Annotated in this window: 60 protein-coding genes and 4 pseudogenes (1 of these 64 cut by a window edge); 26 read left to right on the top strand and 38 right to left on the bottom strand. The window is 59.3% G+C overall.

The genetic code is table 11. The annotated features are described in order from the left end of the window. From GCT13_RS19295 to GCT13_RS19285, 4 genes and pseudogenes are all read left to right on the top strand, one after another. On the top strand, positions 1–247 hold the end of the coding sequence (locus tag GCT13_RS19295; protein WP_152760556.1) for a hypothetical protein. It extends 275 nt beyond the left edge of the window; 247 of the gene's 522 nt are visible here — the last part of the coding sequence; its start codon lies beyond the left edge, outside the window; its stop codon occupies positions 245–247. A 239-nt stretch (positions 248–486) separates the two neighbouring features. Next, a pseudogene (locus tag GCT13_RS50590) lies at positions 487–594 on the top strand (ATP-binding protein); the annotation flags it as partial. A gap of 39 nt (positions 595–633) precedes the next feature. Then, positions 634–1017 (top strand): response regulator, encoded by a 384-nt coding sequence (locus GCT13_RS19290; protein ID WP_321574471.1) that lies wholly within the window; start codon positions 634–636, stop codon positions 1015–1017. A gap of 219 nt (positions 1018–1236) precedes the next feature. Then, positions 1237–1701, top strand: coding sequence for a PRC-barrel domain-containing protein (locus GCT13_RS19285; RefSeq protein WP_152760552.1), 465 nt, complete (start codon positions 1237–1239; stop codon positions 1699–1701). An 848-nt stretch (positions 1702–2549) separates the two neighbouring features. Here GCT13_RS19285 and GCT13_RS50585 read toward each other — a convergent pair. Continuing rightward, positions 2550–2675, bottom strand: coding sequence for a hypothetical protein (locus GCT13_RS50585; RefSeq protein ID WP_265335301.1), 126 nt, complete (start codon positions 2673–2675; stop codon positions 2550–2552). Positions 2676–3030: 355 nt separating this feature from the next. Here GCT13_RS50585 and GCT13_RS19280 point away from each other — a divergent pair, with 355 nt between their 5' ends. The 3 genes and pseudogenes from GCT13_RS19280 to GCT13_RS19270 all read left to right on the top strand — a co-directional run. Then, entirely contained in the window at positions 3031–3399 is a 369-nt protein-coding gene (locus tag GCT13_RS19280) for a response regulator (RefSeq protein ID WP_152760550.1), read from the top strand. A gap of 881 nt (positions 3400–4280) precedes the next feature. Continuing rightward, the gene (locus tag GCT13_RS19275) at positions 4281–4463 is read left to right on the top strand and encodes a CsbD family protein (RefSeq protein WP_152760548.1); all 183 of its coding nucleotides are present in this window, start codon (positions 4281–4283) and stop codon (positions 4461–4463) included. Positions 4464–5447: 984 nt separating this feature from the next. Continuing rightward, a pseudogene (locus GCT13_RS19270) lies at positions 5448–5753 on the top strand (ParB-like protein); the annotation flags it as partial. A gap of 175 nt (positions 5754–5928) precedes the next feature. On the opposite strand, the gene GCT13_RS19265 reads toward GCT13_RS19270, so the two are convergent. Further along, complete coding sequence (locus tag GCT13_RS19265) at positions 5929–6372, bottom strand: hypothetical protein (protein ID WP_152760544.1); 444 nt, start codon at positions 6370–6372, stop codon at positions 5929–5931. 449 nt (positions 6373–6821) lie between these two features. Between GCT13_RS19265 and GCT13_RS19260 the strand changes: the two are divergent. The 6 genes and pseudogenes from GCT13_RS19260 to GCT13_RS19235 all read left to right on the top strand — a co-directional run bounded on the left by GCT13_RS19260 (position 6822) and on the right by GCT13_RS19235 (position 11280). Next, positions 6822–7260, top strand: a pseudogene (locus GCT13_RS19260) (Hsp20/alpha crystallin family protein). Between the two features lie 12 nt (positions 7261–7272). Next, positions 7273–7680 (top strand): Hsp20/alpha crystallin family protein, encoded by a 408-nt coding sequence (locus GCT13_RS19255; RefSeq protein WP_152760542.1) that lies wholly within the window; start codon positions 7273–7275, stop codon positions 7678–7680. Between the two features lie 180 nt (positions 7681–7860). After that, positions 7861–9639 carry a hybrid sensor histidine kinase/response regulator gene (locus GCT13_RS19250; protein ID WP_321574465.1) on the top strand — a complete coding sequence of 593 codons (1779 nt, stop codon included), beginning with the start codon at positions 7861–7863 and terminating at the stop codon, positions 9637–9639. 372 nt (positions 9640–10011) lie between these two features. Next, positions 10012–10299: a hypothetical protein gene (locus tag GCT13_RS19245; RefSeq protein WP_152760540.1), complete on the top strand. Its 288-nt coding sequence runs from the start codon at positions 10012–10014 to the stop codon at positions 10297–10299. Beyond that, complete coding sequence (locus GCT13_RS51235) at positions 10256–10507, top strand: SET domain-containing protein-lysine N-methyltransferase (RefSeq protein ID WP_152760538.1); 252 nt, start codon at positions 10256–10258, stop codon at positions 10505–10507. The genes GCT13_RS19245 and GCT13_RS51235 overlap by 44 nt, the downstream gene beginning before the upstream one ends. Positions 10508–11028: 521 nt before the next feature. Continuing rightward, the gene (locus GCT13_RS19235) at positions 11029–11280 is read left to right on the top strand and encodes a hypothetical protein (RefSeq protein ID WP_152760536.1); all 252 of its coding nucleotides are present in this window, start codon (positions 11029–11031) and stop codon (positions 11278–11280) included. A gap of 78 nt (positions 11281–11358) precedes the next feature. On the opposite strand, the gene GCT13_RS48435 is transcribed toward GCT13_RS19235, so the two are convergent. From GCT13_RS48435 to GCT13_RS19225, 3 genes are all read right to left on the bottom strand, one after another. After that, positions 11359–11502: a hypothetical protein gene (locus GCT13_RS48435; protein WP_193727698.1), complete on the bottom strand. Its 144-nt coding sequence runs from the start codon at positions 11500–11502 to the stop codon at positions 11359–11361. A 333-nt stretch (positions 11503–11835) separates the two neighbouring features. Continuing rightward, complete coding sequence (locus tag GCT13_RS19230) at positions 11836–12231, bottom strand: hypothetical protein (RefSeq protein ID WP_152760535.1); 396 nt, start codon at positions 12229–12231, stop codon at positions 11836–11838. Positions 12232–12342: 111 nt separating this feature from the next. Beyond that, complete coding sequence (locus GCT13_RS19225) at positions 12343–12843, bottom strand: hypothetical protein (protein ID WP_152760533.1); 501 nt, start codon at positions 12841–12843, stop codon at positions 12343–12345. Between the two features lie 177 nt (positions 12844–13020). On the opposite strand from GCT13_RS19225, the pseudogene GCT13_RS19220 reads away from it, so the two are divergent. From GCT13_RS19220 to phaP, 3 genes and pseudogenes are all read left to right on the top strand, one after another. Then, positions 13021–13253 (top strand): annotated as a pseudogene (locus GCT13_RS19220) (cold-shock protein). A gap of 148 nt (positions 13254–13401) precedes the next feature. Continuing rightward, positions 13402–13683 carry an RNA chaperone Hfq gene (gene hfq, locus GCT13_RS19215; protein ID WP_321574463.1) on the top strand — a complete coding sequence of 94 codons (282 nt, stop codon included), beginning with the start codon at positions 13402–13404 and terminating at the stop codon, positions 13681–13683. Between the two features lie 634 nt (positions 13684–14317). Continuing rightward, positions 14318–14899, top strand: a complete 582-nt coding sequence (phaP, locus tag GCT13_RS19210) for a TIGR01841 family phasin (RefSeq protein WP_152760531.1) — start codon at positions 14318–14320, stop codon at positions 14897–14899. A 293-nt stretch (positions 14900–15192) separates the two neighbouring features. Here the strand turns inward: phaP and GCT13_RS19205 are convergent, their stop codons facing one another. From GCT13_RS19205 to GCT13_RS19115, 19 genes are all read right to left on the bottom strand, one after another. Next, positions 15193–15540 carry a hypothetical protein gene (locus GCT13_RS19205; RefSeq protein WP_152760529.1) on the bottom strand — a complete coding sequence of 116 codons (348 nt, stop codon included), beginning with the start codon at positions 15538–15540 and terminating at the stop codon, positions 15193–15195. 435 nt (positions 15541–15975) lie between these two features. Next, complete coding sequence (locus GCT13_RS19200; protein WP_152760527.1) at positions 15976–16293, bottom strand: P-II family nitrogen regulator; 318 nt, start codon at positions 16291–16293, stop codon at positions 15976–15978. A gap of 40 nt (positions 16294–16333) precedes the next feature. Then, complete coding sequence (locus GCT13_RS48430) at positions 16334–16885, bottom strand: PCYCGC motif-containing (lipo)protein (RefSeq protein ID WP_193727697.1); 552 nt, start codon at positions 16883–16885, stop codon at positions 16334–16336. Beyond that, entirely contained in the window at positions 16882–17070 is a 189-nt protein-coding gene (locus GCT13_RS19190) for a hypothetical protein (RefSeq protein WP_152760525.1), read from the bottom strand. The genes GCT13_RS48430 and GCT13_RS19190 overlap by 4 nt, the downstream gene beginning before the upstream one ends. Before the next feature lie 376 nt (positions 17071–17446). Beyond that, positions 17447–17752, bottom strand: a complete 306-nt coding sequence (locus tag GCT13_RS19185; RefSeq protein ID WP_152760523.1) for a hypothetical protein — start codon at positions 17750–17752, stop codon at positions 17447–17449. A gap of 127 nt (positions 17753–17879) precedes the next feature. Next, the gene (locus tag GCT13_RS19180) at positions 17880–18239 is read right to left on the bottom strand and encodes a hypothetical protein (protein WP_152760521.1); all 360 of its coding nucleotides are present in this window, start codon (positions 18237–18239) and stop codon (positions 17880–17882) included. Positions 18240–18308: 69 nt separating this feature from the next. Further along, the gene (gene dsbD, locus GCT13_RS19175; protein WP_321574462.1) at positions 18309–20135 is read right to left on the bottom strand and encodes a protein-disulfide reductase DsbD; all 1827 of its coding nucleotides are present in this window, start codon (positions 20133–20135) and stop codon (positions 18309–18311) included. A 119-nt stretch (positions 20136–20254) separates the two neighbouring features. Further along, entirely contained in the window at positions 20255–20605 is a 351-nt protein-coding gene (locus GCT13_RS19170; RefSeq protein WP_152760517.1) for a copper-binding protein, read from the bottom strand. Continuing rightward, positions 20602–23811 (bottom strand): efflux RND transporter permease subunit, encoded by a 3210-nt coding sequence (locus GCT13_RS19165; protein WP_152760516.1) that lies wholly within the window; start codon positions 23809–23811, stop codon positions 20602–20604. Before GCT13_RS19165 ends, GCT13_RS19170 begins: the two co-directional genes overlap by 4 nt. Beyond that, a complete protein-coding gene (locus GCT13_RS19160) occupies positions 23808–25355 on the bottom strand; it encodes an efflux RND transporter periplasmic adaptor subunit (RefSeq protein WP_152760514.1) in 1548 nt (515 codons plus the stop codon). The genes GCT13_RS19165 and GCT13_RS19160 overlap by 4 nt, the downstream gene beginning before the upstream one ends. An 11-nt stretch (positions 25356–25366) precedes the next feature. Further along, complete coding sequence (locus GCT13_RS19155) at positions 25367–26665, bottom strand: TolC family protein (protein ID WP_152760512.1); 1299 nt, start codon at positions 26663–26665, stop codon at positions 25367–25369. 92 nt (positions 26666–26757) lie between these two features. After that, a complete protein-coding gene (locus tag GCT13_RS19150; protein ID WP_152760510.1) occupies positions 26758–27114 on the bottom strand; it encodes a hypothetical protein in 357 nt (118 codons plus the stop codon). A gap of 94 nt (positions 27115–27208) precedes the next feature. Continuing rightward, entirely contained in the window at positions 27209–28150 is a 942-nt protein-coding gene (locus GCT13_RS19145; protein ID WP_152760508.1) for a copper resistance D family protein, read from the bottom strand. Then, the gene (gene copC, locus GCT13_RS19140; protein WP_152760506.1) at positions 28150–28524 is read right to left on the bottom strand and encodes a copper homeostasis periplasmic binding protein CopC; all 375 of its coding nucleotides are present in this window, start codon (positions 28522–28524) and stop codon (positions 28150–28152) included. The genes GCT13_RS19145 and copC overlap by 1 nt, the downstream gene beginning before the upstream one ends. A gap of 63 nt (positions 28525–28587) precedes the next feature. Further along, complete coding sequence (locus tag GCT13_RS19135; RefSeq protein ID WP_152760504.1) at positions 28588–28929, bottom strand: copper-binding protein; 342 nt, start codon at positions 28927–28929, stop codon at positions 28588–28590. Between the two features lie 63 nt (positions 28930–28992). Next, positions 28993–30288: a copper oxidase gene (locus tag GCT13_RS19130; protein ID WP_152760502.1), complete on the bottom strand. Its 1296-nt coding sequence runs from the start codon at positions 30286–30288 to the stop codon at positions 28993–28995. A 2-nt stretch (positions 30289–30290) separates the two neighbouring features. Next, positions 30291–31796 (bottom strand): TolC family protein, encoded by a 1506-nt coding sequence (locus GCT13_RS19125; protein WP_152760500.1) that lies wholly within the window; start codon positions 31794–31796, stop codon positions 30291–30293. Further along, positions 31793–32086, bottom strand: coding sequence for a hypothetical protein (locus GCT13_RS19120; RefSeq protein ID WP_152760498.1), 294 nt, complete (start codon positions 32084–32086; stop codon positions 31793–31795). The genes GCT13_RS19125 and GCT13_RS19120 overlap by 4 nt, the downstream gene beginning before the upstream one ends. Before the next feature lie 87 nt (positions 32087–32173). Continuing rightward, a complete protein-coding gene (locus tag GCT13_RS19115) occupies positions 32174–32563 on the bottom strand; it encodes a hypothetical protein (protein WP_152760497.1) in 390 nt (129 codons plus the stop codon). 251 nt (positions 32564–32814) lie between these two features. Here GCT13_RS19115 and GCT13_RS19110 point away from each other — a divergent pair, with 251 nt between their 5' ends. Genes GCT13_RS19110 through copM form a run of 3 tightly spaced genes read left to right on the top strand, consistent with a single transcriptional unit; the run spans position 32815 to position 34205 of the window. Further along, positions 32815–33510 carry a permease gene (locus GCT13_RS19110; protein ID WP_227746913.1) on the top strand — a complete coding sequence of 232 codons (696 nt, stop codon included), beginning with the start codon at positions 32815–32817 and terminating at the stop codon, positions 33508–33510. Beyond that, complete coding sequence (locus tag GCT13_RS49390; RefSeq protein ID WP_227746912.1) at positions 33491–33781, top strand: hypothetical protein; 291 nt, start codon at positions 33491–33493, stop codon at positions 33779–33781. The genes GCT13_RS19110 and GCT13_RS49390 overlap by 20 nt, the downstream gene beginning before the upstream one ends. A 25-nt stretch (positions 33782–33806) precedes the next feature. Next, positions 33807–34205, top strand: coding sequence for a CopM family metallochaperone (copM, locus tag GCT13_RS19105; RefSeq protein WP_152760495.1), 399 nt, complete (start codon positions 33807–33809; stop codon positions 34203–34205). Positions 34206–34291: 86 nt separating this feature from the next. Here the strand turns inward: copM and GCT13_RS19100 are convergent, their stop codons facing one another. Both GCT13_RS19100 and GCT13_RS19095 read right to left on the bottom strand, forming a co-directional pair. Continuing rightward, positions 34292–34564 carry a hypothetical protein gene (locus tag GCT13_RS19100; protein ID WP_152760493.1) on the bottom strand — a complete coding sequence of 91 codons (273 nt, stop codon included), beginning with the start codon at positions 34562–34564 and terminating at the stop codon, positions 34292–34294. A gap of 66 nt (positions 34565–34630) precedes the next feature. After that, positions 34631–34819 (bottom strand): helix-turn-helix domain-containing protein, encoded by a 189-nt coding sequence (locus GCT13_RS19095; protein WP_265335300.1) that lies wholly within the window; start codon positions 34817–34819, stop codon positions 34631–34633. 169 nt (positions 34820–34988) lie between these two features. Between GCT13_RS19095 and GCT13_RS19090 the strand changes: the two genes are divergently transcribed. Genes GCT13_RS19090 through GCT13_RS19080 form a run of 3 tightly spaced genes read left to right on the top strand, consistent with a single transcriptional unit; the run spans position 34989 to position 40470 of the window. After that, entirely contained in the window at positions 34989–36371 is a 1383-nt protein-coding gene (locus GCT13_RS19090; protein WP_152760492.1) for a TolC family protein, read from the top strand. A gap of 11 nt (positions 36372–36382) precedes the next feature. Beyond that, positions 36383–37411, top strand: a complete 1029-nt coding sequence (locus GCT13_RS19085; RefSeq protein WP_152760490.1) for an efflux RND transporter periplasmic adaptor subunit — start codon at positions 36383–36385, stop codon at positions 37409–37411. Then, on the top strand, positions 37411–40470 hold the full coding sequence (locus GCT13_RS19080; RefSeq protein ID WP_227746911.1) for an efflux RND transporter permease subunit: 3060 nt from the start codon (positions 37411–37413) through the stop codon (positions 40468–40470). The genes GCT13_RS19085 and GCT13_RS19080 overlap by 1 nt, the downstream gene beginning before the upstream one ends. A 186-nt stretch (positions 40471–40656) precedes the next feature. Here GCT13_RS19080 and GCT13_RS19075 read toward each other — a convergent pair whose 3' ends face one another. The 5 genes from GCT13_RS19075 to GCT13_RS48425 form a co-directional block, all read right to left on the bottom strand. Further along, positions 40657–41496, bottom strand: a complete 840-nt coding sequence (locus tag GCT13_RS19075; RefSeq protein WP_227746910.1) for a phosphatase PAP2 family protein — start codon at positions 41494–41496, stop codon at positions 40657–40659. Positions 41497–41584: 88 nt separating this feature from the next. Beyond that, positions 41585–43984 (bottom strand): heavy metal translocating P-type ATPase, encoded by a 2400-nt coding sequence (locus tag GCT13_RS19070; RefSeq protein ID WP_152760488.1) that lies wholly within the window; start codon positions 43982–43984, stop codon positions 41585–41587. Between the two features lie 20 nt (positions 43985–44004). After that, the gene (locus GCT13_RS19065; RefSeq protein ID WP_152760486.1) at positions 44005–44661 is read right to left on the bottom strand and encodes a methyltransferase family protein; all 657 of its coding nucleotides are present in this window, start codon (positions 44659–44661) and stop codon (positions 44005–44007) included. Next, positions 44645–44905 (bottom strand): DUF2933 domain-containing protein, encoded by a 261-nt coding sequence (locus GCT13_RS19060; protein ID WP_084465177.1) that lies wholly within the window; start codon positions 44903–44905, stop codon positions 44645–44647. The genes GCT13_RS19065 and GCT13_RS19060 overlap by 17 nt, the downstream gene beginning before the upstream one ends. 25 nt (positions 44906–44930) lie before the next feature. After that, on the bottom strand, positions 44931–45362 hold the full coding sequence (locus GCT13_RS48425) for a hypothetical protein (RefSeq protein WP_193727696.1): 432 nt from the start codon (positions 45360–45362) through the stop codon (positions 44931–44933). Between the two features lie 366 nt (positions 45363–45728). Between GCT13_RS48425 and GCT13_RS19050 the strand changes: the two genes are divergently transcribed. From GCT13_RS19050 to GCT13_RS19040, 3 genes are read left to right on the top strand one after another with little or no spacing between them, the layout of a single operon-like run. Continuing rightward, entirely contained in the window at positions 45729–46316 is a 588-nt protein-coding gene (locus GCT13_RS19050; RefSeq protein ID WP_152760586.1) for a LemA family protein, read from the top strand. After that, a complete protein-coding gene (locus tag GCT13_RS19045) occupies positions 46313–47170 on the top strand; it encodes a TPM domain-containing protein (protein WP_152760482.1) in 858 nt (285 codons plus the stop codon). The genes GCT13_RS19050 and GCT13_RS19045 overlap by 4 nt, the downstream gene beginning before the upstream one ends. Positions 47171–47173: 3 nt before the next feature. Continuing rightward, positions 47174–47671 carry a TPM domain-containing protein gene (locus GCT13_RS19040; RefSeq protein WP_321574460.1) on the top strand — a complete coding sequence of 166 codons (498 nt, stop codon included), beginning with the start codon at positions 47174–47176 and terminating at the stop codon, positions 47669–47671. Between the two features lie 257 nt (positions 47672–47928). On the opposite strand, the gene GCT13_RS19030 is transcribed toward GCT13_RS19040, so the two are convergent. The 4 genes from GCT13_RS19030 to GCT13_RS19010 form a co-directional block, all read right to left on the bottom strand. Then, a complete protein-coding gene (locus tag GCT13_RS19030) occupies positions 47929–48480 on the bottom strand; it encodes an HAD domain-containing protein (RefSeq protein WP_227746909.1) in 552 nt (183 codons plus the stop codon). A 120-nt stretch (positions 48481–48600) separates the two neighbouring features. Beyond that, the gene (locus GCT13_RS19025; protein ID WP_152760479.1) at positions 48601–49698 is read right to left on the bottom strand and encodes a hypothetical protein; all 1098 of its coding nucleotides are present in this window, start codon (positions 49696–49698) and stop codon (positions 48601–48603) included. An 18-nt stretch (positions 49699–49716) separates the two neighbouring features. Continuing rightward, a complete protein-coding gene (locus tag GCT13_RS49385; RefSeq protein ID WP_227746908.1) occupies positions 49717–50151 on the bottom strand; it encodes a metallophosphoesterase family protein in 435 nt (144 codons plus the stop codon). Positions 50152–51430: 1279 nt separating this feature from the next. Next, a complete protein-coding gene (locus GCT13_RS19010; protein WP_152760477.1) occupies positions 51431–51739 on the bottom strand; it encodes a hypothetical protein in 309 nt (102 codons plus the stop codon). 395 nt (positions 51740–52134) lie between these two features. Between GCT13_RS19010 and GCT13_RS19005 the strand changes: the two genes are divergently transcribed. Next, positions 52135–52449 carry a helix-turn-helix domain-containing protein gene (locus tag GCT13_RS19005; RefSeq protein ID WP_152760475.1) on the top strand — a complete coding sequence of 105 codons (315 nt, stop codon included), beginning with the start codon at positions 52135–52137 and terminating at the stop codon, positions 52447–52449. 2079 nt (positions 52450–54528) lie between these two features. Here GCT13_RS19005 and GCT13_RS49380 read toward each other — a convergent pair. From GCT13_RS49380 to GCT13_RS49370, 3 genes are read right to left on the bottom strand one after another with little or no spacing between them, the layout of a single operon-like run. Beyond that, positions 54529–55386, bottom strand: coding sequence for a hypothetical protein (locus tag GCT13_RS49380; RefSeq protein ID WP_227746907.1), 858 nt, complete (start codon positions 55384–55386; stop codon positions 54529–54531). Beyond that, entirely contained in the window at positions 55383–55937 is a 555-nt protein-coding gene (locus tag GCT13_RS49375; RefSeq protein ID WP_227746906.1) for a hypothetical protein, read from the bottom strand. The genes GCT13_RS49380 and GCT13_RS49375 overlap by 4 nt, the downstream gene beginning before the upstream one ends. Next, positions 55882–56643, bottom strand: a complete 762-nt coding sequence (locus tag GCT13_RS49370; protein ID WP_227746905.1) for a helix-turn-helix domain-containing protein — start codon at positions 56641–56643, stop codon at positions 55882–55884. Before GCT13_RS49370 ends, GCT13_RS49375 begins: the two co-directional genes overlap by 56 nt. Between the last annotated feature and the right edge of the window lie 22 nt (positions 56644–56665).

The following is a 56665-nucleotide window of genomic DNA, read 5'->3' as shown; positions in this document are numbered from 1 at the left end:
GCACGACCTCTTTGATGGCAACCCTTCCGGCTGGAAGGCGTATGTCGCCCATATGCAGAAGAAGGTGAAGTGGTTCGGGACCGGGCTTCCCGCGATGAAAAGCGGCGCTTCGCGCAAACCGGCACATGCTGAAGCTGAGGACGCCAGCCCGGTCGAAGCGTCGTTCGAGGCAGCACCGCCCACTGAGTGGGATGCGCCCGACGAGAAGAAGGGGTGGCCCTGGCCGCAGCCAGGTTCGACGTCCTGAGCTAGCGCTGCTTATGGCCTACGCCACGACGCATCGCCGCCTCGTGGCGACCGTATCCATGCAATACGCGCACGTCGAACCGACCGCGAGGGGAGCCAATCAGCCGCCTTTGACGATTTCCCCACGGCTTTGTTGCCGACGCGGCTCCCAAGGAGTCGCCTCGGCACTTTTTGTCCGTGTCACGGTACCGCTGTCCGGAGTTCCGATAGTCGTTTTGAGGAACGGGGAAGCATGCACAAGGCGGACTCGGCATCGGACTGGCGGTCGTGAAGCATCTGGTCGCGGCACACAATGGCACGGTCACGATTGCTAGCGCCGGCGAAGGTCAGGGAACCGAAGTAACCATACGACTCCCCATTGTCTGCGAAAACACAGCGGGCGCAGTCGTGACTGCGCCACCTACGGTGACGCCGGTTCGCATCCTGCTCGTCGACGACAACGCGCGGACGCCACGGCGGCGCTCGGCACGCTGCTGGAACTGGAGAGGGCATGAGGTGAAACGCGCACAGTGTGGACCCGATGCGCTCGCGATAGTGGAGTCATTTACCCCGGACGTCGCCTTCATTGATATCAGCATTCCTGGCATGGACGGCCTTGAGCTTGCGCAGTTGCTTCGCCTGCGCGCGCAGTGCTGCCAGACGAAACCGGTGGCATTGACGGGCTATACCAGCAGCGTCAGTGGAATTCAGAGCGATGAACGGATATTCGACCGCCATCTCATCAAACCGTTGTCGCTCGATGACCTGGCAGATGTGCTTCGGTACCTGTAGCAAATAAGCACCATTCCGAGCCTGGAAGATTTGCGGTGAGGGCCAGCACGCTGCGTCCCCCGCTGCCCGTGCGGACGCCTTCGTCCTAAATAAACAGCGCGTTTGCCATATCGCTATATAGCTGTCGATTTGGCGCGCAGACAGGAATTGCGCTTACGTCGCTTCGCTAGCTGGCATGCGGCTTGCGCGCCGTAGTGTTTTCTTCCACGGGAGCAAATCATGACTACGCCCGACCCGCGGATGCGCCCGTCCGGCACTGGCGCGAAAATCGTTGGCAGCGCCACCGGCGCGGGGCCCGGACCGGAGGTGATGGCAGCGACGACGCTCATTGGCGACAAGGTCATGTCATCCGACGGCGAACACGTGGGCAAGATATCCGACATCATGCTGGACGTGCGAAGCGGACGGATTGCCTATGCAGTCCTCTCGACGGGAGGATTCCTCGGCATCGGTGATACGCTGCACGCAATCCCATGGAGCGCCCTGACCCTGGATGCAATCGACAGGTGTTTCGTCGTAGACATCCTGGCCCAGCGACTCAAGGATGAGCCCGGGTTCGACAAGGACCACTGGCCTTCGATGGCGGACGAAAAGTGGGGCACCACGGTCCATCACTATTACAACCGCGAACCGTATTGGACCGCTACCCGTGACGTCAGCGAAGGACGCACGACCGACATTTAGCCATCCCAGGGGCGGCTGTCGGTCGGGTTCTGGCGCGTTCCGACAGCGCGTCGCGCCCCGCCACACATGCATGTTGCATTCAATTCACCCGCACTACCTCTGTTAAGGGGACTTCGATGACACGTCGACGAAAGAAACACCAGCGCGACGCGGACGATGAACATAAGCCCGGCGAAGTCCAGGTTCCTGAGGCTACGCCACCAGCTTCTGACCCACCAACTCCCATCCTTCGGTCGGAGGACGACGAAGAGTTAGTCGACGAGGATTCGCCAAAGTAGCCAGCTGATGCCGCTTGCGGATGCAAGGCATAAATTTCCGCAGTGTGTTTACGAGCTAGGGTTTGCCAAAAGGCCGGTAACCATGCACTCGCCATCCTCCTTCGGCCGCGAGCGGTTTCGTCCTTGGCGAAAATGGGCCGACGTCAGCAGCGTCTTCGCAAGTAACTGCAAGCGAATGAGCAGCAGCCTCATGAGGCTCCCCCTTCCAGCCGCCAGAACCCGAGAAGGACGGGACAGGCTGCATCGAAGGTCTGTGCAGTCCGTAGGATCTTATTGGAGTTCCGCCAGCAACTTCATGAAGTGGCGCTTCGATAACTCTCCCTGACGGTTTCCAGCTCATCGGCGAACTTTTCATGCTCATTCAGTTGCGCTCCAGGCGGAACACGTCACTATAAGGATGACTAATTGAATGTATCGGGTACCGATTGTCGACGACGACGCGAATACTCGCGACGCCCTCGGGGCTATGCTGCGGGACGCAGGCCACGTGGTGACACTCGCGCGGGACCGAGCCGAGGCTTTGCGCCTCGCAGTTATGGTCAACCCGCAGGTCATTTTCCGGATGCTCGGTCACGTGACCTGCGCCGCGATTTCGCCATCTGGCGCGGTCAGCAAGCGATAGCCTTCGGTTTCCAGAAGTATCTGAAGCGGACGAAGGATTTTCGGGTCGTGGTCGACAAGAAGAACAGTGGCCACCGGGGTAGCGAAGCGCAGAAGGGTCCAGCAGTCTGACGAGCAATCGACGTTCCATGTTTAAAGCGGAGCCCTTCGCCGGCACGTCACCGGACCAGCGTGGAAACGGCCGGGGCGACGGCTTAAAACAGTCGTACAGTTAGCAATAAAACTTACAAGGAAACGTAAAGGTTTTCCCGACCGATTGCCAGTCCGCTTTCTCCTTTGCCGCAGCCCTTCCAGCCGTAAGATGGCCGGCGAGTGCGGCGCGGCTGCGGAAGATACCGCAAGTCCGCGTTCGTTTTCCCCTTGCACACGGCAATGAGCAATGCACGTGGAATGCCCTATGCGAGACGTGACTATCAGGAGGACTCGTTGAATGTGCCGCGTACTGCTTGTCGACGACGACGCGAACACACGCGACGCCCTCGGGGCCGTGCTGCAGAACGCAGGCCACGTGGTGACACTCGCGCGGGACGGACCCGAGGCTTTGCGCCTCGCGGTTATGGTGAACCCGCAGGTCATTGTCTGCGACGTGATGATGCCCGCAATGGATGGCCCCGAAGTGGCTTGCAGAATCAGGACCATACCTGTTCTTGCCAACGTGCCTGTCGTTCTGATGTCTGCCGTGCTACCTGTTCCTGCAGTCCCGGTTGCGGCAATGCTGCGAAAGCCTTTCGACCCCTCCCTCCTGCTGCGGTTGGTTGATGACCTTACCGACCAATCCGCGAGCGGCCGCAGCGCATAGAGCCGGAGGACTTGAGGCAGCAAAGGCTATTGAGCTGCGCATCCTGCACGACGACTATTAGTGAACTACTACGTCATTGACGTCTTTGGGGAGATGTCGTGAAGACAGGCTGCTCGTGGATAATGACGCCGATACGCTCGATGCATGTACAGAGACCTTCGCGCAACAAGGCTGTGAAACGCATTGCGCAGCAGATGGATTTCCCGAGTGGGAGATACCCCATACGATGCGCATTGATATCATGGTCTCGAACCTACGGACGCCGGGCACTCTGGCGGCGTCCTGTGCGACCAGAGAAGCCCCCTTGCGGACATCGTTTTCATTCCTGTGTCAAGCGAGCCAAGTCCGCCCCTCGTACGCTATGAAGGATAAGCCACTCTCGACGCCCGAGTTGTTTGCGAGAACCATGCGCTTCGTGAGTCGTCGCGGCGTCATTTTGATAACAGGCCGGCGACACGTCAATCGAGTTGAAGGCTGCCCAGCAATCACCGTTCACAGGGCTCACAAGCATTCGAGATACATAGCAGAACGACCAGAGCAGGCATGGGCAGGGTGACCTACCGGCGCTATGCCCAATCGTCGCTCGTATTTGGCTCTTCAGCTGGCGCTGGAGTCGTGCGGGCATCACGCTGTGCTTGCTGAAAGTGGGCGCGAAGCACTGCAAAAGCTGAGCGTCGGCCGCAGCGTCTCATCCAAGAGAACAATAAATCGCGACCTCAGTACCCCTCGGCGGCGCTCCGTGTGCCGTACAGCCGCTATAGCCAATTTAAAGGCGTGTGTGCAAACGGAACGCGTGACGCAAAGTCGCGACTCGTCGTCGGGCACGCGGCATGCGAATGTGTGACATCGCGACCGTCGGTCGTTTCAGTGGGAGGTGCAGCATGAACAAGGACCAAGTCAAAGGGACCGCAGAGAAAGTCAAGGGTAAGGTCAACGAGGCGGTTGGCAGGGCCACAGATGACCCGGCGAAGGAGCTAAAAGGTGACCTCCAGCAGGAGGTCGGTCAGACCCGGAACGACGTTGGTAATGCCAAGGAAGCCGCAAAGGACGCAGGCAAGCATTGAGCCGGTGACACGGGGCGGCTTCAGGCCTGCCCCGTTTCGCATTTCGCTTCAGGAAGGTTGCCGACTGGATTCTCCGTTGTCAAGGAACCTGACCTGCGAGTAACGCTCGTTATCTGCCAATTGCTCTTCAACATTAAACGCAACCGTTTTGGCACAGCGGCATTGCAAGCGAACGCGGGCACCGTCGCTTGCTGACATCTCATCGCTCGTCAAGTCTCATTGACGTCGTCGCGTCACCGCGTCGGGAGCCTCACAATGCAGGTTATTCGAAATCTGCGCACCATTCACTTACTAGCGACGACTCGCCGCCCATGTGGGCACAGTGGCCGGCGACCCGAGGCAATGACTTTGGCAGGCTTTATCTCAAACAGGGATTCACGCGACCATGACGAGACGATTCAAAATTGAAGTCGTGAGCGGGGAAGTTGGGCTCATCGACCAGGCCACTGACGTGAGCTTCACCCTCGCATCGAGCGTCAGTGGGAACAGTGTACATGTCTACGTGCTTGAGACGCTGGGCGAGGGTCTCGCCTTCCAATGGGCATCCATACTCGACGGCCACGACAAACCTTATGTGGCGCAGGTGCTTGATGGAAATGCCCTCGTTTCCGAGCGATGCGGCGAAGGCCGAGTTGGCGGCAATATTAGTGAAGACGGTAATTTTTGTCGACTACAGAGGCGCGTCTTCCGACGGGCCCGCCTTCTCGCATATGCTGGCGACGAGCATCGGTTGAGCCACCATGCGCGGCAACACTCGAATGTCTCTAAGTCCCACTGTAGTCTGGGCCTCACCAGAGACGAGCACGACATTAGTTTCCTGCGTTGAGTAGTTGCGTTCTGTTAAGCATGGTGAACCGGACAGTTTCGCTGCTCTCTATCACCGCTCGCTCGACACAAGACGTGAGTTACAGCACCCAACACCGCAGCGCGCCCTGAAGAACCCGCTTGACGTGAACATGCGACAACGTCGTTCTGCTCGTCTTCGTTCTGGTCAGCAACCTCTCACCACTTTCGAAGGCTGAGTTCTCGCTCATCATGGAAAACAATCGTTGGACCTATCCGTACGATGCCCATGGCCATCGCGTGGCATTCGCCGAAATGCGGGAACACGTGTGGGAGCTGGTAGACGACGAGTTCCGGAGCCTGTCGGCGTCAGTGCGCGATGCAGGTGGGTACGAGAAGACTTCTGTACGCCTCGAAGAATTCCGATGGTCTGATTTCTTCCGTCGCCATCTCCCGCTGCCTGAGAGCGATGCTGAGTTCGATGCGCTCGTCAAGAAAGCGGTAGAGCCTTTGGACGGCGTTCGCCATTCGACTATGTGGTCGCGATACTGCTGGGGGCAACGCTAAGCCGCGTCATCGTTGGGGCTTCTCTCGTCGTACTGACGCCGGTCGCATCGCTGGTGATGGGTGGTGATACACCGCGGGCCATTTCCCCGCTGAAGCCGACCTCAGCGGTCAGCCTTCATCGGAATCGCAAGAAAGCCTCGCTCCGAGCGATGTCAGTCGTCGCAAAGATGCCGGCAAGTTCGCAAGTGCTCGCAACACATTCGAAGCTACTGTCTTCGAAAGTGAAGATGAAATGGCGCAGCGCAATCGCCGGCGCAATGTTTGGCCACCACTCGACAACCAGGCTCGGTGCCAGGACCTCATACGCGCCGTAGGGACGCAAGCCTATTGCGTACAGGACGTGCTGAACCAGTTCCTCGTCGCTGGGTGGACCGAGGCTTTGGAAGACGGCACCATCGAACCGGACCATACAGAAAGGCTCTTCTTTCTGAACGAAACGACCGTACCGACTCAGCGCAGACGGCGCAATACGGTAGACGAGGATGGCACGACCCTCGTCAGCAATGACAAACGGGTCCGTCGACGCAGACGCTGGCATCGGAACCGTACCGAGGAGCACAGGAGTGTCACCTGCCCCTCCTTCTATTAGCGTACCTGTCGTCCCCGAATGCATAGTACTTGCGCAGCAAAGACCGCCTACCTAACAATTTTAGCGAACCGGTGCGACAGATGCAGTTGCCTGGACCGTCGATGCTTCATCGTACAAAACGAAGGGCGGTACTACCTCGATGCAAACCTCCGGTCGGCGACCCGGCCGTAAGTCGCGTATCGAATCCACCGGTTGCCTTCCCGACCGCGGATTTCCAGAGCATCGACGTATTAAAAATTTTGCGCCGCATCTTGAAAATTGCCATTGGCGTCCTATCTTAAGCATCGCTCAGGCAGCTGTTCGTGAACAACCAGTTTGCGGGCACTGCGTGTTTCAACCTTGATTGTCCGCGGCGCGGGACAACCGGACTGAAGCGCGTATGCCGGTTCGCTTCCTTGCCGCGTGAGGAGAAAGCGACCATGAGTGACGTCTACTTTGGGACCGACATCTTTGGTGAACTGGACCGGCTGCAACGCCAGATGTCCAGCCTGTTCGGCGGCTTCCCGTCAAGCCTTCGTTCGCGAGTTCGGCGCCTTTCCTCATATCAACATCGGAACGACCGACGACACGATTGAAATCGTCGCGTTTGCACCGGGCGTCGAACCCGCGAAGCTCGATATTTCCGTCGATAAAGGACTGCTCACGATTGCCGGCGAAAGGACGACGGAGCATGCACAGTTGCCCGAAGACACGCGCCAGTATGCGCAGGAGCGCTTCAGTGGCACATTCCGGCGGCTCATCGAATTGCCGCAGCAGGCCGACCCCGACAAGGTGCAGGCGCGCTACGTCGATGGATGCCTTCTGATTTCAGTGGGCAAACGCGAAGCGTCCAGGCCCCGCGCCATTGCAGTCCAGTAAAGAGGTGACACCATGAGCGAAAACACGCAAATCGCCCAACGCGAGGACGGCGCGGTGACGCGCGCCGAAGCTGAGAACGCACGCCGTCGCGTCGCGCTGACACCCGCCGTCGATATCTTTGAAGACAGTCATGCGGTCACGCTGCTGGCTGACCTGCCTGGCGTGTCCAAGGACAAGTTGGACATCAAGGTCCACGATGGTAGTCTCACTATCGAAGCGGAATCCGTGGTGCCGGTGCCGCCGAACCTCGCACTGTCGCATGTTGAGGTACGTGCGCCCTACTGGTCGCGCCGCTTCACCGTCAGCGAAGACTTCGACACCGCGAAGATTGACGCGTGCCTGAAGGATGGCGTGCTTAGGCTGACCATTCCGCGTCGCGACGAAGCCAAGCCACGCCGCATCGAGGTCCGTGTTGGTTGATACGGAGCGGCCGCGGCAGACGGTCGCAACCGCTTGTCCCGGCCGCAGAAACGAGCACGAACAACGCAGGCGAGACCTCCTGGCGGGCGACGCGCAGACTATTCGCCTCGCTTGCCAGTATTGCGTTGCCGCATACCCGTTTCGAATACGCCGGTCAGAATTGCCGAACTAGAATGTGATGTGAACCGGCTCTCCATAGAGGACGGCATGCCCAGAATGTCACAATCAGGTGCGGCGAGCGACGCCCGGCACGCGCAGGTATTTGCCACCGCGAAACTGGACACGCGTCCGCGCCGTGCACCTGACTATGCGGCTGAAAATGAGGCATTGCATACGTTGGCCAAAGCTCTGGGTGCGCCGGATGCGGTCATGCTCCAGACGCTCGTCGATACGGCTTTGGCGCTATGCGACGCCGGCAGTGCTGGCATCAGCCTGCGGGATAACGATGCTACACAGGGTTCAGCGCTTCGTTGGGTCGCCGTATCCGGCCGGTGCGCCGTATATGTGGACCACATCATTCCATCCGATGATAGCCCTGGCGGTGTGGCACTCAAACTCGACTCGCCGCAACTATTCGCTTTCCCAAAGCGCCAGTTCACTTGCCTCGCGGATATCGAGCCTGAGATTACTGAAGAACTCGTGGTGCCGGTTCCGGGAGTACCCGAGCCGTGGGGTGCACTGTGGGTGATGTCGCATGAGAAAGAACGTCACTTTGACAACGAACATCGCCGAATCCTGACAAGCCTGGCGAACTTTACCTGCGCAGCACTGAGCATCCGTCAGGCGAAAGCCGACGCCGAAGCGCGCGCCGCAGAAGCCGAGGCGGCACGACGTGCGCTCGCGGCAGCCGAAGCCAACAAGGACAATTTCATCGCGATGCTGGGTCATGAACTGCGTGGTCCGCTCGCTCCCGTCGACAGTGCACTCGCGGCTGCGCAAAAGCTGGCGGCCGACAGTCCTGCAGTGCTGTCCGCGCTGGCCGTTGCCAACCGTCAGGTGGAACAACTGAAGCGCATCGTGAGCGACCTGCTGGACGCCTCACGCATCCGGACCGGCAAGCTTGCTGTTCACCACAGCTACGGCCTGCTCGGCGACATTATCAAGGATGCAATGGGCACTGTCCGGGAAGAGGCCGAGAGACGCCAGCACCGGATAGATGTGGAACAACCACCGTACCCGGTAACGGTGTTCGCCGATGCGGGCCGCCTGACGCAGGTCTTCTCGAACCTCTTGTGGAATGCAGTCAAGTACACGCCAGCGGGTGGCGAAATCGTCATGCGTGTCGACGCCCCCGACCCCGGCGCGATTCCCGAGCATGACTCAACGCCGAGGGAGGTCATCATCACCATCCGCGACAGTGGTATGGGCATCGCGCCGGACTTGCTGCCACATGTCTTTGACCTGTTCACGCAGGCGCCTGGCGTTCGCATGCGCGCAGAAGGCGGCCTTGGCGTGGGACTGTCTGTGGTCCGGTATCTGGTCAATGCGCACCAGGGCGAGATTTCCATCTCCAGCGACGGCGAAGGCAGAGGTACGCGAGTCATCGTGCGCCTGCCTGTTGTCTGTCGGAGTCAGATTGCGCACGCCGCCTCCACCACCCACGGGATTCCGCCCGCCCGTATCCTGCTTGTCGACGATATCCCCGATGCGACGGAAGCGCTGGCGATATTGCTGACCCTGGACGGTCACGAGGTGAAGCGTGCACAGAGTGGACCGGAAGCCCTGTCACTGGTTGAGTCCTTCACGCCGGACGTGGCACTGATTGATGTCAACATGCCCGGCATGGACGGTCACGAGCTTGCCCGTCTGCTGAAGCAGCGCACGCAGTGCGCCTCGACCCGCCTGGTCGCGCTCACCGGATATGCCGCCACGACATCCGTAGGCGTTGCGGATGCGTTTGACTGCTATCTCGTCAAGCCGCCATCGCTCGAGGACCTGGGTGAAGTACTGCGCCGGTAATCCGGGCACCCATGGCTCAGCTGATGCAGCCAGGGCGGCATCTCTGGTGCATGCCTTTTCGCGTCTAGCTGACTTCAGACGCGCTTGCCGGCCACGGCTGCCAGGTTTCGGGCAAAGGGAGGAGCGCCACGATATTCATGTCTTCGTCAAGCTCCTGCCAAAACAGTTGCTGGTGGTCCAGCGAGATTGCGAAGTTGGCCCTTTCTCCGCCGGTGGACGTGTCCGGCGCTGGTTGCCGCTGCACTTACAAGACGTTACGCGAGAAACCGCATCGTTTCTCCTGTCGTCTCCAGGTAGGCCATAATTGGTTCCAACCACCGGTCGCCCGATTAGCTGAGGCTCGATAACACGACTTCCAGGGAGGACGCGCTCATGGAGGCAAAAGACTATGACGGAAGTTTTTCTTCGACGCATCGTGCTCATTGTGACGTCGTGACGCTGAGCGCGGAGGGACTCGCTACGCTCTTGCGTCTGCGCAATGCGCCGGCCAGGACGAACGCGGTAACGCCGGACCTCATCGCCCTACACGAAGCCGGGCTTGTCCATATCGTCGCGACAGAAGACGGGGACGTCGCGCTTGTGCTGAGCGTAGACGGGAGGGTGCTGCTGCGGTCGCTTGGCGCCGAGCCGGCTGAACGTCCCCTTGAATCACAGTTGTGAACCGAACTGCAAGGCGTACATCTCCGACGGACGCGTATTTTTCTACACTCTGAGAGATATCAAACGCGGCGGAGAACTGACGATTGATTACAGGCTCGTCATCGAGGGACCACGAACAGACGAAGTTCGAGACCTGTATCGTTGCTACTGCGGCTCGCCGAACTGCCGCGGCAACATGCTCGCTAACGAACGGTTTCACGCCGCCTGAAGTCCATGTGCCGGAACGCCCTACTGCGACAACGATAATCGTTGCATGGAGCGAGGCGAATCGCTGCCACTATGGCGAACAGTCGGAACGCTGACGAAGGACGCCGCCTACGCCCGTGCCGGGGACCGCCGCGTGTTCGTGTGAAGAGCCGGCGATTGTGTACTTGTGCCGCGGGAAACACCACCGCCCTCAATCATGACCCCGACCATGAGCGCCCCAACGACAGGCCGCATATCAGGGCGGCCGTACTGAAACTGCTTCCACCGACCTCGAGCTGACCATCGCCCATGCTATCGATGACCTGAAATCGCGCCCGCCTCGGGTCTTTACAGCGGCAAGCAGGTTGGCCAATCGGCAAATCGGGCACTGACTTTTCTGCGATACAAGCGGCGAAATCGCCGAACCCGTTCCTCATCGCGCAAGGATTGAGCGGCGAGCACACTGGCATGCACGTTGCGTGAATACCGGTAACGGGCGCCGTGCACGTGGGGTGCGCCCTCTCACAGGACCGAGAGGATGAGATGACCAATACCAAAGAGCAATCCTTACGTCTCGTAGTGGAAAAATGGCTTGGTTTCAACCCTTCCAAGACCGCAAGAATCACCGCGTTTGGCCGTACCGTCTCGGGCGGAAGCCGCTATGTGTGCGTTGCGACTGCGCACGACAGTGAGCAACTCGCACTCTTCTTCTTTCGCCACGGCGACGGCTGCTGGAGGGTTTTTCCACCCTCTCCGACGTTCCCGGAGATGACTCCCGAGCGTTTGGCCGCCTAGCATCAATGCGATGCGCCGCCTCCGAGCGGTATCCTCTCTCTCGAGAGAGCGAATCGAGCCTCTGCTCGCGCGCCGCATCTAAAGAATGAAAATGCGACATATCTGCCCCATGCCGTCGGTGAACTGAAACACATTCAGTCGGCCAGCTCTGACGTCAAGCAGAAGCTGCTCGACATCCACAATGGCGTGCGCAAGGGACGGGTTGTATTCGACCTCGGACATGAGGTCCCGCCTTCTCTCGAGAAGTCGTTGAATCGCGCTGGCCCGGGAAACAAAGATTTGCTCCATCGATAACCACCTCAACCAGAGCGACTACCGGCTAACGCCGCTGGCCCACGAGACCAATCGGCGGGTTGTGGCGCGAACCACCGCGCGAAAATTCGCTCGCGCAAAGCGCGACTTTCAGCAAACCGGCAAACCTGGATGCATCAATGCAGACCGCTACAGCGCTCGTAGCTCGCCGGATAGTGGATTAGTGGATGCCAGACGCAGAAGAGGACATCTACCCCTCTTCCTCCTCCGGCGCCCCGGCAAGCAGGCATGAGATGACCCTCCTTACGGCGCTTCGCCGTCGCGTGAGCGCAGTCTGCCATTCATGAACCAGCCCATCTCTACGAGATGGTCCAGGCACATGTCATAGACCGCTCGCACAAACGTCGCGCGGAAGTCGAGTCGGGGATTTTCAGAAGCCGCGGCTGACTCGACGCCGAGCACCACCGGCAAATTCACCTTGACGCGTTCAGCAAGCGTCTGCGACCAGCTTGAGATTGATACCCGCTCAAACCATTTAACGTCGCCCCCATTTGCGGCCAGCCAGATTCGCTCCAGTTCGACGACGTTCTCGATAGTGAGCCAGTCGCCACTAACGAACCTTTCCAGAAGTTGAGACTCAACCAGAAAGGCAAGCAAGTCGGCTCTCGCCCGAAGGTCCAATTGCAGAGGTTGGTTCATCTTATCTGCATTCCTTATAAATAAAGAAAAGTCCACCGCAATAACGAGAACAAAAACCTGTCTTCAGGCGACCACTCAAGTGATTCCTTAAGGCGCGCTTGCGGACTTCGTCTATAACGATTCGACCGCGTCATTCGACTCGCGATGCCTAATCGGCTGCGGGATTTTCCTGTTTTTTCTCCGCTCAATTTCATCGAGCTCGTGCATGAGCTCCAGCAACGTATTGAGTTGATATTCAGTCAGACGGGGCGTTTGAATGCCGGTCTTCAGCGGATTGGGCCAATAGTCAACAAGCATAATCTCCGGAGCCCACTGGACAACGGTCGCACGCATAACCTGGCCGATATGCATGAGGTCACGCTCGACAACTGGATTCATCTTTGCCCTCGGAATCTCTTGATACTTGTTCTTGCGGGACGCGTGGCGCCGCTTGCTTAAAACGTACACAATTGACAGACTCAATGCAATCGTGCGGCCGTGAAATCTAACGGTATGTTCGCGATTAAAACCAGGATTTAGTAATTTGTGCCCACTCGAATTAAAACGCATCAAAAATGGAATCGATATCACGGTAATAAAGTCGCAAGCTGCAGGCATTGGACCTCTTGCCATCAGCGTGCCGCCTGGGCGCCGCTATGCATAGATTGAGCTGAACCAGTCACAACAACCCCATCTTCGCGGGTTGTCTGGACCGGGTTGCGATGACCGTGGGGCACCCAGCCATGTGCGTTGCCCGCGGACAAAGTCGTCCGTCGCGGCTGGTCGCGCCGTGAGTTACCGCAATCGCGAATGCGACTCTCAACATTTAGAGGATTGAAAATGGCAACTGGCACAGTCAAGTGGTTCAACGAGGCAAAGGGCTTCGGCTTCATCACCCCAATGACGGTGGAGAAGACCCGTTCGCCCACTTCTCGAAAATCAAGATGGAGGGCTCCAGGTCACTGCAGGAGAACCAGAACGTCAGCTTCGACGAGAAGATGGGCCCGAAGGGCAAGCAGGCTGCAAATATCAAACCCGTATAGGTCTGGATACTCGCCCCGTTTCGATGAATGGCCCGCCTGGTGCGGGCCATTTGTTTTTACGCTCAGCACGGTGCTTCCAGAGGCCCGCCCGATGTCAGCATGGCTCCAGCCCGCTACAATCGAAGGACCTATCCATTGACCTCAGAACGTGACCGCACGCCCAAGCGTACAAGACGACTTTCTGCAAGCGCTCGTAAGGGACAAGGCCAGCGTAAACGTGTTCCTCGTGAACGGCATCAGACTGAGCGGTCAACTGGCCGGCTTTGACCCTTTTGTAGTCTTGCTGGAGTCTGGTGCAGGCGTGCAACTCGTATTCAAACATGCCATTTCGACCGTGATGCCGGTCGGCGGCATGGGCCCGGCACGCGCCCCGACCAACGCGCCTATGAGTCGCGACAAGCCGGACCACTTGCGAAGTCGCGTTCGATGAGAACTACCGTTGACCTTGTGCCTCGCGCATAGCCACGCGACGTCCACGTCGAGAAGTTCAGGAAGCCGCTCGCGTTCATCTCCGGAAGTGGGAGCGTAATAAAAAAACGTTTACTGACGAAGAAGCTGTCCGAGCGCTCACTTAAAGGCCTATCCCTGTTTGCCGTCGCCCGCTGTTGTCGCCAGCGGCTCCGGAAAGTCCCATTGGCAGGTACAGCTTGTCCGGAAACGGAGCGACGCACGGTTCAGCGACTTCATCACACGTCGCGATGACGACCACGGGACAACAGCAATAAGGGGCGCAAGCGAATCCAGTGGGCGGGGACGCAAGAAAAAAACACTTCTTCATGAGTGTCCAAGATAGGCCGATTCAATTGGCACCCCGACCGCTACCGTCCTGTAATGGAACATCCGTCGCTTGCAGCTCCTGCTTCTGTCGACGTCTGCAGAGCACCCTTACTCAGCCCAGCGCGGAGGACGTTATACGGGCCAATCGCGGCTGATACCAATGCACCTGCGGAGCGGGTGTCGACAACGCAGCCGACCCGGGAGCGTCTATACGACGCGCTTCATCAGTTGGGTCACACCATTGCCGAACATGCTGGGCGTTGGGCATACATCCTCAGGAGGCGAACATGGCTGATTTTCAGGGACAAGTTGCTACAGCCCAGCAAGCAAATCTTGACTTCTTCTTTGGCCTGGCCGGCAGCATGCTGGAGGGCGAGGAAAAGCTCGTGAGACTTAATCTGGATACGGCGAAAACAACGCTTGCCGATTGGTATCAACGCGTGCAGGACGGGCTGGCGAAAAAGGACAGCCAGGAAGTTACCGGTCTGCAAGACACGCTGGCGCTGCACTCGGCGGAGAAGGTCCTGACGTACGAACGTCAGGTTGCCGAGATTGCGTCGTCCACGCAGACGCAGCTGGCAGAGGTCGCCAATGCCCGGTACCAGAAGGTCAGCCGCCAGGCTCAGTCGTTCGTCGAGAATCTCGCGCAAAACGCCCCGGTCGGCTCGGAAGCCGCAATCGCATTTCTGAAACAAGCTATCACGCTGGCCAACACCACTCAGGAAAGCGTGCAAAAGGCAACGAAGCAGGCAGTCGAAGTCGCGCACAGTAACCTGGAAACCGCAACGAAAGCCGCATCGGAGGTGACCGAAGCGGCTGAGGAGGAAGTCGAGAAAGCGGCAAAAGCAGCGAAGTCGACGAAACAATAGTTTGAAGGAACGCTGCACCCGCGTGGTCGTACAGCGCGGCGGGCTAACGCGTTTGGCCACGCGGCGATATGGCCGCCACCGGACAAGTCCAACCGACCAGTGCACAGCGGACGGCGTCGGAGCGAGTCTTCCGCTGGCAATATTCGGCTTCCATTCGCGGGGCCTCAATATCGCGACTTCGAGGTCGACTGAGCTCTGCGGAAGTCGTCGGAAAAGCGGTTCTCGGGACGGTGTTCATCGCCTTCGGCGTGCTCGTGCTCATGGGGCACGCCGGGCGCTCTAGCGTCAGCTCGTCAACACTTGTCGCCATGCGACTCCAGAGCAAACGCTACAGCCTCCTTGAACAACTGTTCGAGCGAATCAAATGCTGGACTCGTTTCCGAGAAGGCCACCCAGTGGCGCAATGAGGCCCGTCCGTATGGCTGGAATCGTCTGCAGCCAGATGTGTGCAATAGCGCGGCCACCGAAAGTTCGGGGAGCTTGAGGGCAATCAGATTATCCCCGGCGCAGGCCATTATCTGCCCATGCACAACGAACGCCGTGCACCTCGACATTTTGAGCTCACTGATAGCGTCGTATTTGCCGGCCTCGGCCCTCAGCGCTAACAGCAGCCTGACGTCCTCTCTTCTTGACGTTTTCATGGTGCGCCCGCCCGTCTATTCCGCTGATGGCCCCCGCACAGAAGAGCACTCCGTGCTTTCGCCGCAGGGTTCATCTAAACGTGCAATGGCGCAGCGTTATTCCAATCAACTGCTGTGAGCAGTTGAGGCCCATATGATGCAAAGCCTTCGTCGCCTTTGTCTTTCGTCAAGGGATGGAATTCCATAACCCTACGTTGGACACTCAGGCGGGAGCACAGCGCTGCGTTGCTTGTCGCGCTGAGGGCAGTGGCGTGCCCTCCCCGTGGCGACGTGCACAGAAGACTTTCACGGACTGTGTTGCCGCATCGCGCAGGCACGACATTTCTTCTGATATAAAGTCGCGCTCGTCTCGCGTCTGACGAAATGACTGAGCATTTGCCACTGCGTTTCAGAGGGTGAACTGGAAGCAGCGCTGCGGAAATGCTCTCAGTCGACTCAAGGAGTTGTCTCGACCTGGTTTCGAATCCGGAAAAATCGCTCTACCGGGAGCACCGCCACCACCCCGTCCCTGACTGCGCCGACGTGCGCGATTTCCATAATCGTCGTGACCAGCGCATCCACGTTTTCCGCCAGGGTGAATACTTCGATTTTGATGTGTTCGGTCGTCCAGTCATCGGCGAACACGTTAGGGTGCGCACCAAACCCCCGTACTCGGGTCACGGTCATTCCGTGCACATGAATCGCTCCGAGCCGTCTTTCCAGCACCTCCAGGACGTCAGGCCTCACGATGGCGACAACGCATTTCAGGTCCATGTTCGCCTCCTCCAATCGATTGATGGGACACCGAGGACCGCTAACCCTTCTGCCCCCATCTTGCATCGACGGCAGCCTGAATCTTGCCAGCGTCCTGAACACGGGCCTGCGTCATTTGCCAGGCGATTTCCGCTGTGCCAAGGCATACCTCGCACGTGACTGCCATCTGGTCCTCGAAGCATTGAAGATTGGAACGGTGTATGCCCCGGTTTTCGCAACCGCACCAGCAATAGAGCTTGTTGAGTACAGCGGGAATCCGCGTCGCAACCGAGTAGGCGTGCCTGACGTCCTTGTCCGTAAACTGGCCGGGATTAAGAACGTGAGAGGCATCCGAGCGGCCGTTCGGGATGATGCGTAGTCCATCTGGACGCTGCATGCCAACATGCCAGGCAGTTGCCTGAGCACTTTGAGCGGACGAGGCTGCCTTCTGCGGAGCGACTTCGGTCTGGTGACGCTGCATGACCAACGGCCCGGACACGAGGGCTCCAACGGCAGCAAGAATCAGCGCCACGATGGCCAGCAGATACCAGCTGGCCGCCGACTTACGTTCACGTCGCCGGGTTACCTTCCGTCGCGATGTTTCGCTCTTCATCTCACGTCTCCCGACCCGCCATCCCGGCCGTTCTGCCAGAGATGCATCGCCTGCCCGCACGACCGCATCCCGTGCATCATGCTGGAATGTGCCGCCGTCATGCCCGCCGCACCAAGCACCGTAACGAGCCCGATGACAGCAAAGATTGCGACAAGGATGTTCAGTATTCGATTGCCGTTAAACATGACTTGCTCCTGCAAAAGCCCTGGGGCAGCCCGGCGAACCGCAATAATGGACCGCCCCTGCTGTTGATGTGTTTACGAGCTAGAGCCGGATTGTGGCTTTCTCTCCTCGATTGCCTGGCTCGGACCCGGCTCGCTGTTCGCATGCGAATGCATGCTTCTCATCATCAGCAGTCGACAGCGGACAAGCCAGTGCGGAGACCGCAACAAGGAGCGTTGCCAGCGACCCTCGCGATTGAGGTAACGCCCAGTAGGCAACGCCGAGCGCCAGCGCAAGAGCAAGAGCAAGCGCAATAGCGGCCATCGTCTTCGTGTCGCACTTCATCATTCGTTCCCTTTGAAAGTCAGACTGAAATGTTGATGCCCGAGCGCAGCACGGTTACTTCGACGGCGCTGTTCCCGCCTGCTCGGCGTACTTGAGCATGATGTCGCCCATTGCACGCATCATTTCTCCATGCATGCGCATCGCAGTCTTCGGATCCAAGCCTGCCGTCCCGCCCATCATCGGGCAGCTTCCCATCATTCCGTTCATTCCCATCATGCCGCCCATCATCGAACCGTGTTCATACTCGCGGCCCTGCTGGGATGTATTCGACGAGCTGGCGGAGCCTGCCGCCAGAGCGACGGTACCTGTCGCTGCCAAAAGCACGGAAACAATGGCCGTTCGAATCAATTTCGCGTTCATACGTGTATCTCCAGATTCGGATATATCCACATAGAAGGTTGGTCGTGCACGGCCTCACGCTTTTGCATGCGCGTCGGACGTGCGTAACTCACGGTGTGAAACCGTACAAATCCAGTTGTTGAACGAACTACAGCGAGCGGGGAGGAGGCGCTGGCAGTTCAGGAATGAACTGCTCCGCGAAGGGACGGGCGACAGCCCGATAGACCGGTGAGGAAGGCACAACCATAACCTTGTGGGTCATGGGTATGGCGGGCATACCACAGAGGACGCCGCCGATGCTGCCATTACAGGACGCGTTGGTATTGACCGCGTGGTGGTTGGACACCTGCCCACACGCCGTCACTTCGGATACGTGCGCAGCATGCATATTCGGCTGTGCGCTCGACATCGATTCCATCTGGGGGCAAAGCGTCATCTGCGCCGGATAGCCGAGCAGCGGCAACCACGCAATCAGAAAGCACGCGACGATTTTGACCCAGAGCCTCATGAATTCAGTATATGCCTTGACACAAGAGGCTGTCACGGCGCACAGCTACATTGGCATTTCGTATCAACGCTACTTCCCCCATTGCCTCAGGTGAGCCGCGAACGCGTCGGCACCGATGAATCCGACGAGCTGCGCATCAGGTTGCTGCCGGCCAGTTCTGTCGTAGAAAATGAGTGCTGGCGGCCCGAATAACCCGAAGCGACGGAGTATCGCGGTGTCCTCTGGTGTGTTCTTTGTCACGTCGATGCGCAACAGCTTCCAGCGGGTGAATTCACTGACGACCTGAGGGTCCGTGAACGTAAATCGCTCGAGCTCCTTGCAACTGATGCACCAGTCAGCGTAGAAATCGACCATGACCGGCTGACCGTTCGCAGCATTGAGCGCCTGGTCCAGTTCGGCGTTCGACCGTATTGCTTCGAACCGTGTGCTCGAGTTCCCTTCCGCTTTCGCGCGCGCTGTGGAAGAAGTCCTCATCACTCCGCCGAGCGGCTCCAGGATGTCGAAGTTGCCTGACACGACTCCGATGAACTCCGCGACGCCCGCGACCAGGAGCAGCACACCGACCGCTTTCCCCAAGCGGAAAATGCCAGGTACTTCGGCCGGCAATGGGTCGATGGCCCGGAGCATCATGCCGCAGCTAACGAGTAGCGCAGAGACGAGCACCATCAGCAGCCAGTCCGGCAACAGCGAATAGACAAACCAAAGGGCGGCGGCGAGCAGCAGGAAGCCCAATGCATTCTGTACCGCTACCATCCATCGGCCAGCTCTCGGCAGTACCTGAGCACCAAACGTCCCGACCGCCAGCAGCGGAATCCCCAGCCCTAACGCCAACACATACAGAGCAAGGGCGCCGCCGAGCACATCGTGACTGTTCGCGATATAAAGCAGCGCGCCCGCAAGCACAGGCGTCGAGCATGGTCCGACAATCAGGGCAGACAACATCCCCATCACGAACACTGCCCCAACACGGCCGCCGGGCAGCCGGTTAGTCCATGCCGAGGCCCTCGTTTGCAAACTGGCCGGCAGCTGAAAACGGAACACGCCGAACATGGCTAGCGCCATAAACACCATCAGCACACCAAACGCTGTGAGCACCCATGGCCGCTGCGTAACGGCGACCAACGGAATTCCAGCCAACGCGGCAAGCGTTCCCGCAACAGCGTAGGTGAGCGAGAGGCCCTGCACGTAGGCAAATGAAAGACCAAAGCCTCGATAAAGTGTTGGCCTCTCCCGGCCACCCACTATGACAGCCGTCACGATGGGAACCAGTGGATACATGCAAACCGTTCCGGCCATCAGCAGGCCCGCGAGCAGGAATCCAAGCAATTCGGGTACTGAAATCCCATTTGCCGGTCGCAGGTTGATGCCGAATACCGTGAGCGAAGGATTCACGCCGGTGTCGGGGAATCCGGCAGCGCTGGCCGTGGTGGTGTTCCCGGCCGCGACGGAAGTGACGACTCCGTTGGCCGCGATTCGATAGGTTCGCGTCTGCGGTGGGTAGCAGACGCCGAGGTCCGCGCATCCCTGCGAAGTGACAGATAGTACGATGCTGGTCGAGACTGGACGAGGCAACGCAAGCTGGATTTGCACCGGTCGGTGATAGACCGTGACCATGCCGAATGTCGGGTCGTTCTTCACTTCCCCAGGCGGCATCCGGTCCGGCTTGATGGGTGCGCCGTCCACGGCGAAGTCGAACCGGTCCCGGTACAGGTAGTAGCCCGCGTGCGTCCTGAAATCGAGGGTGACCTGCTGAGGCGCACTGAGCGTAACCGTCAACGGGAATGCCACGTCAGGTGGCAGCAGGTCGGTCTCGCTTACGGCATGGGCAGCCAGAGACGTCAGCGCGACGAACAGGATAAGTGCGACGTGCAACACCCGCCTGAACGCGTCGTTCACACGGCAACTCGATTGCCCGACGTTGATTGATACGTCCCGCATCTCTCGCTCCCTCCAAGCAAACCGGTCCGCAGGCCAACGGGTAACGTTCAGCCTGCGGTTACCGTGTCAGCAGCGCATCACGACTGCTTTTCCATCTTCACGATAGTCGGCGTACCGTTGACGTTTTCAACGCGCACCTTGACCTTGTCGCCTTCGTGAACCTGCCTGGCCATCGCTGAATCCTTCGCCTTGAACACCATGGTCATCGGCGGCATGCCGACGTTCTCCAGTGCGCCGTGTTTCAGCGTGACCATGCCCGTGGCGGTATCGACGTTCTTGACCTCGGCATCAGTCAGGGCTGCGCTGGCTGATGCCTTCATTGCCGAAGGTTTCCCGGACATGCTCATGCCGGCCATGTCGTCACCTGCGAACGCGGGTGCAGCCACAATGGCTGCGATAGCTGAAAACGCAACAATCATCTTCTTCATTGAATCTCTCCAGTTTCGGTTGATGGCACTTTCGTGCCGGCAGGTACTGCATGAGAAAACCGCGTGTCCTCGCTTCGCGCAACGCGACGGCGCTGCAACAGGAACCAGGCTGCGGGAATGACGAACATCGAGAGGACGGGCGCGGTCACCATCCCGCCAACCATGGGCGCGGCGATGCGCTGCATCACTTCGGAACCCGCTCCATGGCCGACCATGATGGGAATAAGGCCGGCTAGCACGACGGCAACTGTCATCGCTTTGGGCCGCACGCGCAGCACGGCGCCTTCGCGAATCGCGTCGAGCAGCGTCGCCTCGTCAAGAGGCTCACCGAGTTCGAGTCGCCGGTTGAGAGCGCCCTTCAGGTAAAGCAGCATGACGACGCCGAACTCAGCCGCTACACCGGCGAGCGCGATGAATCCCACGGATGTCGCGACCGATACCGCATGACCCAGTATCCAGACGAACCAGAATCCGCCGACCAGCGCGAACGGCACCGTCGACATAAGCAAGAGCGCATCGGCAGCCGAGTTGAACGTCAGGAACAGCAGCACAAAGATGACGACGAGCGTCACAGGAATCACGGTACGCAGCTTCGCCGATGCGCGCTCCAGGTACTCGAATTGACCCGACCACGCAATCGAATAGCTGGGCGGCAATGCCACCTTCTGCACAACTGCCTGCTGCATGGCTCTTACCGCCGATTGCAGGTCCACGTTCCGGATATCGATGTAGACGAAGCCCGAAAGCCGCGCATTTTCGCTGCGAATCATCGGCGGACCATCGGCAATCTGGATATTCGCGACATCGCCAAGCTGTATCTGGGCGCCACGCTCCGTGACGACCGGCAACTGACGCAGCTTCTCGAGCGAGTCGCGGACCTCGCGCGGATAGCGGATGTTGATGGGGAACCGCTCCCGGCCCGCGATGACCTCGCCCACATTTTCACCACCGACGGCCGACGAGACGACAGACTGGATGTCGCTGACGGAAAGGCCATAGCGAGCGGCCGCCTGCCGGTTGATGTCGACGTCGATGTAACGGCCGCCGTTCAGTCGTTCTGCCAGTGCAGAAGTCACACCGGGCACATCCTTTACCGCCGCTTCAACCTGCGTCGCAATCCGGTCAATCTCCGAAAGGTTGGCACCGGAAATCTTCACACCGACCGGCGTCTTGATACCCGTCGACAACATGTCCAGGCGGTTGCGGATAGGCGGGACCCATAGGTTCGACAGCCCTGGCACTTTCACGGTCTGGTCGAGTTCGTCCATCAGCTTCTCCGGCGTCATGCCGGGTCGCCACTGGCTTCTTGGTTTGAACTGAATCGTGGTCTCGAACATCTCGAGGCCCGGCGCCGGGTCCGTGGCAGTCTCAGCGCGGCCTGACTTGCCGAACACCGTCGCCACTTCGGGTACCGTCTTGATGAGCCGGTCGGTCTGCTGCAACAGCTCGGCCGCTTTCTCGGTCGAAATGCTGGGGAGCGCCGTCGGCATGTAAAGCAGGTCGCCCTCGTCGAGCGGCGGCAGGAACTCTCCGCCCAATCGCGTCAGCGGAATCGCGGTGAGTACGAGCGCGACAACGGCGAGTCCGATGGTGAACCAGGGGCGCCGCAACGTAGCTTCGAGCAACGGCCGGTACAGGCGCACCAGCACGCGATCGATGGGATTGGACGTTTCATGCGGGATGCGTCCGCGAATCAGGTATCCCATCAGCACGGGCACCAGAGTCACCGACAGACCGGCAGCCGCAGCAATCGTGTACGTCTTCGTGAACGCCAGCGGCGAGAAGAGCCTGCCTTCCTGCCCCTCCAGCGAAAACACCGGAATGAACGACAGCGTGATGACGAGCAGCGAGAAGAAGAGTGCCGGTCCCACCTCCGCCGCTGATGTCGCAATCAGCTCCCATCGCTGCGCGGCCGTTATCGGCTCATCGGGATGCTCGTGCTCGAACGCCTCCAGATGCTTGTGGGCGTTTTCAATCATCACAATGGCCGCATCAATCATCGCGCCGATAGCTATCGCAATCCCGCCTAGCGACATGATGTTCGCATTGACGCCCTGATAGCGCATCACGATGAACGCAGCCAGCACCCCTAGCGGTAACGACAGGACGGCCACAAACGCACTGCGCAGATGGAACAGGAACACGGCACAGACAATCCCGACGACGATGAACTCCTCGATGAGCTTGTCCTTCAGGTTGTCCACCGCATTTTCGATGAGCTGTGAGCGGTCGTAGGTCGTCACGACTTCGACGCCCGCCGGCAACGAACGCTTCAGGTCAGCGAGTCTGGATTTCACCGCCTCGATGGTCGTCAGCGCATTCTTGCCGGAACGCATCACGACGACACCGCCGGCCACTTCACCTTCACCATTGAGTTCGGCAATGCCACGACGCGGCTCGGGCCCAATCTGGATGCGGGCGACGTCGCCGAGCAACACCGGCGTGCCCGCATCATTGGTCCGGAGGACGACATTGCGGAAATCATCCAGCGAGTGCAGATAGCCTGACGAGCGGACGACATACTCGGACTCGGCCAGTTCGACGACTGCGCCGCCGGACTCCTGATTGGCCTTACCGAGTGCGTCGGCCACCATCGCCTGCGTGATGCCGTACGCGCGCAGCTTGTCTGGGTCGAGCACGACCTGATACTGACGCACCATCCCGCCGACGCTCGCTACTTCCGACACGTCCGGGACAGCCTTGAGCTCGAACTTGAGGAACCAGTCGTTCAGTGCGCGCAACTGTCCGAGGTCGTGCTTTCCTGTCTTAGCGACCAGCGCGTATTCATACACCCAGCCCACGCCCGTCGCGTCAGGGCCGAGCGAAACTGTCGCTCCCTGGGGAAGGCGGCTCTGCACCTGGTTCAGGTATTCGAGCACGCGTGAGCGCGCCCAGTACGGGTCGGTCTTGTCATCGAACAGCACGTAGACAAAGGCGTCGCCGAACGACGAATACGCACGGATGGTTTTCGCACCGGGCACCCCCAATAGCGTTGTCGTGAGCGGATAGGTGACCTGGTCCTCGATGACCTGCGGGGCCTTGCCCGGATACGACGCTTTGATGATGACCTGCGTATCGGAGAGGTCCGGCAGTGCATCCAGTGGCGTATGCGACACCGAATACACGCCCCATGCGGTGACAAGCACGGTCGCAAGCAGCACGAGAAAGCGGTTATGGATGGACCAGCGGATGAGGCGCGCAATCATTTCGCGCCTCCTGACGGTTCAACTTTCGTGAGCTGGTATCCGTCATCCGACTGTTTGAAGACGAAATGGACGGTCTGGCCAGGCTTCACGTCCGGGAATGCATCGGATGCGGGCTTGCTGAACGCCATCGTCATGGCGGGCCAGCCCAGCGCGGGAACGGGCTGATGCGAGAAAGTGATGTCCTTACCCGTGACGTGTTCGACCTTGCCGGCTGTCTCGTAGGTTTGAGCAGCCGCCGCTGTGGGCGCGGACGCGGTTGCCTGAGGACTCGTACCTGCGCCTGTACTGCCTTCCAGTCGTGGCAGCACCGATTTCAGACTGGCCTCCGAATCGATGAGGAACTGGCCGGACGCGACGACCGTCTCGCCATCGTTCAGGCCGCTGAGCACCTCGGTCTCGTTGCCAACGTCGTTGCCGACGTTCACCGAGACCGGTTGCAGACGGCCATCCTGGTTCTTCACGATGACCACGGAGCGCTTGCCCGTCGTGATGACCGCCTCCGAAGGCACCAGCAGCCGCGAGACCGTCTTCTGTCCGCCGACACGCACACGCATCAACATGCCCGGCGTCAGTTTCAGCGCAGCGTTGTCGATTTCGAGCCGCGCCTGAAGCGTACGGCTGGTGGTGCTGATGCCCGGCAGGACTTCACGTATCTGTCCGTTAAAGTGCTGGGTCGGGTCGCCAGAGAACGTGGCATCGACGGTCATGCCGGGTTTCACACTCAGCGCGAGCGCTTCGGGAATCTCGACGATGAGCCAGAGCTTCGAGAGACCCGCGACCTTGGCGAGCGTCTGGCCAGGCGTAACCTGCGCGCCGTCCCGCACGTTGAGTTCGCTCACGACACCTGTTTCGGGCGACGAGAGAACGACGTGTGTCTGAACCTCCCCGGTCCGGTCAAGACTGGCGATGAGCCCGTCCGGAATCGAGAGTGCACGCATCCGCGCGCGTGATGCCTCGAGCAGGCCCATGTCCATCCCGCCGCGCTTGAGCGACAGGTATTCTTCCTGCGGCGCGAGCCAGTCGGGCACAAACAGGGACGCTATCGGCGCTCCCTTGCTTATCCGCTGCATCGGGGCGCTGGCGTACAGATGGTCGATATAGCCTGTCACGCGCGACTGAACGACGTCAGCCCGTGACTCATCGAACTGCGTGGTGCCAACCGCGTCGAAGCCGTCCGAGGTGTCCTGCCGGCGCGCGGTCGCATAGCGGATGCCGAGGTTTTGCTGCAAACCGGGGTCAATCCTGACGCCCGCCGCCCCGCCGCCTTCGTCCGCGTAGACGGGCTCCAGCTGCATATCCATAAAGGGCGACTTGCCGGGCTTGTCAAAGTGCTGCGCAGGCACCATCGGGTCGTGCCAGTAGAGCACCTTCCGGCCTGTCTTCGGGTCGACCTTGTCGCCCGTTGAAGTTGTAGCAGCACCATTCACGGATACGCCCATCCCGTTTGTTGCGGCGTGACGTGTGCCCGCAAAGTAGCCTGCGCCAAGCAGGGCCGCGCCGGCAAATACCAGTAAAACCGCGCGGACCAGTGATTTATTCATCATCGCTCTCTCCTTCACTGCGCTGCGGCCATCGTCGCCGGCACGACCTGGTATTCAAGCTGCGCCCAGGTCTGGGAGACATCGCGTTTGAGGTCAAGCACCTGAAGCTGCGCATCGAGTTGCGCGCGACGTGCTGCGAACGTATCGGCAAGCGAGCCCGTTCCTGAGCGGTATGCGGCGTTCGCAAGCTGCACACGCTGGTCGGCAGAAGGCAGGAGAGACTGGCTGAGATTCGCGATGCGCTCACGGCCGCTGGCGAGCGTGGCGGACTGGGTCTGGATGTCCGCTTCAACCTGACGCTGTGTGTCCTCGTACAGCAGACGCGCCTTGGTGGCGAGTTCGGCCTTCTCGGCCGCATCCCGGTTCTGAAGGTTCTTGCGGTTGATGGGAAGCGGGATGCTCACACCAATCGACACCATGTTCGAATAGGCACCGCCGCGTTGCTGGTACGCAACCTCCCACGTCCAGTTGGGACTGCGCTCGCTGTTCGCGACTGCGGTGTCTGCATCGGCCACGGCTATGTCATCGGCTGCTGCGACCAACGTGGGCTGGACCTGCTTCAACTCCTCGGGGGGCAGCGACGACACGAACGATTCCGGCGAGGGCGGCTCACCCGTGACGTCGGAAACGGGTGTCGCCGTCCATCGCGAAAGCGTGATAAGAGCCGTCTTGTAAGTCTGCTCGGCCTTGAGCATCTGGTCCTGCGTCCGCGCGAGCATGGTATGGGCTTGCACGACGTCTGCGGCCGTTGCCTTTGCGCCCCGGTACGAGGCTTTCGTCGCGGCGAGTTCGTGGTTCATGTGGTCCAGCAGGTCATGCTGCAGCGACACGGCTTTCTTTGCGTAGATGGCGTTCAGCCATGCCCCCGCCGTCTGCTGTCGGACGTTGGCGAGTTGCAGCAGATAGCCATCGTGTTCACGGCCGACCATCTGGTTCGCAAGTGTCGAGCGCAGACGTCGCTTTTCACCGGAGACCCACTCCTGTTCGATGCCGATGCGGCGCATCGTCATGAAGTCCTGGCCAATGGTGTATTTTTGCGGCCCGGTGACGGGCAGGTTGTCGATACCAGCCTTGAGCGTCGGGTCCGGTAACTGGCCGACCTTGACAGCAGCTTCCGAACTGGCGCGTTCCGATGCCTGCGCTGCCTGCATCGCAGCAGAGCGGTCCGTCGCGGACTGCAAGGCGGCCTCAAGCGTGAAGGATGCGTTCTGGGCGTGCGCGGCGGCGCTCGCGAGAATCAGCGCGACGACGACCAACCGCGCGCGCAGTGGTGCACGCCAGCGCAGTGGCGTATCGATAGTTTTTGGTTGCATGTTCTAATCCCAACGGCGGAGACCCAAAGGGAATCCACGTCCTGGACGCAGGACGACCTCACCGCAGACGCGGTGAACCAGTCAGCAAGGGATCAGATTGCTCGAGGAGGTCGCCACAGCCCGCCCGGTTCCCGGACGGTGAGCGACTGTGCATAGTGGAAGACAACGCGACTTCCCACGGACGTGGGGTGGCTGACGGTCGCGGTTACGGCGGGATAGTACAGACTGCCGAACTGGCACTGGGCCGTTATCTTGCAGAAACCGCCTTTTGCCTTGTCGGTCGAGGCCGATTTCGTTGAGTCGCAGCCCGGCATGGCGGCGGGCATGCCGTCTTCCATTGCCATTGTTTGTTCCATCGGACATTCCCCGGCCGTGCCGCTGGCTGCCAGCCCGCTGATGGGCAGCACTGCGCAAAGCAACAAGATGAAGAGGGTCCGAATGAGTTTCATGGTCGCAAGTGTCGCCCGCCCATTTTATTCACATTCCGGGAAATTTGTATCTGGAATGCACGTGAGCCAACACCGGCGCAGCTGGTCGTACACGCTAGGCTGTACCCGGCAGCGGACTCGAGACAAGAATCGCAGCGGCGACCAGCACACCCGCCAGCACGACGGACTCAACGTGCAGCACTGCAGCAAAGCGCTTCAGTGGTCGCGGAGGTGATTCCGATAACGGTTCCTTCAGGGACGCAAGCAGCGGCGGCATTGCAAAGAAACGATTGTGTGCGCCAAGTGCGGCGGCTATAAGCACGAGCGCAAGCTTGAGCAGCAATATCTGACCATATGCGGATGCCCACAAGTTCTCAGGCGTCGCAACGCCGCGCCAGCCGTTATATGCTCCAGTGGCGAATAGCACAAACAGCGCGAATGTCGCGGCGCCCGACAGTGACTGGATAAACATTGCAGTGTTCGCGCGGTCGGTGGCAGGTGCGCTGAACACGCGCGGAACGACGATGTATGTCGTCACAAGTACAATTCCTACCCATACGCTGATGGCAAGGAAATGCATCCAGTCTGCCCAGACCGGAATGCTGAACACACCGGCGTCGACAGGGTGACCTGCATGACTGCGTGACAACGCGACACCGGCGAACGCGAGCCAGATAACCGGCTTGAATCGAATCGGTTTGCCAGACTGCACGAGTGATAGCACCACCACGCCAAGCATGAAGGCTGCGCCCACCAACGAGGCGTGACCAAAGCCGGTTTCCACCAGCATCGAGCGGACGGCAGGCCCAGCCTCACTGAGTGTGGATTCGCTCATCAGCGCGCAATGAATCCAGAACGCGAACGCGCCGCTTGCGAGAGTCGTCAGGGAAGCGATGCGCACCGTGAGCAGCAGACGCATGCTGACTCCGGCCTGCCATCGCGAATGGCTGCGCGCAAGCCACGTGTCGCATAGGAGCGCTCCCACAAGGACGGCAAAGCCGATGTTCTGCAATGCCACCATTGCCAGCCGCAGGCCGCCGAGGAAACCGTCGTTCATCACTTCACCATGAAGGTGTAGGTGCCCTTGGTCTTATGGGCGTCATGCGTCATGACTGCCCATTGCACGGTGTATGAGCCCGAGGCAAGCTTCGGAACCGCAACCGTGAGCACGCGGGGATTCGACGAATCCACCTTCGCCTTTTCCTTGGTTGCAGGCGCGCCCGATGCGTCGACGACCTTGATTGTGCTGAACGACGACTCCAGGTCCTCGTTGAAAGTCAGCCGGAGAGCGTCAGGCGCAACCTCCGCCGTGCTTCCGGCGGCCGGCACCGCGTTTTCAAGCTTTCCGTGGGCGAATGCCAGCACCGGAACCAGTCCGACGGAGGCAGCGGCAACGATACTGACTAGTTGATTCCGCATCAAAGTTCTCATGTTGTTCTCCCTGAGAGACGCAGGGCGACTGGATTGATGAAATACGAAGCGCCCCATCTGTCGTTACTGTTTCTGCAGTTTCGTCACCGTCAGGGCGCCGTTGATTTCTTCAGCAACGAAGTCAATCTTGTCGCCGACCTTCACCTGGGACAGCATGGCTGGGTCCTTGACCTTGAACACCATCGTCATGGCTTCCATATCCAGGTTCTTGAGAGGTCCGTGCTTGATGGTCAGCTTCCCGGCAGCCGAATCCACTTTCTTCACCTCGCCATGTGACATGCTGTCCTTCGCATCTGCGCCCTGTTGCTCGCCGCTTGCCATGTTGCCCGTATCGCCGGCCGCATACGCGGTCGCTGAAATGACTACCGCACAACCCATCAAAATCGAAACAATCGCTTTCTTCATCACGCTCTCTCCCACAGTTGAAGTTACAAATACCGGTCGGAGTCATGTCCGGCCCACACGAAATCAGCTATCCGGCAGTTCGCCGGTGTACTCGAAGGCGACGGTCCCTTTCGGGTGTTTGAACCAGCCCGGGTCGCGATAGTCGTTGCGGCCGAGTCCCTCGCGCACCTTCACGACGCTAAACATGCCGCCCATTTCCAGCGCACCGAACGGCCCGGTACCGGTCATCATCGGCAGCGTGTTGTCAGGCAGCGGCATTTCCATCTCGCCCATCGAACCGCCTGCGCTGCCCATTGCCATGTAGTCCGGGACGAGCTTGTTGATGCGCTTCGCGAGGTCTTTCTGCGGCACGCCAATCAGATTCGGCACCTGATGTCCCATCGCATTCATCGTGTGATGCGACTTGTGGCAGTGAAACGCCCAGTCGCCGGGCCGGTTTGCCGTGAATTCGATGGCACGCATCTGACCGACTGCAACGTCGGCGGTCACTTCGGGCCAGCGTGCGGCGGGCGGAATCCATCCGCCGTCGGTTCCTGCGACCTCGAAGCTGTACCCATGCAGATGGATGGGATGATTGGTCATCGTCAGGTTGCCGAAGCGGATGCGAACCCGGTCTCCTGCTCGTACGGGCAACGGGTCGATGCCCGGAAAGACGCGTGCATTCCATGTCCACATGTTGAAGTCCGTCATCTCGTTGACGCGCGGCGTGAAGCTGCCCGGGTCGATGTCGTAGGCGGACATCAGGAACACGAAGTCGCGGTCAACCGGCATAACGCTGCGGTCCTTCGGGTGCACGATGAACGTGCCCATCATCCCCATGGCCATCTGCACCATCTCGTCGGCGTGCGGGTGATACATGAAGGTGCCGTGCTTCTCGAGCTGGAACTCATAGACGAACGTCTTGCCAGGCGGAATGTGGGGCTGCGTGAGACCGCCCACACCGTCCATCCCGGACGGCACGAGCATTCCGTGCCAGTGAACCGTGGTGTGTTCCGGCAGCTTGTTGGTCACGAAGATTCGAACCTTGTCGCCTTCGACCGCCTCGATGGTCGGACCGGGCGCCTGGCCGTTGTAGCCCCAGAGATTCGCCTTCATGCCGGCTGCCATTTCTCGGACGACGGGCTCGGCAATGAGATGGAATTCCTTCCAGCCGTTTTTCATCCGCCATGGCAGCGTCCAGCCATTGAGTGTCGCCACGGGCGTATAGGGTCGACCGTTGGGTGGGACCAGCGGTGGCTGCGTAGCCGTCTTTTCCATAGTCGGCGCTTCTGGAAGCGACGCTGCACCAGCCTTGCTAACCAACGCTGCGCCGAGGAGCGCAGCGCCCGAGCCGCCGAGAAAGCTTCGACGTGAAACCATGTTCATTTACCTTCTGAATTCGTCGGCGACGCCGGTTGGGTCGCGGGAGCAGACGACGGCGAGTCCTGCGCCGGGGCCGGTGGTGTTGGCGTTGCAGGCGTCGGCGCTGCGTCACTCTGCAGTGCGCCCGGCGCCGGTGTCATCGCGAGCGGTGGAAGGCGGCCGCCAAGCGATTGCTGCAGGTCCGTCTCCGCGAGCCAGTAGTCCTTCAGCGCGTCGATGTATCCGTTGACGGCAGCAACCTGGTCGCGCGAATCGGCAAGCAGCTCGAACACGCTTGCGAGCATGCCGTTGTAGCGCAGCAGCATTTCATCCGAGATGGTCTTGCGTATGGGCACGACCTCGTCGCGGTAGTGCTTCGCGACGTCGTAGCTCGTCACGTAGGCGGAGTACGATTCACGTACTTCGGAGCGTGCGTCGATCGCCGTCTGGGCGAGCCGGTTCGCCGATTGCATATAGATGGCTTCGGCGCGTGCGACCTTTGCGCTGCCCCAGTCGAAGATGGGAATTTCGACACTGATTTCGTACCCGTGCTCGTGTCCCTTGTCGGTCTCGAAGTTGTCGAGATAGCCGACATCGAGCGCATTGATGAACCGGGTCGCCTTGCTGAGGCCCAGAGATGTTGCGACGCTTTGTGTTCTCAGCTTCGCCGCCTGAATATCGAGGCGGCTTTGCATCGCAAAGCTTTCGAGGTCGTTCAGTTGCGGCCTTTCCTTCGGCAGGTCAGGGAGATGGTCCGGCAGCTTGTACTGGGTTCCCGAACCCCATAGACCCATCGTGCGTGTGAGTTTTTCCCGAGCCATCACTGACTGCTGGCGCGCCTTGGCCAGTTGTGCAGTCGACTCCGCGTAAAAGGCCTGCTCACGCGCATAGTCGAGTTTGCTGAAATTGCCCGCCTGGCGCATGCGCAACGCGAGTTCTGCTCCAGCCTCGGACGAGTCCTTGACCTGCGCGGCGTAAAGGGCTGCCTGCTCCGCAGCCACAGCATTCACGTAGGCCTTTCGGGCGTCGGCGGCCACCGCGAGCATCGCGTTGGCGGTCTCGAGCTTCGTCTGCTCAAACCGGCGGCTCTCGATACGCGTCGCCACGGGCAGCGTGAGGACACCCAGTACGCCCATCGAAAATGTCCGGCTGATGCCGAAGCCATCGCTCCAGTGCGTCCGGCTGAAGGTGAAGCCCGGATTGGGCAGACGCCCCGCCTGGACGAGGTCGGCCTCGGAAATGCCGAGTTCGCCGTATGAAGCCTGCAGTCCCCGGTTGTTGAGCAACGCAACCTGGACTGCGTCATCCACGCCGAGCGGCTTCGCTAGCAGCTCCTGTGTACGCTTGAAGACAGCGTCGCGGTCCTCGTCGGTTTTCACGTAGACGGCGTCTTTGCCAAGCCGCTCAGACGCGGTCGACGATACGGTGTTGAATCCACCGTCCTTCGAGAAGGTCGTGCAGCCTGCGAGGAATACCGTCGCGACTGCAATGCAGGTCACGCGGTTCCGCGAGAGTTGTCGCATCATTTCGACTCGCCCCCGTGTTCGTGACTGCTCTTCGCATCGGGTGTCGCGCCTGGTTGCTGGCCGTGCTTCATCCCTGCCGTGCCCCGAGTCGGGCTAACGGCGCGGTTCAGCTGCTGCCAGCTCGGCGCTTCGCCGTCCTGCCAGGACTTGTAGCCGTCGAAGGCCGATTGCACGGTGACTGCCGGTACGGATGCCCCTGCATCCGTCGGGTCAGGAACGGCTGTCGTGGCGTGCGCGAGCAACGGCAATACTGCGCCCGCGCCCAAGAGCGCCGCAGAAAGTGTTCGCATGAATTTTTCTCGTCGTGAATCATCCGGAGGCCATGACGGACTCCAGAAAGACTTGCTGGTCGCAGCGAATGACTGCGATTGCGCGGATTAGACGAGAATGGACCGAGGAGGACGTTCGATGCCGCTGGTCAGGAATAGCACGACACCGGCATCGGGAGGCAATGAGACAGTGAAATGAATCAGGTCAGCGGAAGCGGACACCGCAGGCACGACCGGTAGCGCTGCACCGACGCAGCAGGAGGCGCAGGTCAAACAGGCGTGAACGTGATGGCCGCTGTGGTTGTGGCCGTGGTGGTCATCATCGTCGGCTACGAGAACCTGTCCGTCCGACGACTCAGATTGATGATGATGGTGAGCGGTCGCTTCATCATCGACCGCTTCCGAGGTAGCACAAATCATCGAGACGGCTGCAAACGACTGAACCGGAAGGCTCAGTGCCAGCAGCACGACAAGAAGGAGTTTGCGCCAGTAAGACATGGGTGCAGAGTCTAGCACGGGGTGAAGACCTCTGTAAGCGCGCGAAAGTGTCAGTGTGTAACGGCGCGGCGGCGCGTCGCGGCAGCTTCAATTGCGCACGGACGTGAGCTTTGCGGGACGGATGGACGTACGCATTCGCATGGTCACCCACCGGCGACGCGTTGTCGGACTATGGATTTCTCCATCCGTTGACCTTCCCACTGTGGAAAGGTGCATGCTGTCCAATTTCCCCGGTAGGCGGAGGCACGATAATGGAATTCACTGCCATGGCATTTCAGTTTGCCGCTACCAACCTCGTGCTTGAGTTGGGCGTGCTCATGTGGGTGCTGATTGCGTGGCAGTTCGCTGCCGCCGAGTTTCTCGGTGGCCCAATCATGATTGTCGTGCTTGCCCTGCTGTTCCGGCTCCTTGTGCGAGATTCACTCAGGAAGCGAGCTATCGAACACGCGGACAAAGGTATCGCCGGTAGCATGGAAGGGCATGCCGCGATGTCGATGGGCGAACAGAGAGGCACCTGGAAACAACGCCTCACATCGATGGACGGCTGGACAGCCATTAGCCATAGCTACGTGATGAACTGGGTCATGCTATGGCGAGGCATTGGCGTGGGATTGCTCGTTGCCGGTGCCCTCGCAGCATGGGTACCGAACAGCTTCTGGCAGAAATTCTTTCTGGTCAGTCATCCAACCCTCGCCATGATATGGGGCGCCTTCGTCGGACCACTCATCGCGGTCGCTTCATTCACCTGTTCGGTCGGCAACGTGCCACTGGCGGCCGTTCTGTGGAAAGGTGGCGTCGGCTTCGGAGGCGTTGCCTCGTTCATATTCGGCGACCTCATCATCCTCCCGATCCTCAATATCTACCGGAAGTACTATGGCGGCAAGATGACCGCCTTTATGACGGTGACCTTTTACGTTTGCAATGGTCGTGGCCGCACTGATTGTTGAGGGACTGTTTCAGCTATTTGGCTGGGTCCCGCGTGAGCGTCATACCGCCGTCGTCAATGCCACTATCAGCTTCAACTACACCACCATCCTGAACATCATTTTCGGCATCGTTTTCATCGTCTTGACGACCGTCTTTTTCCGCACGGGCGGTGTCGAGATGATGCGCATGATGGAGAACGGCGAGCATGCGCATGATGGTGACGGCTACGAGCGTCATGCGCGCGGAATGCCATCATCCGCACATGACCGTCACTCTCATCAGGGACATTGAGTCTTTCGTCAAGAAGGAGATGAACATGAAAGCGCGTTTTGCAACCAGGACTTTTGCCGTCAGCGCAATTGCTGCACTTGGTCTCACGGCCGGGACAGCTAGCGCTCAGCAGGGAGCGTCTATGCCGGGCATGGCCATGAGCAGTTCGCCTGACGCCGGTTCGTCCGGCTCAACGCCGGCGTTCAAAGCTGCAGACCAGAAGATGATGCAGCAGATGCAGGCACCGAACTACACCGGTGATGCCGATAAGGACTTCGTCGCGCATATGATTCCACACCATCAAGGCGCCATTGACATGGCCGAGGTCGAACTCAAGTACGGCAAGGACCCCGAGATGAAAAAGCTGGCGCACAATATCATCAAAGCGCAGAAAGAGGAAATTGCGCTGATGCAGCGATGGCAGGCCAAACATGGCAGCAAGTAGGTACCTCTGCGAAGGCCGACCGATGGTCGGCCTTGTCAATACGTAGTCCGCTTCGCTTCATGCGTTAGTCGCCCACGACTCTGCTTTCACGTCTGTTCGAAAGCAAATACTGCGAATGAATCCTGAAGTGGCGTTACGAGGCGCTCCTGCAAGTGGGCGGCCGCGATGGCCGTAGCGACTAGGTACAGAGAGAAGCTCGCCATACTGGCACGACATCCTTCGACGCTGCAGCACGATGTTGCGAAGTGGGCGGCGCATTCAACCGGTGATACGGAAAACTTCTTTTTCATGGCGTCGGTAACTTCTTTACCGTCCCACAGCCGCCAGAGTTTTAAATTTGCTGTCGCGGGCATTTTCATCACGCAGCGCCGAGGGCTCGGCCACCGCTCAGCGCTCAACCACTGCCGAATGTCTGGACAGACGCGTTATTTCTCCATGAGCCATCCCACGCCCGGTACATTGGGAATGGCTGAAGAGCCCAGCTTCTTCCGGATGCCGTGAATAAGCACCTCGACCACGTTGCTTTCGACGTACTCTTTTGAGGAGTACTGCTTCTGTTCGAGCTGCTTGCTAGAAAGGACGGTTCCCGGGCGCATCAGCAAGGCACCGAGCAACGTGAGCGTCGCGCACCCAGTCTGGCGCGTCGGCAGCGTCTTTCAGTGCCTGGACACAATCGTCTCGCCAATCGTTTCGTCATCTTCAATGAGAAGCAATCGCATGCACGCCAGTCGCCTTAACCCCCACCTAAGGCAATAATAAGAGTTCTGGAATACCATCCGCAGCGTGTCTTCCTACCGGATTTCCATCGTGGTACACGGTTCGTACGATAGCAAACTGGAACCCGCGAATCTCGCGCTCATGTCGCAAAACCCTCGCGTAAGATGGCGCATGCCGCTCGCGTGCGCAGCCTTGCTGCTCGTTGGCGGATGTGCCGGGTATGTCCCGCGCCCGCTGCCGGAAGCCCCCCAGTGGTTTGCCGACATCGATGCCACCTCTGCGCCACTCACTGTCGACCAGGTCGTGTCCCGTGCGCTCGAATTCAGCCCGGAGGTCCGCCACGCAGAGCGCGATGTCGACATCGCCAAAGCGAAAAACTATGCGGACGGCCTGCTTCCCGACCCGACACTGAACTTGAGCACCGACCGCCCTGGCGCTGCCGGCTATGTCCCCGCGTTCATGGTCGAGCTGGGCTACGAGGTGTCGGCTCTCGTCGACCGGCCAGCAAGAAAACGGGCAGCAAACGCCCTTCTCGATGAGAAACAGCTCGCACTCGAATGGACACGATGGCAGGTGGCAAACCACGCGTATGCGCTGTATGTGCAAAACGTCAGTCTCACGCACCTAGAGAATGTGACGAGTCAGATGACGGCATATCAGCAAGACGTTGCCAACCGGATGGACATCGCGCTAGAGCACGCCTACGTCACGCGGGATGCCGCCATGCTCGCGCAAACGCGATATCGAGACAGCGAACAGGCATCGAGTGCGTTGCGGCAGGAACACCTGAAAGCAATGCAAGAACTCAACTCGCTACTGGGCATACATCCAGGCGCCCAACTCGCTCTCGCTGCACCGCCTGAACCCTCCGATATTCCCCAGGATGTCATCGCACAATCGCTCGTCGACCTCGCAAAGCATCGCCCCGATTTGCTGGCCCTGCAGGCGGGGTATGACGAGCAGGACGAACGGTACAGGGCGGCGCTGCTCGGGCAGTTTCCGAAGCTGGATATCGGTGTGACCCGAGGCCGCGACACCTCCGCCATCTACACAACCGGGCTAAGCGTCTCGGTAACGTTGCCTCTATTCAACGGCAATCGAGGCAACATCGCCATCGAAAAGGCGACGCGCGAAAGCCTTTACGACGAATACGTCCAACGGCTCGACGACGCATACTCGGCCGTGCACGGTATCACCGCCGAACTGCGCGTTCTCCACGAGCAGTTGCATACCGCGCGCGCATTGGAGTTCGCACTCAAGACTTCGCTTGAGAAGGCGCGCCATGCCTTCGAGCAAGGGAACCTCGCACTACCGGCGCTTGCTGACATTGAATCGCAATACCTGGCACAGCGCATTGCATCAGAAAAGCTCGCCAGCGAGGTGCTCCAGCAGCATGTCGCGCTTTGCACCCTTATCGGTGTCAGCGCAATCGACCATCAACCGCTTTAACAGGCGCGCCCATGAAGTTCAGCCAGACAGTAACGCTTGCCACGGTCTTCGCCCTGGTTGCCAGTCAATGTGCGTTCGCACAGGATGTCGTGACGATGCCAGCCGTGCTCAAGCGCATTACACAGACTTTCTCGACACCCGCTCGCGTTCAGGCTGCGTCAAACATTGTCCTCACTGCATCGACCACCGGTACCGTGGCAGGTCTGCACGTGCTGCCCGGCGATGCGGTACGTCGGGGCCAAGTTATCGCGCGTCTGACGGGGTCGACCGTCCTTGCTGAAACCACGCGTTTGACGTCTGAGCAGAAATCCGCGCAAGTCCGGGCATCCTCCGCCTCGCACGCTGCTGAGATTGAGCAACAGAAGCTTGGCGACCAGCTCAGTACACGCGATGCCGTCCTCCATGCACAGGCAGACCGCGATACGGCACGTCAACAACTCTCGGCTGCACAGGCAGCGACCAGAAACTACGAAAGCCTGCTCGCAGTTACAGCGCCACAGTTCGGCACCGTAACTGCGGTTAGCGCGGCCGACGGAGAGATTGTGAGCGCCGGGCAGACACTCGTGACGCTCGTGCCTTCGAACGGTCTGTACGTCGTCGCGAGCTTCTATGGCAGCGACGCAATGCGTGTCGCAACGGGCATGGAAGGCACCTTTCTGCCCGAGGGTTCACTCACACCGCTTCGCGTAGTCGTTCAGCGTATAGCCCTGAGTGCCACGATGCCCGGGCAGACGGACGTGTGGCTGAAGACGTCAGATGGTCATCCTCTTCCCGCTGGCGGGGTTGGCACGCTGTCACTTTCAGCATCGGCCGAAAAGCTTGCTGTTCCGAGCAGTGCGCTCGTGCTCGATGGTGGCCAATGGTGGGTGCTGGTGCACGATAAACGTGGTGAGCATCGCAGACAGGTCGTTCCAGGCCCTTCCGACAACAGATGGACAACCATCCAGCAGGGGCTCATATCTGACGAACGGGTCGTTACCCAAGACACCTATCTGCTATTCCACAAGGACTTCGCAAAACGCTACCAGCAAGCCGACTGATGACCCCACAAAACATGCTCAACGATGTCGTTAAGCGGCCGCTGCTCTGGTTCATGCTCTATGCGGGCCTCGTTGCATATGGCATCTACGCGCTCGTCAATATCCACGCGGAAGTTCTGCCTCAGTTCAACCTGCCTCAGGTGAGCATCGTCGCCCAGTTGCCGGGGGCCACAACGCTCGACCTGGAGGGACTCATCGCGCGTCCAATCGAGGCCGAGTTAACCTCACTATCGTCATTGAGTGATGCGCGGTCGGAAATTGGACAAGGTACCGTGAAGATTGAAGCGCGCTTCACGGAAGCAACGAGCGCAGCCAGTGCGTTGCAGGACGTGAACGGCGTGATTGGCAGAATCAATGGTTCCTTGCCCAAGGGCAGCAGCCTGATGACGGAGATTTCAGGTAACGCTATCAACGAAGTCGCGGATTACGCCGTGCAGGTCCCGCCTGGTGTGGACGCATCATACGTTCAGCGTGTCATCGAAACGGATATCGTTCCGCGTGTCCGCGCGGTCCCGGGCGTACAGAAAGTGTCCGTCGCTGGACCCGGCGCCGACGCGATATGGGTACGTCCAGACCTCGCAAAGATGCAGCAGTTCAACGTCCCGGTATCAGCAATTGCGTCGTCGCTCGACGCGGCGACCATGATGGTGCCAAGCGGCTACGTCGACCTTGGACACCAGGATATCTTTATCGAAGGTCGAAGTCTGCCTGCGACGCCCGCGCAATATGCCGGCATCGCAGTGCCGGCATCTGGAGGCGTCGTTCCGTTGAACGCAGTGGCAGATGTCACGCGGGCGGCACCGCCTTCCCATCATGCTGTCACACTCGACAGCCGCCCAACTATCGCGGTGGTTGTCTTTAAACAACCGGGAGCGTCGACCGTCCCGGTCGTCAAAAACGTCGACAAGGCACTGCATGACCTTGAACCGCAGTTGCCAGGACATTCACGTTTCGTGCAAATCTACAGCCAGGGTCATATCGTTGGTGTGGTGTCGGCCGATTTGACGCGCAACCTTGCCATCGGCGCAGTGCTGGCTGTTGCGGTCCTGTTCTGGATGCTCGGGGCGAGTCGTGGCATCTGGGCGCTCGCACTCAGCATTCCACTATCGCTCCTGCTCGGTATCGCCGGGCTGTACCTGACTGGTCAGAGTCTGAACCTGCTAACCTTCGGCGCGCTTTCGGTGGCTGTCGGCCTGCTGGCTGACGATGCCATTATCGTTCTCGAAAGTATCTATCATCGGTGGGAAGCGGGCGATGGACGATGGGAAGGTGTCGCGCGAGGTCTGCGCGATATCGCCGGTCCCGATATCTCGGGTACGATGACCACTGTCTCGGTGTTCCTGCCGCTTGCATTTGTGGGAGGCCTTGCGGGACTTTTCTTTGTTCCGTTCTCACTGGCAATGACGCTCAGCCTGATTGCGTCACTGCTCATTTCGCTGAGCCTGATTCCGCTCGTGTTGGGATTCGTGGGTCCGCGAATCAGGCTGCGACCCACGTCAGGTTCACGCGCCGTCGACTGGCTGAAACGTCACAACCTGCGGCTTTTCGACTTCGCGCTGCGGCGACCAAGAATGTCGCTCTGGGGTTGCGTATTTATCTTCGTTGTTTCCGTTGCCGGGCTGGTCCTTGTGCCGGTTGATTTTTTGCCTCTGCCCAATGAGGCTGTGCTGCTCGAAAGTTTCACCCTGCCGCCCGGGACCTCGTTGCATGACGCTCAGAACGCGGCCGACCGCATCTCCTCGCGGCTACGCGGTCTTCCGTCCGTAGCGCATGTATTCGCGAGAACTGGGTCTGCGTCGGGCACCTCATACACCGAGCCCGCATATGCAGGAGAAATCCAAGTTGCCCTGAAGCCCGATGTAAATGTGGGCAGCCTCGACGAAATCGGCAAGCAGATTCTCGATGCGTCGAAACTTCCTGGTGTTCAAACGATTGTCGGCACACCGACACTGGAACGGCTCGGTGAAACGCTATCTGGCCTGCCGCAGCCGTTTGTCATCGATGTATATGGCAATTCGGTCGAAACCCTGCAATCCTTGTCGAACGAGATTACAGAACGTCTGACGAAGGTCCCGAATCTGTCGGACGTGTTCAACAACGACGGGTACCCTGTCACCGAGCTACAAATTACGCCGAAAATGACGGCACTCTCGCTTCACGGAATCACGGCCGCGCAACTGTTCTCGCAGTTGCACGTGCTGCTCGCGGGACAGACGGTTGCAACGGTGCCTGAGGGCAACGGCCATCTCGATGTCTACGTCCGTCTGGGCGACCCTACACATCTTTCGCTTGAACAACTCAGGCAGATTCCCGTGATGGCCAATGGATGGACAGTGCTCAGCGACGTAGCCGACGTATCGATGAAAACAGGACCTAATGTCATCCGGCATCTGGATGGCCTGCGCGCCATCGAGATTCTCGCGACACCCACCGCGCCGCTCGGACAGGTCATCTCGGATTCGAAAAAGGCGCTGTCAAGCTTGAAATTGCCTCTGGGCTATGACGTCAAGTTTGGTGGCTTGTATCCGCAACTCGAACGTGCGGTGGCGAATGTGGCTGTCGCCGCCGCTATCGCGCTCGCACTCATGCTTGGCATTCTCACCTTGCAGTTTGACGGCTTTCTGGTGCCTGGGCTTCTACTGCTACAGATGCCTCTCGCGTTCTCCGGCGGTGCGATTGCACTTGTGGTCAGCGGCGTTGGCCTGAATGCCATCGGCCTTATCGCGTTTCTCACGTTGATTGGCGTGAGCCTGAATCACGGCATCGTTCTGCTGCAGATGGTAAGGCGGAACGAAGCGAAGGGACAGGCTGTCGTCGATGCGGTAACGCACGCAGTCGAGGTGCGTTTCCGACCTATTCTGCTCACGGTCCTGACCGCATCGCTAGGACTGTTGCCGACCGCGCTCGGTTTCGGGAAAGGCGCGGCACCGGAACAGGGGCTCGCTATCGTCACACTCGGTGGCCTGGTCTGGAGCGGGTTGCTCAGTACCAATCTGCTCCCTGCGTTGTATGTCTATAGACGCGACAAACAGGAACGCAAAAAGAATGCGGCCAGGTAACGACAAGCGAATGCAGACCAAGGTCGAGCAATGCGTCAGGTATGCGCAGACGATTCCAGCAATCGCACATTTCACGGACATTTCGTTGGAAATCATCGATAGCCTGTTGCCACATTTCCGGTTACCGGATTGGGAGCAGGACTTCCGATTCACTGTGAGCTATGCACCGTTAACTCGTATCCGCTGCTACATCGCGTAGCGTATGAAATCAACGCTGTGACGCAGGGAAATGTAAATCGTGGCGCTCGTCAGAAAAGTGGCAAGCGCGACGACCCACAATACGTGGCAGCTTTGCCTGTCACGGTCCAGCAGATGATGGGCGACCGATAGAAACGCAATCCAAGCCGTACCGAGGCTGAGGCCAGCGAGAACATCAGAAAACCAATGGACACCGAGGTACAGGCGGGAGAGGGATATCAGCGCTATTATCGAGCCGCTTGCCACGGCAATCCTGAGTTGAGCGTCTCTTTGACGGCCTCGACACACGAGGTAAGTAAGGAAGCCATAGACGACAACACTTAATGTGGCGTGGCTGCTGGGGAAGGAAAAGCTCTCAACGCCATCGTAGATTGACATCGGCCGCAAACGCTGGACAGCGAACTTAAATAATTTGACCGCTGCATCAGCCGTCGCCAGAGCAACAATCCAATAGGCGGCGGTACGCCATTCGCGCCGATACACTAGCACGACAAGCACGGCCAGGGACACGGGTAGCGTAACGGCCGCATCGCCAAGCTCCGACACTGCCACCATCAAGTGGTCAAGAACGGGAACGCGAAGTCCCTGCATCCCATCATGAAGTACCCGGTCAACGGTGACCAGAGGGTCCTCGCTAATAATGTCTTCGAGGATACCGAAAAACAGCCAGATGCCGCCAAAGACCAGAACGACGGTCACCAACGACTTCGCAAAGCCGGTACGGTGAAGGACAAATCGCCAATCAGGTCTGTTGCTTTCGTCAGGTTTTGGGTCGATATGCGAAAACAGTCGCAACAACTTGCCGAATAGCATGCTCAGCAGTTCCATTGGGAACCTTCGAATCGGCACAGAATTGGATGACCATTCGCGCTGCTAGCACTTGGCTTCCATTCCATGCGTTGACGTGGACAACGATTCAGACACGGACACCTCGCAGCCGCAGCGCATTTCCAATCACAGAAACCGAGCTCAGTGCCATCGCGGCGCTCGCGATTATCGGGCTGAGAAGAATGCCGAGCCACGGGTAAAGCGCGCCCGCCGCAATGGGGATGCCGATGGCGTTATAGGCAAACGCGAAAAACAGGTTCTGGCGAATGTTCTTCATCGTCGCCATGCTCAGCGAGCGGGCACGTGCGATACCTCGAAGGTCGCCTTTCACGAGCACGACACGCGCACTATTCATCGCTACATCCGTGCCCGTTCCCATCGCAATGCCGACGTTTGCCTGTGCGAGAGCGGGTGCGTCGTTCACGCCATCGCCTGCCATGGCCACTATGCGCCCCGACTTTTGCAGTTCCTGAACGTGCTTGTACTTGTCCTCTGGCAGGACACCGGCCTTCACGTCATCGAGAGCCAGCGAACTTGCAACAGCGCGAGCCGTAACCTCATTGTCGCCCGTCAGCATCACAATCCGGACGCCGGACTCTTTCAACTGCCGCACGGCCTCTGGGGTCGTGCCTTTGACCGGGTCGGCGACACCGATATAGCCTGCCAGTTCTCCGTCAATCGCGAGATACATGATGGTTTGTCCGTCCTCGCGCAAGCGGTCCGCGTCGCGCTCCACTGACCCGCAATCGACTCCCAGGTCCGCCATCAATCGAGCATTGCCCAACGACGCCGCGTGTCCATCGATTTTTCCCGTCACACCCTTGCCCGGCACGGAGTCGAACGCGTCGACCTGAGATGTCGCTGCTCCCGTTTCTTTCGCGAATGTCGTGATTGCCTGTGCGAGCGGATGCTCGCTCGCCCCTTCCAGGCTTGCTGCGTAGCCGAGAACGCGGAATTCCTGCGCAGCATTGACCGCGACCACTTTCTGGACACGCGGCTTGCCCTCTGTCAGCGTGCCCGTCTTGTCGACGACGACGGTGTCGACTTTCTCCATCAGTTCGAGTGCTTCCGCATCCTTGATGAGCACGCCTTCCTGCGCGCCCCGGCCCACGCCAACGATAATCGACACGGGGGTAGCCAGGCCCAATGCACAGGGACACGCAATGATAAGCACGCTGATGGCGACAACGAGAGCGTTTGCCAGTGCCGGTGCAGGCCCGGCGACAGCCCAGACGAGGAACGCGGCGGCCGCTATGCCAATGACCGCGAGCACGAACCAGCCGGACACCTGGTCGGCAAGTTTCTGGATAGGCGCACGGGAACGGCCCGCCTCCGCAACCATTTGCACGATGCGCGCGAGCAAAGTTTCGGAGCCGACCTTCTCCGCGCGCATCAGGAAGGTTCCCGTCTGATTGACCGCTGCACCCGTCACCTTGCTTCCTGCGACTTTTTCAGCAGGAATCGACTCACCGGTAATCATCGATTCATCGACGCTCGAACGACCTTCCGTCACGACGCCATCCACCGGCACCTTTGAGCCGGGTTTGACCCGCAAGATGTCGCCCGCGACGACCGCTTCGAGAGGAATGGGCTCGTCGACGCCGTCCGGCCTGATGCGTACCGCCGTTTGAGGAGCAAGCTTCAGGAGGTCACGTATCGCGCTCGACGTGCGCGAGCGCGCACGTAGTTCGAGCACCTGGCCTAGCAGAACCAGGGTCACGATGACGGAGGCTGCCTCGAAGTAAAGCGGCAGTTCGTGTCCCCGCCGAAACGCATGCGGCAATGCGTCCGGGAAAAACAGCGCGAACACGCTGAACACATAAGCGGCAGCGACACCCAGTCCGATGAGGCTGAACATGTTCAGCCACCGGGTCACGAATGACTTCCATCCTCGCTCAAGGAACGGCCAGCCGCCCCACAACACCACGGGCGTAGCCAGCAACGCCTGGATGCATTGGGACCATGATGCCGTCATCCAGTGTGGGACATTCGAAAACAGCCCGTCGATTGCTGAATCGATGTCGAACGGCAAAATCATCTTGCCCATCGTCATCAGGAGCAGCGGAATCGACAGAACAAGCCCAACCCAGAACCGCCGGGTCATTGATTCAAGCTCGACATTGCGCTCTTCTGCACCTGTTGGGACGATGGGCTCGAGTGCCATGCCACAAATCGGACAGTTGCCAGGCGCAGACGCGCGTATTTGTGGATGCATCGGACACAAGTAGATAACCCCCGTCTCGGGCCCGGGAACGGCCGTTGTCCCGACTGGCCGTGCATACTTGTCCGGTGCTGCCCGGAACGTTTCCAGGCATTTGCTGCTGCAGAAGTAATACGGTTGTCCGAGGTAGTCGGAATGTCGCGCCGATGCGCTCGCCACACGCGTGCCACAAACAGGGTCGACCGCGTCCGTCGTTTCCTGCGTATGGTCGGCGTGTCCACTTGCCCTCGGGGCACCGCTGTGAACATGTGTGGGCGACGAAGTCATCGTGTGCGTCCCGTATTAGCTCAATGAGCCTGAACAGTGCCGTTGCCAGACAATCGCGGGATGAAGCGCGGCGTGTGTGATGCGTACTCTCGCCAGGCTTGACCGAAACGTGCTTCCGAATCCAGTTCTTCCTGGATTGCGAGCCGGACATACATGAAAACCAGTACCGGAAACATCACGAGCGTGACAAGCGTTGGCCACTGCAGCAGGAAGCCGAACATGATGAGCACAAATGCAACGTACTGCGGATGCCGGATTTTCGCGTAAGCGCCCGTTGTGGCGAGTTGTCCGACGCGTTGAGCCTCGTACAGGACATGCCAGGCTGTCGACAGCAGATAAAACCCACCCAATATAAAGACGAGACTAAGGATGTGCGGAAGCGCGAAATGCGGGTCGCCATGTCGGCCCGTCATCATCCACCAGATATGTCCCGAGTCGTGCGAGAACAGGTTTGCCTGCGGGAAACGAGTCTGCAACCAGCCGGACAAAAGATAGATGGTGAGCGGGAATCCGTACATTTCCGCAAAGAGCGCAACGACAAAAGCCGAAAATCCACCGAAGGTGCGCCAGTCACGCCTGGTCGCCGGTTTGAAGAAGCTGAAGGCGAAGATGATGAACACCAGCGAATTGATGAGCACAAGGCCCCACAGGCCGTAGCCATTACCTATGCTGCTCATGGTTGCCCCCTGAATCAGACGTTCCTTCCTTTCTCGTCGAACCGGTATGGCTGTGTCCGTGACCGTGATGCATGAACAGATGCATCAACGGACAAGACAGCAATAGCAGGTATGGCAACACGCCCAGAAAGTGTGCCCGGTGCTCCGAGAAAAGCAGGAACAGCGCGACAGCCGCGAACACCAGTAGCGCAACCGCTGACCGCGATTTCCAGAAGGGGCGCGAAGTATGTGGAGCGTCGTTCATCGTCATCTCCATGAAGGGTCGGGCGTCACTTGACCGGTTCCCGGTCTTGCGCGGACTGACGGTCCATCATCGCCTGCAACATCATCTGCATCATGTCCATGCGCTTCATCATCATTTCGTGAGCTTGTCCGGACATCGGCATAGCCTCCGAATCCTGTTTCATCATGTCCATCATGTGCATACTGCTTTGCGTGGACTTCATCTGTTCGTCCATCAGTGCTGCGCGTTGCTCTGACGTCTTCGCGTCCATCATTTTTTCGTGCATCGCCTGCATGTGCTTCGTCTGTTCGTCGATGTCGCGAAGCTTCTTGCTGTCTTTTGAGACAGGCTTGGTGGCCGGCGGGTGATGCGCCTTGTGTTCTGCATCGGTCGCCTTCTGTTCGGCAGCGACCGCATTGCCGACGCTGCAAGCGACAGAAATCGCGGTGACAAGCGCCAGGCTTTTGAAGAAACTCATGTTGGTCTCCGTACGCGCGGTTTGACGGAATTCATGCAATTGCCCTGCACAAACTGTATCCCCCGCGTTGCAGCTTTATTTGACATGGCTCAACCGCGCGGTTGAAAACGGGCGTGCTATTCAATGCGCGCAGAGTTCTAGTTGTCGCGGCGCCCACCTCAGTGGCATTCGCTCCCGCTCCCTCGACCTGCGTCAATCGGTTAGCAGCCGCCGCCGGTAGCATGAAATAGCTGTCATGTGCCCGGCACCGTCAATCGGCGAAGGCGTATACCAGCACGAAGGAGATTTCGTATGCGCAACGTACGGATATGCGCTATCGGTGAACAGGGACCGGTGTGGGTTCTTGCGAACGTCGTCCTTGTTGTCATGGCGTTCCTGCTCGCCGGATGCGGCTACAACGCCATCCAGACTGAGGACGAACAGGTCAAGGCAAGCTGGTCGGAGGTTTTGAACCAGTACCAGCGCCGCGCTGACCTCGTGCCTAATCTCGTGAACACAGTGAAGGGGTACGCCAATCAGGAGAAGGAAGTTCTGACGAAGGTGACTGAGGCTCGCGCTCAGGTCGATTCTATCCGGGCCACTCCGGAGCTACTGTCCGACCCACAGGCGTTTGCGCGATTCGAATCAGCTCAGGGCCTGCTCACATCGTCCCTCTCCCGTTTGCTGGTGGTGTCGGAAAACTACCCGCAACTCAAGTCCGACGCGAATTTCAGGGATTTGCAGGCTCAGATCGAGGGAACAGAGAACCGGATTGCGGTTGCGCGGACCCGCTATATCGGGGCCGTGCAGCAGTACAACTCGACAGTCAGGTCGTTCCCGAACAACCTGACGGCAAAGGCGTTCGGCTATCAGGATAAGCCGAACTTTTCCGTTGCAAAGGAAGCTGAGATTTCAAGGCCGCCCCGTGTCGACTTCGGGGCGACGCCGGCATCGGCGGGTGGGGCGAACAATTGAACTTCGTTCGCTTACTGTTCGTGTTGCTCGTTGCGGCTTTTGCCTTCGCCGGAGCCGAGGTACGTGCCGAGGTGCCCATCCCGTCGCTGACCGCCCGCGTCACGGACGAGACGGGCACTCTGACAAGCGACCAGCGTTCTGCACTCGAGCAAACGCTCAAAGATTTTGAGGCCCGTAAGGGAACCCAGATTTCAGTTCTCATCGTCCCAACCACGCAGCCCGAGACAATCGAGCAGTATTCCATGCGTGTGGTTGAGCAATGGAAGCTCGGGCGGCAAAAGGTTGATGACAGCGCGTTGTTGATTGTCGCCAAGAACGACCGCTCGCTGCGCATCGAGGTCGGATACGGCCTTGAAGGTCCGCTGAACGACGCGACCAGCAGCCGGATTATCCGTGAGGTGATTGTTCCCAGGTTCAAGCAGGGCGACTTCTATGGCGGCATCGCCGCCGGCGTTGACAGCATTATCCGTGTCGTCAATGGCGAACCGTTACCAGCACCGGCACCACGTCACGGTGAGTCCGAGGGTATTGGACGGCTACTGCCGGTATTGTTCGTGATGGCAGTCGTCGCGGGCGGCTTGCTGCGCGCCTTGCTCGGCCGGTTGCCCGGCGCTGTTGTGACGGGCGGTATTATCGGTGTGCTGGCGTGGGTGCTTTCTGGCGCAATTGTCGTCGCCATCGTTGCCGGAGCAATCGCGCTCATATTCACGCTTGTCGGCAGCGGCATGGGTGCCTACGTTGGCGGGCGGTACATTGGTGGCGGGTCAGGCGGGTTCGGCGGTCGCTCAAACCGCGATATTTTCAGAGGCGGTGGCGGCGGCTTTGGCGGTGGTGGCGCGTCGGGAAGGTGGTAAACCGTGGACCTGAAACGTATCGTCCGGCATCTGATGATGACCCATTGGCGGGTCAAGGTGGCGTTTCCACCGCGCACCCTGTCGGCCATCGAGATAGCCATTCAGGAGAGTCACAAAGCCCATGTCGGCCAGGTGAGGTTCGTCGTCGAGGGCGCGTTGCATAGTGCCGCTCTTTTCGATGGATTGACTGCACGTGAACGGGCGATAGACGTCTTTTCCCAGCTTCGGGTTTGGGACACTGAAGACAACAATGGCGTTCTCATTTACCTCCTGCTGGCAGACCGCGACGTTGAAATCATCGCCGACCGGGGCATCCATTCACGAGTCTCGGTAGACGACTGGGAAGCTGTTTGCCGAATGATGGAGTCGGACTTTCAGTGCGGCAAATACCAGTCGGGTGCCGTACGAGGTATCGAGCAGGTTACCGCACTGCTCAACAAACACTTCCCGGCCCATAGGCCACCACGAGAAGAGTTGCCAAGCTTTCCTGTCGTGATGTAGGTCGGCCACTCCATCCTTGACCAGATTCGGTTCACGGATACACACCCGCCTCTTGAGAAACGCGCGACAGCTCCCGCAGCGCCCTGCGCGCAATCCTCTTCCGTTTGCGGCTATACGCTTTGGCCTTTATGCGCGGTACGTACCTCCGACCACCAACGACAACGACTGGTCGCAGAACGTGCTTGCGCAGCAATTTCCGCACGACATAGCCGCGGCTCACGTTGAGGAGCTGCGCGACCTCGGTGACTGACATCAAATCACCCTCCGTGCATCGCAAGAAGTTTCTCCTTGAGCTCGGCAAGCACGCTCGGCTCGCTGATACCGAGAACAGGGTCCGTGCGAATCAAGTTCTCTCGACACCACGCCGGCCAATGCAGCCAGTCATCATCTAATGCAAGCCACTTCTGCGGCTTACGGCGCAGAACATCGCCCCAAACCTGCATGCCTCGAGGCGCAGCCGCGAACTCATGTTGGTCCATTTTGCTGTGATACGTCGCACCGACTACTCTTGCTCGCAACGCAGGGGGCAGTCTGCGCGACAAGCGGCGTACACTGCCGCGATAGCGACGCACCCATGATGTCGACAGGACAATGCGGACTTCAGAGTACGGGGCGAGCACCTCCTCCAGCAGCGCACAGTGCTCAAACAAAACATGACCGGGTGCGTTAAGCAAAGTAGGCCCGTGTTTGTGGAGCAGATACACGGACTCGGGGTGGGCAACCCCGTCAAAATCCAAGTAGAGCACATGTCCGCCCATGCGTCGGGGCGGCGGCACGTAAAGCGTCGGTCCGGGAAGTCCTGTCAGCATCTCACCCCTCCACAAAAATAGAGCCAGTCGTGCAGTCGGCACAGTCCCGTGGGTCGGACTCCTCAACAAGCGGGCAGGCACTACTACCGTATACCTTCATCTCGGTCGCGGGTGGAAAACTCACCGCGTTGGTAGCAGTTCAAGGACAGCACGGGCAACGTCCGCTACCGTTTGACCGCCACGGAATGGATTCAGGTGGAGAACGAGTGGCGCTGTCTCTACCTTGGAGACTGTGACGCACGCGGTGTCGCGAGTCTGGTTGAAGTGAAGCCACGCCTCGACCTCGAAGCCAATGTCACCAGCCATGTGGCGTTCAATGAAAAACGTGAACGAGCTAGGTGCAGAAGGAACTTGATGCGGCCATTGATAGCCGAAGGACGTGAGCGCTTTGAGGGCGCGACGCCAGATGGGACGTCGGAAGTCGACTTCAACTGCCGATGTATACAGCGCCTCAACATCCGGAGGGGGAGCCTCGTGGTCACCTTCGTAGAAGGTCACGACAGTTCTTGAAAACTCAGACGCCCACGCCGCAGCGAAGTCGCGGACGCGTCGATAGTTGCGCTTTTTCCGGAGCATCTTTATCGGAACTCGTCCACCAAGAGCGCCACTCCTTGTTGTCAAGAAGTCCAGGCGAGCGTCAGGCGGTGCCGGAACGAGCATCCGTGCAATTTTGAACAACAGCTTCCGATTGACCCGGCTGTCGCAGAAGAGTCGAGGATATGCGACGGTGTCGTCGACGCGTATTCCAAAGACGCTCCCTTTTTCAATCCATGCCGTGAGAGTCGATTCGCTGACTGCCAGTGCTGCGCGGAAGTTGGCTTCGGGCAGTAGCTCGCCGCTTTCAACCATCGCGCGCCGAGCATGCATGGCCTGTTCGCGCAATTCGTCCCTAAGCGCGCTTGCGCTCTGCACGGTATCGCTGTCAGGAAATATCTGGTCGAGGTTCTCATCTATCGGAGCCAGAACGACCACTCGTTCCTTCCAGGCCTCGTCTTTCTCGACATTGAAGCCATAAGTCATCCCTGTGTTGAAGGGATGCCGGTAATCTGTGCTTTTGCCGTCTTCGCGGTATTGTCGCTCACAGGTCCACTCACGATTGGGAACGTACACCTGGCCGAGTTCGTCAATCAGTGACTCGCTTCCATTAGCCGGAAGCAGCAGCACCACCGATTCCGGCGGAACCTCCTTAAGACGAGCAATCAAATCTGCGACTTTCATTGGCTTTGGGCAACGGATTCAGTAAATGTCGATGACACACGCGTACTCGAACGACTGGTTTTCAAAGCCCAGCGCTTTCGGACTTCTTGCGTTCAGTCGATTCCAGGCGTAGCCCCTGGGATTTGCCACGACACGGCAATTCCCCACCATGTAGTCGCAAGAATCGTGGACGTGGCCATGCAACCAAAAATCCACGTGTTCAACCAATCTAGTCAGGTCGCTCGCGAACGCCGCATTCGTGATGTCGCCCGCGTACCTTGGATGAACAGAATGTGGATGAGGGCCGTGATGCGTGATGACCACCGTTTTTCCATCGTAAGGTCGTGACAGCTCGTCGCGTAGCCAGGCGAGTGACAGTTGGTGGTTCCGCAACGCGTCTTCGGGCCGGAATCGCTCGCCCGCGCGAGTCCGAATGACGCGGTGGTCATGCAGCCTACGCTGTGCGGTTTTCATTGCTTGGTCCTGTAACTGTTTGTCGAACAGGCAGTAGTCTGTCCATAGCGTGCAGCCCAAAAATCGCACACCGCCGAAATCCGCGGAATCGCGCTCAAGGAATCTGACGGAAGTGCCTTGCGCCTTTGCTCTGATACTGTCGAGGACGTCTTCACTACAGTCGTGATATGCCTCACGATTTCCCGTTACCTAAAGCAATGGGACGGGCCAACGCGCGAACAAGTTCACAGCCTCGCTCCCATTTGCGATATCGCCCGTGAGCACGAGCACGTCGACCTGATGCGCGGGCCTAATGAGCGTCTCGCCAGGGTACTGACGAGCAAGCAACTCTAGATGCAGGTCGGAAGCAAGCTGGATGCGCATTTGGCACTATGTTCCAAGAAACCGCAGAGTTTTAACGTAAATCCGTTTCGCGACTCCCCAAGCCACTTCCTGTGTGCACGGCGGCGGATGCGACGGGACTGGGTATAAGCGCCAATCCAAAAGGGCGAGGATTCTGTCGACATCGGGGTTGGGAATATTGAGAGCTCGGGTCGCACCTTCCACAAAGGCTCGGTCTGGATGGTCGCCGTGGGTCACATCCAGGCCGATGCGGTCAGAGATTTCGACGCAACAGAAATAAAGCGACTCACATGCGCACGAGATTCGCGATTCCGCGGTCATGCCAGGGTCGTGGCACGCGTGCAAATATTCTCGTGCTCGCGCGGTTCGTGGAGTAGGTGCTGCTGTCAGTGTGTCGCGCAGTAGCCTTCCAAGCATCAGGCCAAGGACTGCCGCACTCGCGAACATCGCCGTCACCAGCATCAGCTGCACAATGTCTCGATAGGTCATTGCCAGATGTAGTTCGAAGTCATCCACACCAGCGCTTTCTCAATGGTGCTGACGACCGCCGCGCAAACCGGAATCCCGAAGCTACGATTCGAGATAGTCGTTGGTAACGTCAATGAACTCGTCGACATTGTTCAACCCGCACCACCGTGTCCAGGTGTACTCTGCTGCGGGATGAAATCCTGGCCGTCCCCTGAGTACATATCTTCTTCCCGAGCGCGTTTGAGCATCTCCCGTGAGGATATCGAAGGACGCAATCGCAGAACTTACACGACCGTAGAATCCAAGCGTTTCGCATCCGACTAGATGACGAGCTCCTGTGGCTGATACTTCCATGACTCGCCATTGAATCAGTTCGACCCTCGGACGGTCTTCAACTGACAACGCACGTATGACCGTCATGAGTTGACTTTCCTTGCGCTCGTCAGAGCCATCGACGGGCTTTGACGTCCTAGCCGTTTGATATCTGAGACGGACTCGACGTCGTTGAAAATTCCCTGGTGCTATCGGCTTTTAACAACAGCTCGTAGCGCGTAGCCAACAAAGACCATTCCCGCTCCAGATGCGCGTGGAACGCCGCGAGACGCTTGCCCAGGCTTGCTACCTGTTCCGTGGACAGGGCATCCACTGACTGCAACGCTAACTCTGCGACCGCATGCGCCTCGACGACGTGCAGTCGAGTATCGCGGACAAGCGATTGCTCGATATCCTCAAGGCTGCCGGCGCGCTCGTCCTGGGGAACTGAAATTAAGTGAAACATCGTCCGTCTCACTAGCCATCGCAGTAAGTCGGTTCGCCAATCAATTTCTCCTGGCATTTCCGTCGGCGAGGGCGCGATAGTTTCGTCGCCAATTTGCACAGTCACGGGGCAGCCGAGGGCATACATCGTCGCGCGAGTAGTCGCGGGTACATAGCTAATCGGCTGCAACTTCTCCTCCGTCGTGCCACTTTTCGTCAAATTTGAATCGCAAGGTCAGTGAACCAGCACGAACCTCGTTCAACTGTGCGTTGTTCGAGCAGCCGCAAATCTCTTTAAATCAGTGTAGATGTAAACGCTGTAGATGTAAACAGTGTAGACGTAAAAGCTGTAGACCTAAAAGCTGTCGATACATTGACTGTAGATTCAAACGCTGCGTTCGTGGATGCTGGCGCACCATGAACGAACCGCAAATTACGTTGGAGCAGATGGCGCTTCGGAAGCGCCTGTCCGACAATTTAAAAAAATTTCGCCACAGGCTCCGGGTCTCGCAGGAGGGACTTGCCGACCTCGCTGGGCTACACCGGACGTACGTGAGTCAGGTGGAGCGAATGGTTACAAACATTTCGCTAGACAACATATATCTGCTCGCGAGGGCGCTCGAGTGCGACCCTGCGGAGCTGCTTGCGAAAAATGAAGACGATGACGGTAGTCAGGAGCCGGCGCCAGCTGCCGTCGCTAAAAAGAGCGGCAGGCGTGCTTCACCTAAATAGGCGACATCTAGGTCGTTCTGGCTTTTAGCCAGACAGCGACAACATCCGTGCGCCAGCGGAGCAGTTCGCGGTCGTACAGTTCCGCAGGGGGCGGCAGGAGCCAGGGGCGATGACGGGCGCGATACCGGACCGCATGAGCCGAGATTCCAAGATTTTCGGCGAGTTCATGTGCGTCAAGGTAGGTGAAGGTTGGGCAGCAGTTGGTGCTCATGTCCCGTTTAGCACCGTTATTTAAATGTCATGCTGCCGGGGCGACTGGCAGGTAACCACGGTGTCACAGACGATTGTCGAGAGCGGCTGAAAATACAGGGGCCTCGGCCAAGCGTCGAACCCAGTGCCTTCGGAGGCTGGTGGTTCGCAACGCGGGTTGCCGCTGAACCCGGGGGGTGCCAGCAGCACGCAGGTTCAAGCCTTTCTTTGCAGACGCGGGGGCTTCAACTCATCATCCCATGGCGAGAAAGGGCGCAGGCAGCAAGAGGAACTTCGACCGTTTGACACCGTGGCAACTGAGTTCGACGCCAACCCAAAGACGCCCTTGGTCGGGCCGTACACGCTGGCTGCCGGAGTGATGGCGAAGACGCTGCTCGACAGGAACGGCGTCCGGATGAATCGTACTCAAGGACGGTATAAAAGCCGCGCCTTACACTTGAAGCTGGAGGAGAGGGCTCAACTTGCCCCGCGGCCAGCGTTTTGCGTCAAGCGGGCGCTCCGGACGCAACCTGGGAGTGAACAGCTAGAAGGGGAGCAGGGACCGTGCAAGGTTCTGACAGTCTGGCTGAGTTGCGGCGATGCACACGACCGCGACGCCCCGTTCATCGAGCCGGCACGTCAGCCGGCTTGGGATGCATACGCGGCATGGCTCGGTACCCTCCCTTCGGGGAGGGTCAGGGGGAGCTTTGCCCCGTATCCAAAAGTCCTTCATCCCCTTAAGGTTAAAACTCCCGGCTCGAGTCGAGACTCTTTTATGCCTGTCTGTCGGCCGGGCCCCAATACGTACCATGCGGTGTGATGTTGCGCGTCACTTGCTGTGTGCGGAGGAAGAAGGGCAGCGTGACGAAAGCGGCGGGCTCCGGGACAAAGGTTTTATGCGCGAAGTTGCCCTGCAGTGATCAGTTGACGCGGGGAGGTATCCAAGACGACTTGCTCCCTTTGCTAGGGCCAAGAGTCTTCGAGCAGAATCGGTTATACGAACTCCTGCAATGAGGCGGGAATTTCCGCTATTGCCCGAGTCTCGCTGCAGAACGTGCGCGCGAGAGGTCATTCAGTGTCAGTGCGGCGGTGCCTTGTTGTCGTCCTCGCGCGATGTAGCAATAGAACCCTGGTTCGGACTATCTGCAGGTCACGTCAAGTGTTCAAGCGAAAGAACTGTCACGGGAACCCTCACTGGCCCGTCAGGTGTATCACTTAAGACCGGATGCCAGTGAGTGCACCACTAGCCAATATTTTCCACCTCTGTCTGTGGAAAACCACGGTATGTCCGTGTGAATTCTCTGTAGGCCAATTCTTGATAACTTCTCAAAACCGGAATGCTCCGGAGACTTGTTCAAGGCTCGCTTGACTTTTACACGGATTGTCAGACCGCGTATCCGCCGCATAACCCATTGACGCGATACTGATAATGCCGGTTGTCCACACCCGGCGGGTGCGCTTGTTAACTTCTATTACGTTTACATATATACAGTAAATCAATCTTCTAGAGAGTGCCCTCTCCAGAACGTGTTCGTGAACTGCATTGAACCCCCTTCGTCCGCAGGAAAGCGCGGGATTCAGAGCCCCGACATGCATGCCATGCGGGACCATGTCGGCCCCGTGTTATGTCTCGTCAATCAGCCAAAAGGATAACTTCGGGGGATGGGTGCCTGTCTGCCCCTGGCGCTCAAGCTGAATGGCAAAGGCTGCACGCACGTCACACTTGCAATGACGTCGCTCAAGGCTGGGGAGGAGAGTCTGGCCGACCGCCGGCCCGTCGTGCAGGGCTGCACGTCATGATTTGACGACCGACGGGGCGCGCAGGCCACAGGGCCCGGCTCCCGCCGGCGGCACCAGAGGACGGACCATGAAGTGCAGAACCTGCCCGTCCTATGACTCCAGCAGCGCCGAAACGCGCGAGACACTTTCAGTCCATTCGGTGGACAACAGGCTCTGAATTGCGTCGTTGAGTTCGTCCTTGCGTTCGTCGTCGAACCACTGCTTGCTGCGCTCGGCAACGCGCTCCCGGTAACCCTTCCCTTTGCCCCACTCGTTCTCGCAGTCGCGCCAGAAAATGGCGTCCCGTTTCATTTCGTTTTCGAACAGCGTCTGGCCCAGCAATCTCATCTTGTTGTGCACACCATCGAACGCGGCCAGCATCACGCTCTCGGCCTGCGCAATCAGTGGCACCGCCGTCGCATAGTCAGGGTTCGTGCGCAGGTTGCCGGCGATGGCCTGAAAGTCCTTCAGCTTCCGTCCAAGCGAACCGGCTGCCAGCACCCTGGCGCCGTGGCCCAGCTGGTGCGCATAGTTCAGGTTCGGCCAGTCGCCGCCGCGTCTGACGGCCGCATGGATGGTGCTAGCGTGCGCCTTGGCCAGCTCATTTATCAGGCTTGCCTGAATCTGCTGCTTCAGCGGCGGGCGGGTGGCATTCTGGGTCAGCCAGTTCTTCAGCTTGGCGGCGGCTTCGCGAATGATGGCCTGGGTCTGCTCGCGCTCCCGGTTCCGGATGACTTCGTGAATGTTCCCGGTGGCGTGTTCCAGCCGTTGCGCGAAATCGTCCCTGACACGTTGCAGCTGGGCGGCCACGGACGCCTGGAGCGTGTCCGGTGCATCTTCACGCGCGATAAAGAAACCGACCGGCAGGTCGGCCAGCCCGAGCGGCTCCAGCGCGGTCGCGACCTGTTCGCCTTTCAGCTCGTAGCCCGCTGCGGCATCCTCGACCCGTTGGCCTGCGTCATCCTTCACTGCGAGCGCTTCCTCGGACGGGGCAGGGCGACGATGGCGGCTTTCAGTCCAAGGTTGCGGATGCCCGCATCGCGGGCGCGACTGAGCAGCAGACGCGCTTCTGCGCCAGGCGCATTGTTGAACCCCGAGCACAGGATGGCCAGGGAGTGCGGGTCCTGAAGGTGCACCTCGAGGTCGGCACGCGCCGCAGTCCGGTCGATACCCTTCGTGTCAATGAGCCGGGTGGTCAGGTCCGTGCCCTTGAGCAGCGTTTCCGGCACCACCACCTCGATGCGCTTCGGTAACGTGAATTCGGCGAGCCGTCCGTTGTTGACGGCCTCGAAGGTTTCCTTGAGCCAGGCAAGGGGCAGCTTGCCCGTCGACGGGTCGTACCGAACGTGGCGTGCGTCGCGCCGGTGGAGTTCCATGCGCGCGAGTACTTCCACTACCAGCTCCCGGGCCGATGCATGGGACGCGGCCAGCAGTTTCGCGTCGTCGCGGCGCGTGGTCTTGCCGTCACTCTTTTCCTTTCGCACCCGCAGGCCCGACAGGTTGCGAATGGCACGTTTCAATTTCGCGCGAGATGCCCTGACCCTCGCTCTCGGCTGATTCGGTCTCCTCAGTGCGGGCCGGAATGCCCGCGTGGCTGATGTGGTCGGCAAAGTCGGTCACGTGCTGGCGGATTTCCTCGTCCGGGCACGGCTCCACGACGATGCCATATTGCGGGCCCGTGTTGAGATGAACCTCGCACACGGTGATGCCGCCGGCACCCGCTTCCAGGACCGGTTGTACGGGCGCACCGTCATCGTGTACCTCCAGACCCGGCATGCGGCAGATGGCCGTGGACTTACCGATGCCGATGCTGCCGATGAACGCGACGGTGTGTTCGCGTTTGAGCACGAGGCCCGCGAGGTACTGCAATTCCTCGAGGTATTCATCGAGCCGGCGCTGGAAGGAGGCGGAGACATCGTCCGCGGCCGACAGCGCGCGCAACTGCTGGGCCGCACGCTCGGCTTCCCACAGCAGGTCCTGGTCCGGATGGTTCAGGGGCGGCGCCAGCAGCACCTCCCACCGGCGCTGGAGGCGCTCGCCGAGCTTCAGGGCGTCGGCCGTGCCGATGGCGCACAGCACTTCGTCCAGCTCGTCCCCGTTCAGTTCGCGTTCACCGCTTTCGACCCGGGAGAGCACGGCCGGGCTCCAGGTGACCATGCGGGCCAGTTCGGCCTGTTTGAGGCCCACATGGTCCCGCAGTTGCGCAAGGTAATGGCCAATCGCCATCGGTGTCTGTCCATTCATCCGC

This window comes from Paraburkholderia franconis, from assembly GCF_009362735.1.
GTDB lineage: Bacteria > Pseudomonadota > Gammaproteobacteria > Burkholderiales > Burkholderiaceae > Paraburkholderia > Paraburkholderia franconis.
The sequence above is the reverse complement of the archived record's forward strand: the minus strand, read 5'-3'. Positions and strand labels throughout refer to the sequence as shown.

Coding starts and splice junctions, on each gene's coding strand:
- phaP (WP_152760531.1), top strand. CDS start 14,318: ATGGCTGATTTTCAGGGACAAGTTGCTACAGCCCAGCAAGCAAATCTT.
- GCT13_RS19065 (WP_152760486.1), bottom strand. CDS start 44,661: ATGAGCAGCATAGGTAATGGCTACGGCCTGTGGGGCCTTGTGCTCATC.
- GCT13_RS19190 (WP_152760525.1), bottom strand. CDS start 17,070: ATGTTTAACGGCAATCGAATACTGAACATCCTTGTCGCAATCTTTGCT.
- GCT13_RS19025 (WP_152760479.1), bottom strand. CDS start 49,698: ATGAAAGTCGCAGATTTGATTGCTCGTCTTAAGGAGGTTCCGCCGGAA.
- GCT13_RS19125 (WP_152760500.1), bottom strand. CDS start 31,796: ATGATGCGACAACTCTCGCGGAACCGCGTGACCTGCATTGCAGTCGCG.
- GCT13_RS19005 (WP_152760475.1), top strand. CDS start 52,135: ATGAACGAACCGCAAATTACGTTGGAGCAGATGGCGCTTCGGAAGCGC.
- copC (WP_152760506.1), bottom strand. CDS start 28,524: ATGAGAACTTTGATGCGGAATCAACTAGTCAGTATCGTTGCCGCTGCC.
- GCT13_RS19280 (WP_152760550.1), top strand. CDS start 3,031: ATGTGCCGCGTACTGCTTGTCGACGACGACGCGAACACACGCGACGCC.
- GCT13_RS19050 (WP_152760586.1), top strand. CDS start 45,729: ATGGCGTTCCTGCTCGCCGGATGCGGCTACAACGCCATCCAGACTGAG.
- GCT13_RS19155 (WP_152760512.1), bottom strand. CDS start 26,665: ATGCAACCAAAAACTATCGATACGCCACTGCGCTGGCGTGCACCACTG.
- GCT13_RS19170 (WP_152760517.1), bottom strand. CDS start 20,605: ATGAAGAAGATGATTGTTGCGTTTTCAGCTATCGCAGCCATTGTGGCT.
- GCT13_RS19145 (WP_152760508.1), bottom strand. CDS start 28,150: ATGAACGACGGTTTCCTCGGCGGCCTGCGGCTGGCAATGGTGGCATTG.
- GCT13_RS19165 (WP_152760516.1), bottom strand. CDS start 23,811: ATGATTGCGCGCCTCATCCGCTGGTCCATCCATAACCGCTTTCTCGTG.
- GCT13_RS19075 (WP_227746910.1), bottom strand. CDS start 41,496: ATGGAACTGCTGAGCATGCTATTCGGCAAGTTGTTGCGACTGTTTTCG.
- GCT13_RS19185 (WP_152760523.1), bottom strand. CDS start 17,752: ATGAACGCGAAATTGATTCGAACGGCCATTGTTTCCGTGCTTTTGGCA.
- GCT13_RS19060 (WP_084465177.1), bottom strand. CDS start 44,905: ATGAACGACGCTCCACATACTTCGCGCCCCTTCTGGAAATCGCGGTCA.
- GCT13_RS19275 (WP_152760548.1), top strand. CDS start 4,281: ATGAACAAGGACCAAGTCAAAGGGACCGCAGAGAAAGTCAAGGGTAAG.
- GCT13_RS19070 (WP_152760488.1), bottom strand. CDS start 43,984: ATGACTTCGTCGCCCACACATGTTCACAGCGGTGCCCCGAGGGCAAGT.
- GCT13_RS19115 (WP_152760497.1), bottom strand. CDS start 32,563: ATGTCTTACTGGCGCAAACTCCTTCTTGTCGTGCTGCTGGCACTGAGC.
- GCT13_RS19255 (WP_152760542.1), top strand. CDS start 7,273: ATGAGCGAAAACACGCAAATCGCCCAACGCGAGGACGGCGCGGTGACG.
- GCT13_RS19285 (WP_152760552.1), top strand. CDS start 1,237: ATGACTACGCCCGACCCGCGGATGCGCCCGTCCGGCACTGGCGCGAAA.
- GCT13_RS19205 (WP_152760529.1), bottom strand. CDS start 15,540: ATGAAAACGTCAAGAAGAGAGGACGTCAGGCTGCTGTTAGCGCTGAGG.
- GCT13_RS19085 (WP_152760490.1), top strand. CDS start 36,383: ATGAAGTTCAGCCAGACAGTAACGCTTGCCACGGTCTTCGCCCTGGTT.
- GCT13_RS19180 (WP_152760521.1), bottom strand. CDS start 18,239: ATGAGGCTCTGGGTCAAAATCGTCGCGTGCTTTCTGATTGCGTGGTTG.
- GCT13_RS19160 (WP_152760514.1), bottom strand. CDS start 25,355: ATGATGAATAAATCACTGGTCCGCGCGGTTTTACTGGTATTTGCCGGC.
- GCT13_RS19010 (WP_152760477.1), bottom strand. CDS start 51,739: ATGTTTCACTTAATTTCAGTTCCCCAGGACGAGCGCGCCGGCAGCCTT.
- GCT13_RS19230 (WP_152760535.1), bottom strand. CDS start 12,231: ATGAACCAACCTCTGCAATTGGACCTTCGGGCGAGAGCCGACTTGCTT.
- GCT13_RS19030 (WP_227746909.1), bottom strand. CDS start 48,480: ATGCTGACAGGACTTCCCGGACCGACGCTTTACGTGCCGCCGCCCCGA.
- GCT13_RS19150 (WP_152760510.1), bottom strand. CDS start 27,114: ATGAAACTCATTCGGACCCTCTTCATCTTGTTGCTTTGCGCAGTGCTG.
- GCT13_RS48430 (WP_193727697.1), bottom strand. CDS start 16,885: ATGAAGAGCGAAACATCGCGACGGAAGGTAACCCGGCGACGTGAACGT.
- GCT13_RS49385 (WP_227746908.1), bottom strand. CDS start 50,151: ATGAAAACCGCACAGCGTAGGCTGCATGACCACCGCGTCATTCGGACT.
- GCT13_RS48425 (WP_193727696.1), bottom strand. CDS start 45,362: ATGAGTTTCTTCAAAAGCCTGGCGCTTGTCACCGCGATTTCTGTCGCT.
- GCT13_RS19225 (WP_152760533.1), bottom strand. CDS start 12,843: ATGGCAAGAGGTCCAATGCCTGCAGCTTGCGACTTTATTACCGTGATA.
- GCT13_RS19110 (WP_227746913.1), top strand. CDS start 32,815: ATGGAATTCACTGCCATGGCATTTCAGTTTGCCGCTACCAACCTCGTG.
- GCT13_RS19130 (WP_152760502.1), bottom strand. CDS start 30,288: ATGGTTTCACGTCGAAGCTTTCTCGGCGGCTCGGGCGCTGCGCTCCTC.
- GCT13_RS19135 (WP_152760504.1), bottom strand. CDS start 28,929: ATGAAGAAAGCGATTGTTTCGATTTTGATGGGTTGTGCGGTAGTCATT.
- copM (WP_152760495.1), top strand. CDS start 33,807: ATGAAAGCGCGTTTTGCAACCAGGACTTTTGCCGTCAGCGCAATTGCT.
- GCT13_RS19245 (WP_152760540.1), top strand. CDS start 10,012: ATGGAGGCAAAAGACTATGACGGAAGTTTTTCTTCGACGCATCGTGCT.
- GCT13_RS19120 (WP_152760498.1), bottom strand. CDS start 32,086: ATGCGAACACTTTCTGCGGCGCTCTTGGGCGCGGGCGCAGTATTGCCG.
- GCT13_RS49370 (WP_227746905.1), bottom strand. CDS start 56,643: ATGGCGATTGGCCATTACCTTGCGCAACTGCGGGACCATGTGGGCCTC.
- GCT13_RS19080 (WP_227746911.1), top strand. CDS start 37,411: ATGACCCCACAAAACATGCTCAACGATGTCGTTAAGCGGCCGCTGCTC.
- GCT13_RS19235 (WP_152760536.1), top strand. CDS start 11,029: ATGACCAATACCAAAGAGCAATCCTTACGTCTCGTAGTGGAAAAATGG.
- GCT13_RS19100 (WP_152760493.1), bottom strand. CDS start 34,564: ATGAAAATGCCCGCGACAGCAAATTTAAAACTCTGGCGGCTGTGGGAC.
- GCT13_RS48435 (WP_193727698.1), bottom strand. CDS start 11,502: ATGTCCGAGGTCGAATACAACCCGTCCCTTGCGCACGCCATTGTGGAT.
- GCT13_RS19200 (WP_152760527.1), bottom strand. CDS start 16,293: ATGGACCTGAAATGCGTTGTCGCCATCGTGAGGCCTGACGTCCTGGAG.